The organism is Streptomyces sp. MI02-7b, assembly GCF_033793585.1.
Classification (GTDB): Bacteria; Actinomycetota; Actinomycetes; order Streptomycetales; family Streptomycetaceae; genus Actinacidiphila.
The window spans coordinates 56,012-109,494 of sequence record NZ_JARAWX010000027.1; the positions used below are offsets into that span (position 1 = coordinate 56,012).

At 71.8% G+C, this 53,483-nt stretch carries 47 protein-coding genes, 1 tRNA gene and 1 pseudogene (1 of these 49 cut by a window edge); 12 read left to right on the plus strand and 37 right to left on the minus strand.

The genetic code is table 11. From position 1 onward, the window contains the following. The 10 genes from PV364_RS33360 to PV364_RS33405 form a co-directional block, all read right to left on the minus strand. Positions 1-240 carry the start of an AAA family ATPase gene (locus PV364_RS33360; protein WP_319664341.1) on the minus strand. The gene continues 537 nt to the left of window position 1, outside the view, so only the first 240 of its 777 coding nucleotides appear in the window; the start codon lies at positions 238-240; its stop codon lies off the left edge, out of view. A gap of 127 nt (positions 241-367) precedes the next feature. Beyond that, positions 368-1,471, minus strand: coding sequence for a 3-dehydroquinate synthase (gene aroB / locus PV364_RS33365; protein ID WP_319664342.1), 1,104 nt, complete (start codon positions 1,469-1,471; stop codon positions 368-370). Beyond that, the gene (locus PV364_RS33370) at positions 1,468-1,983 is read right to left on the minus strand and encodes a shikimate kinase (protein ID WP_319664343.1); all 516 of its coding nucleotides are present in this window, start codon (positions 1,981-1,983) and stop codon (positions 1,468-1,470) included. The genes aroB and PV364_RS33370 overlap by 4 nt, the downstream gene beginning before the upstream one ends. Continuing rightward, on the minus strand, positions 1,980-3,164 hold the full coding sequence (gene aroC / locus PV364_RS33375) for a chorismate synthase (protein WP_319664344.1): 1,185 nt from the start codon (positions 3,162-3,164) through the stop codon (positions 1,980-1,982). The genes PV364_RS33370 and aroC overlap by 4 nt, the downstream gene beginning before the upstream one ends. A 140-nt stretch (positions 3,165-3,304) precedes the next feature. Further along, on the minus strand, positions 3,305-4,141 hold the full coding sequence (locus PV364_RS33380; protein WP_319664346.1) for a shikimate dehydrogenase: 837 nt from the start codon (positions 4,139-4,141) through the stop codon (positions 3,305-3,307). After that, on the minus strand, positions 4,141-5,868 hold the full coding sequence (gene mltG / locus PV364_RS33385) for an endolytic transglycosylase MltG (RefSeq protein ID WP_319664347.1): 1,728 nt from the start codon (positions 5,866-5,868) through the stop codon (positions 4,141-4,143). The genes PV364_RS33380 and mltG overlap by 1 nt, the downstream gene beginning before the upstream one ends. Positions 5,869-5,999: 131 nt before the next feature. After that, on the minus strand, positions 6,000-6,473 hold the full coding sequence (ruvX, locus tag PV364_RS33390; protein WP_319664349.1) for a Holliday junction resolvase RuvX: 474 nt from the start codon (positions 6,471-6,473) through the stop codon (positions 6,000-6,002). Then, positions 6,473-9,142, minus strand: coding sequence for an alanine--tRNA ligase (gene alaS / locus PV364_RS33395; protein ID WP_319664351.1), 2,670 nt, complete (start codon positions 9,140-9,142; stop codon positions 6,473-6,475). Before alaS ends, ruvX begins: the two co-directional genes overlap by 1 nt. Beyond that, entirely contained in the window at positions 9,142-9,432 is a 291-nt protein-coding gene (locus PV364_RS33400; RefSeq protein ID WP_319664352.1) for a DUF6167 family protein, read from the minus strand. The genes alaS and PV364_RS33400 overlap by 1 nt, the downstream gene beginning before the upstream one ends. Before the next feature lie 6 nt (positions 9,433-9,438). Further along, positions 9,439-9,861, minus strand: a complete 423-nt coding sequence (locus PV364_RS33405) for a DUF948 domain-containing protein (protein WP_319664353.1) — start codon at positions 9,859-9,861, stop codon at positions 9,439-9,441. A 137-nt stretch (positions 9,862-9,998) separates the two neighbouring features. Here PV364_RS33405 and PV364_RS33410 point away from each other — a divergent pair, with 137 nt between their 5' ends. Continuing rightward, positions 9,999-10,940 carry an ATP-binding protein gene (locus PV364_RS33410; protein ID WP_319664354.1) on the plus strand — a complete coding sequence of 314 codons (942 nt, stop codon included), beginning with the start codon at positions 9,999-10,001 and terminating at the stop codon, positions 10,938-10,940. Next, positions 10,873-12,183, plus strand: a complete 1,311-nt coding sequence (locus tag PV364_RS33415; RefSeq protein ID WP_319664355.1) for a hypothetical protein — start codon at positions 10,873-10,875, stop codon at positions 12,181-12,183. Before PV364_RS33410 ends, PV364_RS33415 begins: the two co-directional genes overlap by 68 nt. 87 nt (positions 12,184-12,270) lie before the next feature. Here the strand turns inward: PV364_RS33415 and rpsD are convergent, their stop codons facing one another. Further along, positions 12,271-12,882, minus strand: a complete 612-nt coding sequence (gene rpsD, locus PV364_RS33420) for a 30S ribosomal protein S4 (RefSeq protein ID WP_018564200.1) — start codon at positions 12,880-12,882, stop codon at positions 12,271-12,273. 208 nt (positions 12,883-13,090) lie between these two features. Between rpsD and PV364_RS33425 the strand changes: the two genes are divergently transcribed. Further along, on the plus strand, positions 13,091-13,810 hold the full coding sequence (locus PV364_RS33425; RefSeq protein WP_319664409.1) for a DUF2470 domain-containing protein: 720 nt from the start codon (positions 13,091-13,093) through the stop codon (positions 13,808-13,810). 41 nt (positions 13,811-13,851) lie between these two features. On the opposite strand, the gene PV364_RS33430 is transcribed toward PV364_RS33425, so the two are convergent. From PV364_RS33430 to PV364_RS33440, 3 genes are read right to left on the minus strand one after another with little or no spacing between them, the layout of a single operon-like run. After that, entirely contained in the window at positions 13,852-15,201 is a 1,350-nt protein-coding gene (locus PV364_RS33430) for a replication-associated recombination protein A (protein ID WP_319664356.1), read from the minus strand. Positions 15,202-15,238: 37 nt separating this feature from the next. Further along, entirely contained in the window at positions 15,239-15,886 is a 648-nt protein-coding gene (locus PV364_RS33435) for a vitamin K epoxide reductase family protein (protein ID WP_319664358.1), read from the minus strand. Between the two features lie 46 nt (positions 15,887-15,932). Beyond that, on the minus strand, positions 15,933-17,738 hold the full coding sequence (locus PV364_RS33440) for a glycoside hydrolase family 15 protein (protein WP_319664360.1): 1,806 nt from the start codon (positions 17,736-17,738) through the stop codon (positions 15,933-15,935). 99 nt (positions 17,739-17,837) lie between these two features. On the opposite strand from PV364_RS33440, the gene PV364_RS33445 reads away from it, so the two are divergent. Together PV364_RS33445 and PV364_RS33450 are read left to right on the plus strand one after the other, a co-directional pair. Beyond that, the gene (locus PV364_RS33445; RefSeq protein ID WP_319664362.1) at positions 17,838-18,644 is read left to right on the plus strand and encodes an SAM-dependent methyltransferase; all 807 of its coding nucleotides are present in this window, start codon (positions 17,838-17,840) and stop codon (positions 18,642-18,644) included. Next, positions 18,641-20,782 carry a putative bifunctional diguanylate cyclase/phosphodiesterase gene (locus PV364_RS33450; RefSeq protein WP_319664364.1) on the plus strand — a complete coding sequence of 714 codons (2,142 nt, stop codon included), beginning with the start codon at positions 18,641-18,643 and terminating at the stop codon, positions 20,780-20,782. The genes PV364_RS33445 and PV364_RS33450 overlap by 4 nt, the downstream gene beginning before the upstream one ends. Positions 20,783-21,540: 758 nt before the next feature. Here PV364_RS33450 and hisS read toward each other — a convergent pair. Next, positions 21,541-22,803 carry a histidine--tRNA ligase gene (gene hisS, locus PV364_RS33455; RefSeq protein WP_319664366.1) on the minus strand — a complete coding sequence of 421 codons (1,263 nt, stop codon included), beginning with the start codon at positions 22,801-22,803 and terminating at the stop codon, positions 21,541-21,543. Between the two features lie 13 nt (positions 22,804-22,816). Beyond that, a complete protein-coding gene (locus PV364_RS33460) occupies positions 22,817-23,533 on the minus strand; it encodes an MBL fold metallo-hydrolase (protein WP_319664368.1) in 717 nt (238 codons plus the stop codon). Positions 23,534-23,737: 204 nt separating this feature from the next. Between PV364_RS33460 and PV364_RS33465 the strand changes: the two genes are divergently transcribed. Then, a complete protein-coding gene (locus PV364_RS33465; protein WP_319664370.1) occupies positions 23,738-24,568 on the plus strand; it encodes a peptidylprolyl isomerase in 831 nt (276 codons plus the stop codon). Between the two features lie 217 nt (positions 24,569-24,785). After that, the gene (locus PV364_RS33470; RefSeq protein WP_319664372.1) at positions 24,786-26,015 is read left to right on the plus strand and encodes a DUF349 domain-containing protein; all 1,230 of its coding nucleotides are present in this window, start codon (positions 24,786-24,788) and stop codon (positions 26,013-26,015) included. A 111-nt stretch (positions 26,016-26,126) separates the two neighbouring features. On the opposite strand, the gene PV364_RS33475 is transcribed toward PV364_RS33470, so the two are convergent. From PV364_RS33475 to pgsA, 15 genes are all read right to left on the minus strand, one after another. Continuing rightward, entirely contained in the window at positions 26,127-28,607 is a 2,481-nt protein-coding gene (locus PV364_RS33475; protein WP_319664373.1) for a bifunctional (p)ppGpp synthetase/guanosine-3',5'-bis(diphosphate) 3'-pyrophosphohydrolase, read from the minus strand. Between the two features lie 193 nt (positions 28,608-28,800). Further along, positions 28,801-29,361 (minus strand): adenine phosphoribosyltransferase, encoded by a 561-nt coding sequence (locus PV364_RS33480; protein WP_319664374.1) that lies wholly within the window; start codon positions 29,359-29,361, stop codon positions 28,801-28,803. A 26-nt stretch (positions 29,362-29,387) separates the two neighbouring features. After that, the gene (secF, locus tag PV364_RS33485; RefSeq protein WP_319664375.1) at positions 29,388-30,545 is read right to left on the minus strand and encodes a protein translocase subunit SecF; all 1,158 of its coding nucleotides are present in this window, start codon (positions 30,543-30,545) and stop codon (positions 29,388-29,390) included. Continuing rightward, entirely contained in the window at positions 30,545-32,314 is a 1,770-nt protein-coding gene (secD, locus tag PV364_RS33490; protein WP_319664376.1) for a protein translocase subunit SecD, read from the minus strand. The genes secF and secD overlap by 1 nt, the downstream gene beginning before the upstream one ends. A 125-nt stretch (positions 32,315-32,439) precedes the next feature. Then, positions 32,440-32,871 (minus strand): preprotein translocase subunit YajC, encoded by a 432-nt coding sequence (gene yajC / locus PV364_RS33495; protein ID WP_319664377.1) that lies wholly within the window; start codon positions 32,869-32,871, stop codon positions 32,440-32,442. Between the two features lie 167 nt (positions 32,872-33,038). Continuing rightward, positions 33,039-34,103: a Holliday junction branch migration DNA helicase RuvB gene (ruvB, locus tag PV364_RS33500; protein WP_319664380.1), complete on the minus strand. Its 1,065-nt coding sequence runs from the start codon at positions 34,101-34,103 to the stop codon at positions 33,039-33,041. A 46-nt stretch (positions 34,104-34,149) separates the two neighbouring features. After that, positions 34,150-34,761 carry a Holliday junction branch migration protein RuvA gene (ruvA, locus tag PV364_RS33505; protein ID WP_319664381.1) on the minus strand — a complete coding sequence of 204 codons (612 nt, stop codon included), beginning with the start codon at positions 34,759-34,761 and terminating at the stop codon, positions 34,150-34,152. Continuing rightward, complete coding sequence (gene ruvC / locus PV364_RS33510) at positions 34,758-35,294, minus strand: crossover junction endodeoxyribonuclease RuvC (RefSeq protein WP_319664382.1); 537 nt, start codon at positions 35,292-35,294, stop codon at positions 34,758-34,760. The genes ruvA and ruvC overlap by 4 nt, the downstream gene beginning before the upstream one ends. 132 nt (positions 35,295-35,426) lie before the next feature. Continuing rightward, complete coding sequence (locus PV364_RS33515) at positions 35,427-36,179, minus strand: YebC/PmpR family DNA-binding transcriptional regulator (RefSeq protein ID WP_319664383.1); 753 nt, start codon at positions 36,177-36,179, stop codon at positions 35,427-35,429. A gap of 61 nt (positions 36,180-36,240) precedes the next feature. Continuing rightward, entirely contained in the window at positions 36,241-36,840 is a 600-nt protein-coding gene (gene pdxT, locus PV364_RS33520; RefSeq protein WP_319664410.1) for a pyridoxal 5'-phosphate synthase glutaminase subunit PdxT, read from the minus strand. A gap of 84 nt (positions 36,841-36,924) precedes the next feature. Continuing rightward, positions 36,925-37,881 (minus strand): pyridoxal 5'-phosphate synthase lyase subunit PdxS, encoded by a 957-nt coding sequence (pdxS, locus tag PV364_RS33525; protein WP_319664384.1) that lies wholly within the window; start codon positions 37,879-37,881, stop codon positions 36,925-36,927. Positions 37,882-37,939: 58 nt separating this feature from the next. Next, complete coding sequence (locus PV364_RS33530; RefSeq protein WP_319664386.1) at positions 37,940-38,497, minus strand: hypothetical protein; 558 nt, start codon at positions 38,495-38,497, stop codon at positions 37,940-37,942. A 59-nt stretch (positions 38,498-38,556) separates the two neighbouring features. Further along, complete coding sequence (locus PV364_RS33535; protein WP_319664388.1) at positions 38,557-39,717, minus strand: glycosyltransferase family 4 protein; 1,161 nt, start codon at positions 39,715-39,717, stop codon at positions 38,557-38,559. After that, complete coding sequence (locus PV364_RS33540) at positions 39,714-40,712, minus strand: phosphatidylinositol mannoside acyltransferase (protein ID WP_319664389.1); 999 nt, start codon at positions 40,710-40,712, stop codon at positions 39,714-39,716. Before PV364_RS33540 ends, PV364_RS33535 begins: the two co-directional genes overlap by 4 nt. Beyond that, the gene (gene pgsA / locus PV364_RS33545; RefSeq protein WP_401979074.1) at positions 40,709-41,368 is read right to left on the minus strand and encodes a phosphatidylinositol phosphate synthase; all 660 of its coding nucleotides are present in this window, start codon (positions 41,366-41,368) and stop codon (positions 40,709-40,711) included. The genes PV364_RS33540 and pgsA overlap by 4 nt, the downstream gene beginning before the upstream one ends. A 244-nt stretch (positions 41,369-41,612) precedes the next feature. Between pgsA and PV364_RS33550 the strand changes: the two genes are divergently transcribed. Continuing rightward, positions 41,613-43,826 carry an elongation factor G-like protein EF-G2 gene (locus PV364_RS33550; protein WP_319664391.1) on the plus strand — a complete coding sequence of 738 codons (2,214 nt, stop codon included), beginning with the start codon at positions 41,613-41,615 and terminating at the stop codon, positions 43,824-43,826. Between the two features lie 127 nt (positions 43,827-43,953). Beyond that, positions 43,954-45,648, plus strand: a complete 1,695-nt coding sequence (locus PV364_RS33555) for a hypothetical protein (protein WP_319664393.1) — start codon at positions 43,954-43,956, stop codon at positions 45,646-45,648. Positions 45,649-45,678: 30 nt separating this feature from the next. Here the strand turns inward: PV364_RS33555 and PV364_RS33560 are convergent, their stop codons facing one another. After that, positions 45,679-46,239: an HIT domain-containing protein gene (locus tag PV364_RS33560; protein ID WP_319664394.1), complete on the minus strand. Its 561-nt coding sequence runs from the start codon at positions 46,237-46,239 to the stop codon at positions 45,679-45,681. 66 nt (positions 46,240-46,305) lie between these two features. Between PV364_RS33560 and PV364_RS33565 the strand changes: the two genes are divergently transcribed. Beyond that, positions 46,306-46,983 (plus strand): potassium channel family protein, encoded by a 678-nt coding sequence (locus PV364_RS33565; RefSeq protein ID WP_319664396.1) that lies wholly within the window; start codon positions 46,306-46,308, stop codon positions 46,981-46,983. Between the two features lie 43 nt (positions 46,984-47,026). Here the strand turns inward: PV364_RS33565 and thrS are convergent, their stop codons facing one another. The 3 genes from thrS to PV364_RS33580 form a co-directional block, all read right to left on the minus strand. Further along, positions 47,027-49,009: a threonine--tRNA ligase gene (thrS, locus tag PV364_RS33570; protein WP_319664397.1), complete on the minus strand. Its 1,983-nt coding sequence runs from the start codon at positions 49,007-49,009 to the stop codon at positions 47,027-47,029. A gap of 110 nt (positions 49,010-49,119) precedes the next feature. Beyond that, a complete protein-coding gene (locus PV364_RS33575) occupies positions 49,120-50,307 on the minus strand; it encodes a hypothetical protein (protein ID WP_319664399.1) in 1,188 nt (395 codons plus the stop codon). Next, positions 50,307-50,873 carry a DUF4365 domain-containing protein gene (locus PV364_RS33580; protein ID WP_319664400.1) on the minus strand — a complete coding sequence of 189 codons (567 nt, stop codon included), beginning with the start codon at positions 50,871-50,873 and terminating at the stop codon, positions 50,307-50,309. Before PV364_RS33580 ends, PV364_RS33575 begins: the two co-directional genes overlap by 1 nt. Before the next feature lie 167 nt (positions 50,874-51,040). Between PV364_RS33580 and PV364_RS33585 the strand changes: the two genes are divergently transcribed. Continuing rightward, positions 51,041-51,784 (plus strand): exonuclease domain-containing protein, encoded by a 744-nt coding sequence (locus PV364_RS33585; RefSeq protein ID WP_319664402.1) that lies wholly within the window; start codon positions 51,041-51,043, stop codon positions 51,782-51,784. Between the two features lie 67 nt (positions 51,785-51,851). Here the strand turns inward: PV364_RS33585 and PV364_RS33590 are convergent. Both PV364_RS33590 and PV364_RS33595 read right to left on the minus strand, forming a co-directional pair. After that, positions 51,852-51,923, minus strand: a tRNA-Val gene (locus tag PV364_RS33590). Positions 51,924-51,962: 39 nt separating this feature from the next. Beyond that, a complete protein-coding gene (locus tag PV364_RS33595) occupies positions 51,963-52,439 on the minus strand; it encodes an SRPBCC family protein (protein WP_319664403.1) in 477 nt (158 codons plus the stop codon). An 81-nt stretch (positions 52,440-52,520) separates the two neighbouring features. On the opposite strand from PV364_RS33595, the pseudogene PV364_RS33600 reads away from it, so the two are divergent. Continuing rightward, a pseudogene (locus tag PV364_RS33600) lies at positions 52,521-53,483 on the plus strand (hypothetical protein); the annotation flags it as partial.

The following is a 53,483-nucleotide window of genomic DNA, read 5'->3' on the forward strand; positions in this document are numbered from 1 at the left end:
CAGGACGGCGACGGGGCCGTGGCCGGGGCGCGGACGCGGGCCGCCGGGGCTCGTACCGGGGTCGGCTCCGGGCTGGTGCACCTGCTCGGGCGGCTGTCCCGGGTGCTGGACCGGGGCTCCGGCCGCCATCGGGAAGTGGCCGGTCGGGCCGGTCGCCGCCGGGGGCGGCGGCCCCGGCCGGCCGGCCGCCGGCTGTCCGCCGTGCGGCGGTGGCAGAGGCGCGCCCACGCCATGCTGCATCGCGGCCACTCCGTCCCGTACAAGTGCTTTCAGGTTCGACCGAACGGTACCGTCAACGGCCCTAGTTGTGTGAACGGCCGGGTCACCCGCGGGGTGCCCGGCCGTTCGGCGACAGTGGTGCCGGTGGCTACTTGGAGATCTCCGCGTAGGCGGCGAGGAGTACCGCCGGGTCGGGTGCCTCCAGCACGGCGGGCTTGGCGAGGGCGTCCAGGACGATGAAGCGGAGCCGGTCGCCGCGGGACTTCTTGTCGACCCTCATGGTCTCCAGCAAACGCGGCCACTGGTCGCCGCGGTACGTCAGCGGCAGTCCCACCGACTCCAGCACCGTGCGGTGGCGGTCCGCGGTGGCGTCGTCCAGCCGCCCGGCGAGACGGCCGAGTTCGGCGGCGAAGACCATGCCGATGGAGACGGCCGCGCCGTGCCGCCAGTCGTACCGCTCGTTCTTCTCGATGGCGTGGCCGAGGGTGTGGCCGTAGTTGAGGATCTCCCGCAGACCCGACTCCTTGAGGTCCGCGGAGACCACCTCGGCCTTGACCCGGATGGCCCGCTCGATCAGCTCGGCGGTGTGGGCGCCCTCGGGGGTGCGCGCGGCGGCCGGGTCGCCCTCGATCAGGTCGAGGATGACCGGGTCGGCGATGAAGCCCGCCTTGATGATCTCCGCGAGGCCGCTGACGTAGTCGTTGACCGCGAGGGACTCCAGGGCGGCGAGATCGCACAGCACGCCGGCGGGCGGGTGGAAGGCGCCGACGAGGTTCTTGCCCTCGGCGGTGTTGATGCCGGTCTTGCCGCCGACGGCGGCGTCCACCATGCCCAGCACCGTGGTCGGGACCGCGATCCAGCGGACACCGCGCAGCCAGGTGGCGGCGACGAAGCCGGCCAGGTCGGTGGTGGCGCCGCCGCCGACGCCGACGACCACGTCCGTGCGGGTGAACCCGGACTGGCCGAGCGCCCGCCAGCAGTACGCGGCGACCTCGGCCGTCTTGGCCTCCTCCGCGTTCGGCACCTGGATGGCGACGGCCTCGTAGCCCTGCTCGGCCAGGTCGTCCCGGAGCGCCTCGCCGGTGGCGGAGAGCGCCTCGGGGTGGATGACGGCGACCCGCGCCGCCTTGTCACCGATCAGGCCGGGCAGCTCCCCGAGCAGTTGCCGGCCGACCAGGACCTCGTAGGGCTCGGTGCCCGCGCTGCCCCCGACCGGGATGCGAACGGTGGCGTGGGCGGCGTGCTCGGTCATGCGGTCTTCAGCTCCAGTGCGTCCAGGACGGCGTCGGCGACGTCCTCGGGGGTACGGTCCTGCGTGCTCACCACGGCGCGGGCGACCTCGGTGTAGAGCGGGCGCCGGGCGTCCATCAGCTCCCGCCACTGCCGCCGCGGGTTGACGGCGAGCAGCGGCCGGGCGGCGTCGAGCCCGACGCGCCTGACGGCCTCGGCGACGTCCATGTCGAGGAAGACCACGGGCAGGCCCGCGAGCAGCTTCCGGGTGTCCTCGCTGAGGACGGCGCCGCCGCCGAGCGCGAGCACCCCGGGGTGCTCGGCCAGCGCGGCCCGCACCGCCCGGGCCTCCAGGGCCCGGAAGTGCTCCTCGCCGTCCTCCACGAAGATGTCGGAGATCGGGCGACCCTCGGCCGCGACGATGTCCGCGTCGGTGTCGCGGCAGGTCACACCGAGGCGTTCGGCCAGCAGTTCGCCCACGGTGGTCTTGCCGACGCCCATCGGCCCGACCAGGACGACGACCGGCGCGCTCACCGGATCGCCAGGTGGTCGAGGTAGCCGCGCACATTGCGGCGGGTCTCGGTGACGCTGTCGCCGCCGAACTTCTCGGCGACCGCGTCGGCCAGCACCAGGGCGACCATCGCCTCGGCCACGATGCCCGCGGCCGGGACGGCGCAGACGTCGGAACGCTGGTGGTGGGCCTGGGTCGCCTCGCCGGTGGCCACGTCCACGGTGGCCAGGGCGCGCGGAACGGTGGCGATGGGCTTCATCGCGGCGCGCACGCGGAGCAGTTCACCGGTGGACAGGCCGCCCTCGGTGCCGCCGGAGCGGCCGGAGGAACGGCGGATGCCGTCGGGGGTGGCCAGGATCTCGTCGTGCGCCTTGGAGCCGGGGACGCGGGCGAGCTCGAAGCCGTCGCCGACCTCGACGCCCTTGATGGCCTGGATGCCCATGAGGGCCGCGGCCAGGCGCGCGTCCAGACGGCGGTCCCAGTGGACGTGGCTGCCGAGGCCGACCGGCACGCCGTACGCCAGCACCTCGACGACGCCGCCGAGGGTGTCGCCGTCCTTGTGGGCTTGGTCGATCTCCGCGATCATCCGCTTGCTCGCGTCGGAGTCGAGGCAGCGCACGGGGTCGGCGTCGAGCTTCTCGACGTCGGCCGGAGTGGGCAGGACGCCGTACGGAGCCTTGGCCGAGGCGAGTTCCACCACGTGGGAGACGATCTCGATGCCGGCCGTCTCCTTGAGGTAGGAGCGGGCCACGGCGCCCAGCGCGACGCGGGCGGCGGTCTCACGGGCGGAGGCGCGCTCCAGGATCGGCCGGGCCTCGTCGAAGCCGTACTTCTGCATGCCGGCGAGGTCGGCGTGACCGGGGCGCGGGCGGGTCAGCGGGGCGTTGCGGGCGAGTCCGGCGAGGATCTCGGGGTCGACCGGGTCGGCCGACATGACCTGCTCCCACTTGGGCCACTCGGTGTTCCCGACCATGATCGCGACCGGCGAGCCCATGGTCAGCCCGTGGCGGACGCCGCCGAGGAAGGTGACCTGGTCCTGCTCGAACTTCATGCGGGCACCGCGGCCATAGCCCAGCCGGCGCCGCGCGAGGTGGTCCGCCACCATAACGGTGGTGATCGGCACACCGGAGGGCAGTCCCTCCAGCGTCGCGACGAGTGCGGGGCCGTGCGACTCCCCCGCGGTCAGCCAGCGCAACGTGCTCAACGGTGCTCGCTCCTTCTCCATGGGCCGGCCCGCGGCCAGGCGGGCCGGACCGGCCGTGCGTACTCCGATCCTTTCACGTTCGTGCGCGAGGGCCGAGCACGGTCCGCCGAGCGGACACCGGGCGTCGCCGGTGCGGAGTGTCAGGAGCGGTGCAGCGCCGCCTCGCCCGCGGCGCGCATCGCCGCCAGGGGGGCGGGCCGGCGGCCGGTCATCAGCTCCACCTGGAGCACCGCCTGGTGCACGAGCAGGTCGAGCCCGCCGACCAGCGCTCCCCCGCGGGCGGACCACGCGGCGGCCAGTGCCGTCGGCCAGGGGTCGTACAGCACGTCGAACAGCGTGCCCGGGGCCCGCGGCACCGCCGCGGCGAGCGCGTCCGTGGCGCCGGCCGGGGTCGTGGCGACCACCAAAGGCGCGTCGAAGGCGCGGTGCGCGTCCTCCCATGCGGCGGTGCGCACGGGCACGCCCAGCCGCTCGCCCCAGTGCCGCATCTCGGCCGCGCGGGCCGTGCTGCGCACATAGGCGGTGACCTCGCCGTCGCAGATCTGCGCCAGCGCGGCCAGGGCGGAGGACGCGGTCGCGCCCGCTCCCAGGACCGCGGCCGCCGCCACCCGCTCGACGCCGCGCTCGCGCAGGGCCGCCGCCATGCCGGGGATGTCGGTGTTGTCACCCGTGCGGCGGCCGTCCTCGGCGAACACCACGGTGTTGACGGCCTCCACCGACGCCGCAGTGTCGGTGATCCCGTCGAGCAACGGGATCACCGCGCGTTTCAGCGGCATCGTCAGCGACAGCCCGGCCCAGCGCCCGCCGCCCTGCCCCAGTTCCGTCAGGAATCCGGGCAGGGCCTGCTCGCCGACGTCGAACCGGTCGTACGTCCAGTCGTCCAGGCCCAGCTCCGCGTAGGCGGCGCGGTGCAGGACGGGCGACAAGGAGTGGGCGATGGGCGAACCGAGGACCGCCGCCCGCTTGCCGTCAGCCATCAACCGCCGTGCTCCCGCTGGTACTTGTTGAAGTCCTGCACGTTCTTGTCGTGCTCGGCCTGGCTGTCGGTGAAGCGCGTGTCACCCGGCTTGACCGTCACGAAGAACAGCCAGTTGCCCTTCGTCGGATGCAGCGCCGCCTCGATCGCCTGGTGCCCGGGGTTGCCGATCGGCCCCGGCGGCAGGCCCTTGTGGTTGTACGTGTTGTACGGCGACGGGTCCTTGGTGTCGGCCGTCGACGTGTTGAGCGTGCTGCGGCCCTTGGCGTAGTTGATCGTCGAGTCGAAGCCCAGCGGCATGTACTTGTCGAGGCGGTTGTAGATGACGCGCGAGACCTTGCCGAACTCGTCGTCCTCCTTCGCCTCGGCCTGCACCAGGCTGGCGATGGTGATGACCTGGTGCGGAGTCATGCCGACCTTCTTGGCCTGCGCCTGGAGGTCGTCCTTCTCGTACTCCGCGGTGGCCTGCTTGACCATCTGCTTCAGCAGGTCCTCGGGCTTCATGTCCTTGCCGATGCTGTAGCGGGACGGGAAGAGGAATCCTTCCAGCGGGTCCTTTATGTCGGATCCGTCGTCCGCCCAGGAGGGCATGCCGAGCTTGTCGGCATCGGTCGTGGCGACCTTCTTCGTGGTGCCCTCGTCCAGTCCCAGCTTGGCGTCGATGGTCGAGTAGATCTGCGCGTCCCGCAGGCCCTCGGCGATGATCAGCACGTTCTGCGACTTGGGGTCGAGCATCATCTTCACGGCGCTCGCGGCGGACATCTCCTTCTTGAGGACGTACACGCCGGCCTGGATGAGGTTGCCCTTGGGGTTCTGGCTCGAGGCGGTGGTGAACGCGTCGACGCTCTTGACCACACCGGCCTTCTTGAGGATGTTGCCGATCTCGATGCCACTGGCACCCTGCGGGATCTCGACCTGCACCTCTCCGGTGCCCTGGCCCGCGAAGTCGGGCGCCGGGCCGAAGTGCGACTGGTAGTACGAGTAGCCGAAGTACGTCACACCGGCCAGGCCGCCGCCGAGCACCACGAGCACGACCAGGCAGGCCATGCCGCTGCGGCGCTTCTTGCCGCCTCCCTTGCCCGCTTTGCCGCCACGGCGGTCGCCGCGGCCGGAGGCCTGGTCGTCGTCGTCCTCGTCGTCGTCACCGCCGCCCGAGAAGAAGGCGTGGTCGTCGGCGGCCTCCGTCTCGTCGTCCCACTCGGGACGGGACGGTTCGGGCTGCCGGCGCTGCGGTTGCGGGCGTTGGGGCTGGGGCTGCGGGCGCTGCGGGACCTGCTGCGGGGGCGCCTGCTCGTACCCCTGCGGGGCCTGCTGCTGCTCCTGATACCGCTGGTCCGGCGGCTGCGGGGGCGGGTAGCCGTTCTGGCCGTAGTAGTCCGGCTGCTGCGGCTGGCCTCCGTAGGGGTCGCCGCCGTAACCGGCCGGGGTGCCCCAGGAGTCGTACTGCTGCTGGGCGTCGTACGGGTACTGGGGCTGCTGGCCGGTGCCGCCGTACGGGTCGTAGCCGCCCTGCTGCTGGTAGTGCGCCTGCGGGTGCTGCTGCTGGGGCTGGGCCTGAGGCTGGGGGTACTGCTGTTGCTGCTGGGAATACTGCTGCGGGTACTGCTGCTGTTGTTGCTGCTGGGGATGCTGCTGCTGCGGGTGCTGCTGTTGGCCCCACTGATCACCGAAGAGAGGGTCTTCGGGGTGCCATGCTTCGGAGCCTGAGCTCCGGCCATAGTCAGTCATCGATCCCCTACGGTTCGGTTCGCGAGGCGGCAACAGGCCGGCGCTTGTGACGCGGCCCAGGTCGGCCGGCCCTGGGCACCCCGGCTCCACTGCGGAGCCGCTGTGTCGCGCGGAACGTTACCGTACCGCGATCAGATAAAAGGTTCGACGCTCTCTCCAGGAGCTTTCCCGGACACCCGTTCGGTCTCCAGGGCACTCTGCAGGATAACGACAGCGGCAGCCTGATCGACGACCGAACGTCCCTTCTTCGCCGATACTCCCGAAGCGCGCAGCCCCTGGGTGGCGGTCACCGTGGTCATCCGCTCGTCCACCAGCCGCACCGGGACCGGCGAGATGATCTTAGCCATATCCTCGGCGAAGCCGCGTGCCTTGGCCGCGGCCGGCCCCTCCCGCCCGCTGAGCGAGCGGGGCAGGCCGACCAGCACCTCGATCGGCTCGTACTCCTCGACGATCTGCGCGATCCGCCGGCGCGCGGCCGGGACGTCCCGGCCGGGCACCGTTTCGACCGGCGTGGCGAGGACCCCGTCGGGGTCGCACGAGGCGACCCCGATGCGGGCGTCCCCGACGTCGATCGCGATCCTGCGACCCCTGCGCACGAGCGACATCAGGCCGTCTCGGCGACCAGTCGCTGCACCGCGGCGACGGCGTCGCCGACGGCGTCGGCGTTCTGGCCGCCGCCCTGGGCGACGTCCGGCTTGCCGCCACCGCCACCGCCGAGGGTCTTGGCGGCGGTGCGGACCAGGTCGCCGGCCTTCAGGCCGCGCTCGCGGGCCGCCTCGTTGGTGGCGATCACGGTCAGCGGGCGGTCGTTGGCAACGGTGAACAGCGCCACGACGGCCGGGCGGCCACCGGTGATCCGCTGGCGGACGTCCAGGACGAGCTTGCGCAGGTCGTCGGCGCTCGTGCCGTCCGGGACCTGCCCGGTCACCACGGCGACGCCCTTGACGTCCTGGGCGGACTCGGCGAGCCCGGCGGCGGCCTGCAGCACCTTCTCGGCGCGGAAGCGCTCGATCTCCTTCTCGGCGTCCTTGAGCTTGGAGAGCATGCCGGCGATCTTCTCCGGCAGCTCCTCCGGGCGGCCCTTGACCAGCTGCTGGAGCTGGGCGACGACCGTGTGCTCGCGGGCGAGGAAGTTGTACGCGTCGACGCCGACCAGGGCCTCGACACGGCGCACGCCGGAACCGATCGAGGACTCGCCGAGCAGCTTCACCAGGCCCAGCTGGGCGGTGTTGTGGACGTGCGTGCCGCCGCACAGCTCCTTGGAGTAGTCGCCGATGGTCACGACGCGCACCCGCTCGCCGTACTTCTCGCCGAACTCGGCGATGGCGCCCGCCTTCTTGGCCTCGTCGATGCTCATGATCTCGGCGGTGACGTCGAGTTCACGGGAGAGGACGGCGTTGATCTTCTGCTCGACGTCCGTCAGCACGCTGCCCGGCACGGCCGCCGGCGAGCCGAAGTCGAAGCGGAAGCGGCCCGGGGAGTTCTCCGAACCGGCCTGCGCGGCCGTCGGGCCGAGGGCGTCGCGCAGCGCCTGGTGCGTGAGGTGCGTGGCGCTGTGGGCGCGGGCGATGGCGCGGCGGCGGCCCAGGTCGATCTTGGCCAGCACGCCGGATCCGACGGTGACCTCGCCGACCTGCACGCTGCCCTTGTGCACGGTGACGCCCGGCACGGGCTGCTGCACGTCGCGGACCTCGATGACGGCGCCGGAGTCGGTGCGGATGCGGCCGGTGTCGGCGAGCTGACCGCCGCCCTCGGCGTAGAAGGGGGTGCGGTCGAGGATGACCTCGACCTCGTCGCCCTCGTTGGCGGCAGGCGACGGCACGCCGTCCACCAGCAGGCCGACGACGTTGGCCTCGCCCTCGTTGTCGCTGTAGCCGGTGAACACGGTCGTGCCCGCGGAGTCGGCGACCGAGCGGTAGGCCGACAGGTCGGCGTGGCCGCTCTTCTTCACCAGGGCGTCGGCCTTCGCGCGGTCCCGCTGCTCCTTCATCAGGCGGCGGAAGCCCTCCTCGTCCACCGACAGGCCCTGCTCGGAGGCCATTTCGAGGGTGAGGTCGATCGGGAAGCCCCACGTGTCGTGGAGCAGGAAGGCCTTGTCGCCGGGCAGCACGGACGAGCCGGCGGCCTTGGTCTCCGTGACGGCCGTGTCGAGGATGTTGGTGCCGGCCTTCAGCGTCTTGAGGAAGGCGTTCTCCTCGGCGACGGCGACCGTCTCGATGCGCTTGCGGTCCTGGACCAGCTCCGGGTACTGCTGGCCCATCGTCTTGATGACGGCGTCCACCAGGTCGAGGACGACCGCGTCGGTGGCACCCAGCAGGCGCATGTTGCGGATGGCGCGGCGCATGATGCGGCGCAGCACGTAGCCGCGGCCCTCGTTTCCGGGGGTGACGCCGTCGCCGACGAGCATGACGGACGTGCGCATGTGGTCGGCGACCACGCGCAGCGAGACGTCGGACTCGTGGGCGGCACCGTAGGCGACGCCGGTGAGCTCGGTGGCCTTGTCGATGACGACCCGCAGGGTGTCGGTCTCGTACATGTTCCGCACGTCCTGCAGGATCATGGCGAGACGCTCGAGACCGAGGCCGGTGTCGATGTTCTTGGCGGGCAGGTCGCCGAGGATCGGGAACTCCTCCTTGCCGGTGCCCTCCCCGCGCTCGTACTGCATGAAGACCAGGTTCCAGATCTCCACGTACCGCTCGTCGTTGACCGCCGGGCCGCCCTCGACGCCGAACTCGGGGCCGCGGTCGTAGTTGATCTCGGAACACGGACCGCAGGGGCCGGGGACGCCCATGGACCAGAAGTTGTCCTTCATGCCCAGGCGCTGGATGCGCTCGGCAGGCACGCCCACGACGTCGCGCCAGATCTGCTCGGCCTCGTCGTCGTCCTTGTAGACGGTGATCCACAGCCGCTCGGGGTCGAGGCCGTAACCGCCGTCCGCCACGGGAGTGGTGAGCAGCTCCCAGGCGAACTTGATGGCGCCTTCCTTGAAGTAGTCGCCGAAGGAGAAGTTGCCGCACATCTGGAAGAAGGTGCCGTGCCGCGTGGTCTTGCCGACCTCTTCGATGTCGGGCGTGCGGACGCACTTCTGCACGCTGGTGGCGCGCGGGAAGGGCGGCTTGACCTCACCCAGGAAGTAGGGCTTGAACGGGACCATGCCCGCAGGCACCAGAAGAAGGGTCGGGTCGTCGGCGATGAGCGACGCCGACGGCACGACGGTGTGCCCGCGCTCCTCGAAGAAGCGCAGCCAGCGGCGGCGGATTTCTGCCGACTCCATCAGTGATCGTCCTTCCGGTGGTGGTACGTGATCGCCGGCCGCTGTGCCGGCATGTCGAGTTCGGGGGCCGTGCGGCCCAGTTGGTCGTTGAGCTGGTCCTCGCGCTCGGCCATGCCGGCGCGGACGTCCTGCGCGAAGGTGCGCAGCCGGCCCCCGGCCTCCAGTGCCTTGTCGGCCGCCTTGGCGGCGAGGCTCTCCGGGGTCAGGCTGCGAATGGTGCGGTGGACCTTGGTGGTGGCCCACACTCCGGCGGCGGCACCGGCGGTGAACCAGAAGGCACGGCGGAACATGGCAGGTCAGCCCCTCGACTTACGGCTGCGGGCGGACGGGAGCGTCCGGCCGAGGACCACGGTGCGCTTCTTGGCGGCGCCCTTGGTCTGCAGGTTGACCGCGCGTCGCACGCCGTAGCCGAAGGCCGCGACCTTCACCAGGGGGCCACCGAACGTGGAGGCGACGGTCGTGGAGAGCGCGGAGGCGTTGGCGGTCACCTCGGCGACGTCGGAGGTGATGGTGTCCACGCGGGCGAGCTGCGCGTGCGCGGAGCGCACCGCCTCGGAGGCCTCGCCGAGCAGCGGCACGGCACGGTCGGTCACTTCGGCGACCAGCCGGGTGGCCTGCCGGAGCGCCTGGGCGAGCCGCACCAGCGCCACGGCGAGGAACGACACCAGGATCGCCCAGAAGACGGCCACGATGAGGCCGGCCACCTCTCCACCGGACACGTTGCTGCTCCCTCGGATCGCCGCGTCAACCAGGTAACGACCTTATCGTGACGGGCCCCGCACTCCGTACCGCAATACCGCCCGGCGGCGCCGCTCGGCTGTACGTTCCGCTTATTTGACGATACCCTCCGTGACCCATGCACCAAGAGAGGACGCCCGGCAACCTGCCGGGCGAGCTGAACCACTTCGTGGGCCGGCGGCGTGAACTCGGCGAGGTGGACCGCCTGCTGGGCAAGGCCCGGATGGTGACGCTGACGGGGGTCGGCGGGGTCGGCAAGACCCGTCTCGCGCTGCGCGCGGCGGCGTCGGCAGCGGCGACGGGGGGCTTCGGCGGCGGCGTGTGGCTGGCGGAGCTCGGAGCGGTCCGTGATCCGGGACTGGTGGACCACGCGGTCGCCGCCGCCCTCGACCTGACCGACCACACGATGCGCGGCCCACGGGCCGCGCTCGTCGGTTTTCTGACCGGCCGCGAACTGCTGCTCGTCCTGGACTGCTGCGAGGGGCAGGTCGACGCCGCGGCCGACCTCACCGAGGCGCTGCTGCGGCAGGCGCCGGGCCTGCGGGTGCTGGCCACGAGCCGGCAGCCGCTCGGGGTGCCGGGCGAGCACGTGCTGTCCCTGGAGCCGCTGGCCGATCCGCGCGAGGCGGTGGAGCTGTTCGCGGAGCGGGCGGCCGCCGCGCAGCCGGGGTTCCGGGTGGACGCCGGCAACCGCGCCGAGGTCGAGGAGCTGTGCCGGCGGCTGGACGGCATCCCGCTCGCGCTGGAACTGGCGGCGGGCCGGGTGCGCGCGCTGTCGGTGCCGCAGATCGCCGGACGGCTGGACGACCGGTTCCGGTTGCTGACCCGGCGCGGCTCCGGCGGGCCGGAGCGGCACCGCGCGCTGCGCACCGCGATCGGCTGGAGCCACGAGATGTGCACCCCCCCAGGAACGCCTGCTCTGGGCGCGGCTGTCGGTCTTCGCCGGCGACTTCGACCTGGAGGCGGCGGAGTACGTGTGCGCCGGTGCCGAAGTGCCCGCCGAAACCATGGTCGACGTACTGGCGGACCTGGTGGACAAGTCGGTGGTGCTGTGCCGTGAGGCCGCGGGCACGGTCCGCTACCTGCTGCTGGACACGGTGCGCGACTACGGGCTCGGATGGCTGCGCGAGCTGGGCGAGGAGCGCCGGCTGCGGGGCCGGCACCGTGACTGGTACCTGGGCTTCGCCACCTGGGGCGAGATGGAGTGGTTCAGCGCCCGGCAGGCGGAGGTCTCGGCGAGCACCGAACGCGAACTGGCCAATCTGCGGGCCGCGCTGGAGTTCTCGCTGGAGGTCCCCGAGGAGTTCCGCACGGGTCAGTACCTCGCGGCCAGCCTGTGGTTCTTCTGGGTCGGCTGCGGCCGGCTCGCCGAGGGCCGCTACTGGCTGGAGCGGGCGCTGACGGCCGACTCCTCCCCGACCGGGCAGCGTGCGAAGGCGCTGTGGGTGTGCGGTTACGTCTCGATCCTGCAGGGGGACGGCACGGCCGCGCTCGGGATGCTCCACGAGTGCCGCGCGCAGGCGCTGGAGACCGGGAACGCGGCGGCCGTCGCGTACGCGGTGCACCGTATGGGCTGCGGAGCCCTGCTCAGCGACGACCTCCCGCGCGCCAAGGCGCTGTTCGAGGAGGCGCTGGGCCACTACCGGACGCTGGGCGAGCTCAACAGCAACGTCATCATGGCCGAGGTCGAACTCGCCATGGCGGTGGCCTTCCTGGGCGATCTGGAGGGCGGGATCGAGGTGTGCGAGCGCATCCGGGAGACCTGCGAGGACCACGGGGAGCGCTGGGCGCTGGCCTACGCGCTGTACACGCGGGCCGTCATCGCCTGGTTGCAGGAGGATCCGTGCCTGGCCGCGGAGCTGGCGGCGGAGTGCGTCCGCATCAACCACGCCTTCCGCGACCTGGTCGGCATCGTGCTGGGCATCGAGCTGCTGGCGGCGCTGACGGCCTCGCACGACGCCCAGGAGGCCGCGGTCCTGCAGGGCGCGGCGGGCAGCATCTGGGACGCGGTGGGCCTGCCGGTCTTCGGTTCGCGCTACTTCGGCATCCCGCACAGCCGCTGCGAGGAGCTCAGCCGGGCGCAGCTGGGACGCGCGGGATACGAACGGGCCTTCGCGGAGGGCACCGGGCTGGATCTGGACTCGGCCGTGGCCCGCGCCCTCGACGGGTGCCCGCCGGCACCCGCGGGCCATCACCGCCGCCCCCGGGGCCCGGCACCGGTGGGCGACTCCGCCGTGCCGGACCCCCGCCCGGTGAGCGGCTGTCACCGGGGCCCGGCGCGCCCGCGCTCGGCGCCGGACTGACACCGCCCGGAAACGGCGGAGGCCCGCCGCGCACGCCCCGGGGGGCAGTGCGCGGCGGGCCTTCGTACGCCGTGTCGAGAGCGTGCGTCAGCGCGCGTAGTACTCGACGACGAGCTGCTCGTCGCAGATCACGGGGACCTCACGACGGTTCGGCAGACGGTCGAGGCGGAACGCCAGCGCCTGCAGGTTGACCTGCAGGTACTTCGGGGTCTCGCCCTCGCCGGCCCAGCCACCCTCGCGGGCGACCTGGAACGGGGTCTTGGCGCGCGAGCGCTCGCGGACCATGACGACGTCGTCCGGGGTCACGCGGAAGGACGGCTTGTCGACCTTGTGGCCGTTGACCTCGATGTGGCCGTGGACGACCATCTGGCGGGCCTGGTAGATGGTGCGGGCCAGGCCGGCGCGCAGGACGAGGGCGTCCAGGCGGCGCTCGAGCTCGACGATCAGGGCCTCACCGGTCTTGCCGCTGACCTTGCGGGCGCGGTCGTAGGCACGGGCCATCTGGCGCTCGGAGATGTCGTACTGCGCACGCAGCCGCTGCTTCTCCAGCAGTCGGACCTTGTAGTCACTGTTCTGCTTGCGACCGCGGCCGTGCTCGCCCGGCGGGTAGGGACGGGCCTCGAAGTACTTGACGGCCTTCGGCGTCAGGGCGATGCCGAGCGCACGCGACTTCTTGACCTTGGGACGCGACTGGTTCACGTTTCCCGGACCTCCATGTAAGTTAGGTTAGCCTTACCTTAGCGAAGGAGATCGTATGTCTCGCCCTGGGAACACCACGCGCATCACGGACATCACAAACAGTGCCAACGCCACACAGGGCGCCGTCGACGCCTCATCAGGCGCCGACTTGACGGGGGTCCGATCAGCTCATGGTCAGCCGCGTCCCAGCGGGCATGAAATCGTCCGACTGCCGTCAGCAGCCGAACGCACACGAACTCTCGTACAGGGTACCGCCTCCGCGGTACTGGTCGTTCCAGGGGTTCACGCGGAGCGCCCGGAGTCGATGATCCCGCTGGAGCGCGTCGTGGGTACCGACGGCGACCTCTTCCTGCTGTTCTCCGCCGATTCACCGGCCGCACGGGCCGCCGCGCACGCCGAGGCCGACGAGCTGTCCGCCGTGCTGGAGATCACCGACGTGGCTCCCGTGGCGGTGCGCGGCCGCATCCGCGGGCGGGCCTGGATCACCGGATGGCTCACGCCGGCCCGTGACCTGCCGGCCCCCGCGGGACGGGTCCGGCTGCGCCTTGAGGTCGGCGAGGCCTCGCTGGACGACCTGTGGGGCACGGGGCAGGTCGAGCCCGACGACTTCGCCGCGGCCGAGGCCGATCCGCTGATCGCCCACGAGGCGGAACTGCTGCAGCACCTGGCCGCCGGCCACGCCGACCAGGTGGCCTGGCTCTGCGCCCTCGCCGGGGACGCGGGCGGGGCCCACCGGGCGCCCACCGGCGCGGTGCCGCTGGCGCTCGACCGGTTCGGGCTGCGGGTGCGCTTCACCGGGGCGGAGGGCACCTTCGACGCCCGCTTCGAGTTCCCCGAGCCGGTGTGCGGCCACCGGGACCTGCACCGGGCGATGCACGCGCTCTTCGACGCCGCCGAGGAGGCGGCGCTCAGGCGGCGGGACCACTGACCGGCCACCGGCCCGCCCGCCCCGCTGCTCCCGCCCACCCGCTACTCCCCCGCGAGCCGCTCCCGGACCCGGTCCAGGACGTCGGCGTAGCGCGCCTCCGCGCCGTGGCGCGTGGGCTCGTAGTAGTGCGTGCCGTGGATATCGTCCGGGGCGTACTGCTGGGCGGCGATGCCGCCGGGCAGGTCGTGCGGGTACAGGTAGCCCTTGCCGTGGCCGAGCTTGGCGGCGCCCTTGTAATGGCTGTCGCGCAGATGCGCCGGGATCGGCCCGGTCTTGCCCGCCCGGACGTCCGCCAGCGCCGCGCCTATGGCCGTGGTCGCGGAGTTCGACTTGGGCGCGAGGGCCAGCGCGATGGTGGCGTGGCTCAGGGTCAGCGCCGCCTCGGGGAAGCCGATCATCGCGACCGCCTGGGCGGCGGCGACCGCGGTCTGCAGCGCCGTCGGGTCGGCGAGGCCGATGTCCTCGCTCGCCGAGATCATCAGCCGGCGCGCGATGAACCGCGGGTCCTCCCCCGCCTCGATCATGCGGGCCAGGTAGTGCAGCGCCGCGTCCACGTCGGAGCCGCGGATGGACTTGATCAACGCACTGGCCACGTCGTAGTGCTGGTCGCCGTCGCGGTCGTACCGCACCGCGGCACGGTCGACGGACTCCTCCAGCGTGGCCAGGGAGATCTCCTGCTCGCCCTTGGCGAGTGCCGCTCCCGCGCCTGCCTCCAGCGCGGTCAGCGCCCGGCGGGCGTCGCCCCCGGCGATGCGCAGCAGGTGGCCCTCCGCCTCCTCGGACAGGGCGACCGCGCCCTTCAGGCCGCGCTCGTCGTCGAGGGCCCGCCGCACCAGGCCGCGCAGGTCGTCGTCGGTGAGGGACTCCAGGGTGAGCAGCAGCGACCGCGACAGCAGCGGCGAGATGATCGAGAAGTACGGGTTCTCGGTGGTCGCCGCGATCAGGGTGACCCACCGGTTCTCGACGGCGGGCAGCAGGGAGTCCTGCTGCGCCTTGCTGAAGCGGTGGATCTCGTCGAGGAACAGCACGGTGTCGCGGCCGTAGCCGCCGGACTCGCGCTTGGCGCTCTCGATGACCGCGCGGACCTCCTTGACGCCCGCGGTGATCGCCGAGAGCTCGACGAAGCGCTTGTTGGTGGCATGGCTGACCACGTACGCGAGGGTCGTCTTGCCGATGCCGGGCGGCCCCCAGAGGATCACCGAGGACGGGCCGGCGGGGCCGCCGCCGCCCTCGCCGACCAGCCGGCGCAACGGGGAGCCGGGGCGGAGCAGATGTCCCTGCCCCACGACCTCGTCCAGGGTGCGCGGGCGCATCCGTACCGCGAGGGGACTGCCTCCCGGCTCCCTCGACTGACGTTCCTCTGCGGCGGCGGTGAACAGGTCGGGCTCCACGGCACGAAAGCCTATGTCACCGCACTGACAGCCCCGGTCAGATCAGGGTGCTCCAGTACGACCACCAGCGGGTCAGGATCAGCAGGACGATCACGCCGTACCAGAGCACAGGGATGACCCAGTGGAACTCCAGCACGGCGTTGCGCAGTGCCGCGGGCGCCGGGATGATCTTGTTTTTCAGGTTGTGCACGAGGGTGTACCAGAACAGCGCGATCGTGACGACCCAGGCCAGCGAGCACCACAGGCACAGCGAACCGATGTTGTAGAGCGACTGGTACTGCAGCCACGTGACGAAGCCGACGCCGAAGACCGTGCCGGCCTGCAGGCCCAGCCAGAACCAGCGGCGGTAGCGGGCCCCGGCGAGGAGGCCCATGCCGATGCCGATGACCACCGGGTAGGCGACCATGCCGATCATCGGGTTGGGGAAGCCGAAGGCGTGCGCCTGCTCGCTCTTCATGATGTTGCCGCAGGAGATGATCGGGTTCAGGCTGCAGCCGGGGACGAAGTTCGGGTCCTCCAGCAGCTTGAACTTGTCGATCGTGATGACCCACGAAGCCAGCAGGCCGAGAGCACCGCAGACGACGAGCAACCAGGTGAAGGCCCTGCCCGCGCCGATGCGCTCCTGGGCGGGCTCCTCCAGGTGCCCGCCGTCGGTGAGGGTCGTGTCAACCGCCGAAGTCACCATGTCGCCGTTCCGTAGGTCGGGAATCTGCCGCACTGCCCAACGCGCGTCATGCGCGGGAAGTGCCGGGTTCCATGGTGCCGTGTCCCCCGTACGAGGGACAACGAGACAAAGTGAACGCCGTGTTGACGAGCGCTACGTGCGTGAACGCCTGCGGAGTGTTACCGAGGTGCCGGGCGGCGAGCGGGTCCCATTCCTCCGGGAGCAGTCCGAGGTCGTTGGCGCTGTCCAGGACGCGGGCGAACAGGGCCCTGGCCTCGTCCTCCCGGCCCTGCGCGGCCAGGGCGTCGGCGAGCCAGAAGGAGCACGCCAGGAAGGCCCCCTCCGTTCCCGGCACGCCGTCGGGCCCGGTGTAGCGGCGGACGAAACCGTGCAGGTCCAGCTCGTCGCGGACGGCCTCGACAGTGCGGGCGACCCGCGGATCGTCGGGCGGCAGGAAGCCGGTCTTGACGATGAACAGCGTCGCCGCGTCGAGGGCCCGGCCGCCGTAGTCCTGGACGAACACCCCGCGCCGGGCGTCGTAGCCGTTGGCGCAGACATCGGCGTGGATCTCGTCGCGCAGTGCCCGCCAGCGCTCCACGGGCGCGGGCAGCCCGGTCGCCTCGGCCATGCGCACGGCCCGGTCGGCGGCGACCCAGGACATCACCTTGGAGTGCACGAAGTGCCGGCGCCCGCCGCGCACCTCCCACAGCCCCTCGTCCGGCTCGTGCCAGTGGCCCTCCAGGTACGTCAGCATCCTGCGCAGGAAGGACCACACCTGGCGCTCCATGGGGATGCCGGCCCGCAGGGCCAGGTGCAGGGTGTCGACGACCTCGCCGTACACGTCGAGCTGGAACTGGCCGACCGCGGCATTGCCGAGCCGGACCGGGCCGGAGCCCTCGTAACCGGGGAACCAGTCGGCATGGGTCTCGGGCAGATGGCGCTCCCCGGCCACGCCGTACAGGCTGCGCAGGTCGCCGGGGTCGCCGGCGATCGCCCGCAGCAGCCACTGGCGCCAGGCCGCGGCCTCCTCGCGGAAGCCGCCGCGCAGCAGGGCGGACAGGGTCATGCTGGAGTCGCGCAGCCAGCAGAAGCGGTAGTCCCAGTTGCGGACCCCGCCGATGCGCTCGGGCAGCGAGGTGGTCGGGGCGGCGACGATGCCCCCGGTGGGCTGGTAGGCCAGCGCCTTGAGGGTGATCAGCGAGCGCAGTACGGCGTCGGGGTAGTCGCCCTCGTAACGGAATCCTGCGGCCCAGGCCTGCCAGCGCTCGGCGGTGCTGCGCAGCGCTGCCTCCGGATCGGTGCGGTGCGAGGCGCTCAGGTGCGAGGGCTGCCAGGTGAGCACGAACGGCACGCGCTGCCCGGCCTGCACGGTGACGTCGGAGCGGGTGCAGCCGTCGGAGCCGTACGTGTGCACGCCCGGGGTCGCCCGCAGCCAGGCGGAGTCGGGGCCCGCGACGGCGACGCGGTGGTGCCCGGTGCGCCGCACCCAGGGAGCGGTGCGGCCGTAGTTGAAGCGCAGACGCAGCTCGCTGCGCATGTCCACAGTGCCGCTGAGCCCCTCCACGATGCGGATGAGATGGGGCGCCCGCCCGCGCTGGGGCATGAAGTCGATCACCTTGGCCGTGCCGCCGGGCGTGCGCCAGAACGTCTCCAGCACCAGGGTGCCGGGCCGGTAGGCACGGCTCTCGCACGGCCCGCCCTCCACGGGGGCCAGCCGCCAGCTGCCGTGGCGGTCGTCGCCCAGGAGGGCGGCGAAGCAGCTCGGGGAGTCGAAACGGGGCAGGCACAGCCAGTCGACGGAGCCGTCCCGGCCGACGAGGGCGGCCGTCTGGAGGTCCCCGATGAGGCCGTAGTCCTCGATGAGCCCGCTCATAGTGAACCGATCACTGCGAGAATGCGTACATATTAGACATTAAGGATTTTAGGCTGATCCGGTGAGCCGGGCTTCCCACCGGCTCGGGAGAGGTGCACGATGCAACGTCCGGAATGGGTGCCGGCCGGGACCGACGTGGAGACCCCCAACGCCGCCCGGGTCTACGACTACTACCTGGGCGGGTCGCACAACTTCGCGGCCGACCGCGACATGGCCCGCGAGGCCCTGACGCTCTGGCCCGACCTCCCGGAGATCATGCGGGCCAACCGCGCGTTCCTGCGCCGCTCGGTGCAGTACGTCGCGACCCAGGGCGTGAGCCGTTTCCTCGACATCGGATCGGGCATCCCGACCTACGGCGCCGTCCACGAGGTGGCGCGTCCGGTCCGCCCCGACGCCCGGGTGGTGTACGTCGACGACGACCCGATCGCCGTGGCGCACAGCCGGCTGATGCTGCGGGACGACCCGCGCTGCGCGATGGTGGCGGCCGACATGACCGACCCCGTCGACCTGCTGTCCCGGCCCGAGATCGAGGACCTGCTGCGGCCGGGGGAACCGGTCGCCGTCCTGCTCGTCGCCGTCCTGCACTTCGTCCCGGACAGCGCCGCCCCCGCAAAGATCGTGGCCACGCTGAGGGAGGCCATGCCCCCCGGCAGCTATCTGGTGCTCTCGCACGCCTCCCAGGAGTCCCGCCCCGAGCAGGCCGCGCCCCTGGAGGCGCTCTACGCCCGGACCCCGACACCGCTGACCATGCGCACCCGGCAGCAGGTGGCGACGTTCTTCGAGGGCTTCGAGATGGTCGAGCCCGGGATCGTGTGGCTGACCGAGTGGCACCCGGACGACCCGGAGTCGGTCGGGCCGCACCCGGAGCGGCTGTCGGGCCTGACCGGGGTGGGGATCCGGCCGTGACGGAGCCGATGAGCCCCGTGGACACCCGCGACTTCACCGAGGCCTGGTACCGGCTGCTCCGCTCCGGCCAGGGGCTGGCCCTGCCGCCGCCGACGCTGGCGCAGGTGGCCGGCCGCACGGCGGAGCTGCTGCGCCGCTCGCTGGCCGGGACCGCGGCGGACACCCCACTGGCCGACGAGGCGGCGGCGCTGCTGGTGGACGCCCACTTCACCGATCCCGAGATCCTCGCGCACGCCGTCGCGCTGCTGCACACGCAGCGGGCCGCACCGGGCCGGGTGGCGGTCGTCTCCGGCGCGTTCGCCGCCGGCTGGGCGGCGGCCCTGCGCGAGCGGACGCTGCGCGAGCAGGAGTCGATCCAGCGCGCCGCCTTCGCCGCCCGCGAGGAGGCCGAGCGGGCCTGGCGGGCCTCGGAGGCCCGGTTCCGCGCCCTGTTCGAACACGCCGCCATCGGCATCGGCATGGCCGATGTGAACGGCACGATCCTGCAGGTCAACCAGGCGCTGCGGGAGCTGTTCTGCGCGCGGTCGGAGGATCTGCGGGGCCGCCGGGTGACCGACCTGGTGCACCCGGAGGACGCGCCGGGGGTGTGGGAGGCCTACGAGGACCTGGTGCAGGGCCGGCGGGACCGCTTCACGTGCGACAAGCCGTACTACCGGCGCGACGGCGAGGTGGTCTGGACGCATCTGACGGTGTCGCTGATCCGCGGCGAGAACGGCGAGCCCCGCTACCAGGTGGCGATGGTGGAGGACATCACCGACCGGTACCGGCTGCAGGAGCGGCTGCGTCACGAGGCGACCCACGACCCGCTCACCGGGCTGCCGAACCGGGCGGCGTTCTTCGAGCGGCTGGAGGCGCTGTTCGAGGAGCCGCAGCCGGACGCCCGCTTCGGCCTGTGCTACGTCGACCTGGACGGCTTCAAGGTCGTCAACGACAGCCTGGGCCACGAGACCGGGGACCAGCTGCTGGCGGCGGTGGCCGAGCGCCTGGACTGCGCGCTCACCCCGCTGGGGCACCTGGTGGCCCGGCTCGGCGGCGACGAGTTCGTGGTGCTGCTGGAGAACTGCCGGGGCGAGGAGGAGGCGGTGGCCGTCGCCAAGCTCGTCCTGACGACCCTCGCCAGGCCGTTCCTGATCGCCGGCCACAAGCTGGCGATCGGTGCCAGTGTGGGCGTCCTGGCGCGCACGGTGGCGGCGACCACGCCGGGCGCCGCGGTGCGCGCGGCCGATCTGACGCTGTACCGGTCGAAGGAGTCCGGGCGCGGCCGCTGGACGCTGTTCGACCCGACGCAGAACGCGCGTGCGGTGAGCCGGTACGCGATCTCCGTACGGCTGCCGGTGGCGCTGGACCGCGGCGAGTTCTTCGTGGACTACCAGCCGTTGTGCGCGCTGTCCGACGGCAGCCTGGCCGCGGTCGAGGCGCTGGTGCGCTGGCGCCACCCGCAGTTCGGCGTGCTCGGCCCGGACGAGTTCGTGTCGACGGCCGAGGAGACCGGGCTGATCATGCCGCTCGGACGGTGGATCCTGGAGCGGGCGATCGGTCAGGCCGCGGAGTGGGTGCGCCGGTTCGGGGACGCGGCACCGCAGATCAACGTCAATCTGGCGGTGCGTCAGGCGCGCAACCCGGGGCTGGTGAACGACATCACCCGCATCCTGGACAGCAGCGGCCTTGATCCCCGCCGGCTGCAACTGGAGATCACCGAGAGCGCGGTCATCGGACCCGAGGACGAGTCCCTGCGGGCGCTGCAGGCGCTCGCCGACGCCGGCGTGTCGCTGGCGGTGGACGACTTCGGCACCGGCTGGTCGAACCTGGCCTATCTGCGGAACCTGCCGGTGTCCGGCTTGAAGATCGCGGGTGCCTTCGTGTCGGACACCCACGAGGACGGGACGGAGGAGCCAGTGGGCTGGCGGATCGTCGGCGGGCTGGTGTCACTGGCGCACGCACTGGGCCTGACCGTCACCGCGGAGGGTGTGGAGACCCCGCAGCACGCGCGGTGGCTGCGCTCGCTGGGCTGCGACTGGGGACAGGGGTGGTACTTCGGCCGGCCGGTGGCACCGCAGGAGATCGCCCGGAGGATCACCGAAGGTCACTCTGCGTACCCCGCGAGCAAAAGCGAGGCAAAGTCGGGGCCAAAATCTTGACTCTGCGTGAGGGCCGCGAGTTAGATGAAGTTCCGGAGGCAATTGGTCCGGGTCGTCACGGTTCGCGGTACCGCATCGTGATTCACGGCGAGTCCCGGATTCCGGTTTCCCGGCGTTCCCGGTGATGCGGGTGATTCCGGCGTTCCCGGTGGTTGCCCCACGACATGGTCGACGCTCCGGCGTCCTTGAATCGAGCACTCGTCGCCCACCCGTCATGGACCCCTCTCATGACAACAGACCCCGTCACCGGCACCACCGCGCGGACCGCCCGCCTCGCGGAACTCCCCGCCGGCAGACCCGGGCACCATCAACGACGGTTCCCGGCCCGCACCGGGACGCCGAACCAGGCACTTCCCCGCCCGGGCGGATCCCCAGGCACCCCCTGGGGGCTGCTCGCGGCGGGGAAGCGATGAGCGGCGCCGACCGGTGCGCCCGCACGGCCTGCCCCTGCCCCGCCGCCCGTGACTCGCTCTGCACCGCTGCGCGCGTCGTCGAACCGGCTCTGACCGTCCCCGGCGAACTCCACTCGCCGGGTGGTGCGGATCCGTTCGGTGCCGCCGACACGCACAGCCGCGTGTTGGCGTTGGAGCGGCTGCATGGACACCCGCTCGGGATGGACACTTCCCACGGTACGCCCCGGCGTTCCCGCCGGAGAGTGCCGCGTGCCGGTCGACGCCGCCCTTCGCGACCTCCCCGGCGGACGCACGCGCGCGGTCCGGCCGGGCTCCCCCGGCCGGACCGCGCACCAGGCGCCGGGCTCAGGCGAGCCGCTCGCGCACCGCGCCGACGATCCCGTCGACCGGCACGGCGGTCTGCTCGCCGCTCTCCAGGTCCTTCACCTGCACGACGCCCTCGGCGAGATCGCGCTCACCGGCGACGATCGCGAGCCGGGCGCCCGAACGGTTCGCGGACTTCATGGCGTTCTTCAGGCCCTTGCCGCCGAAGGCGAAGTCGGTGGCGACACCGGCCCGGCGCAGCTCGGTGACCGCGCCGAACAGCACGCGGCGCGCCTCCTCGCCCATCGGGACCGCGAACACCTGCGTGGGTGCGGGCAGTTCGAGCTCCACGCCCTCGGCCTTGAGCGCGAGCACGGTGCGGTCCACGCCGAGCGCCCAGCCGACGGACGGCAGCGCGGGGCCGCCGATCATCTCGGACAGGCCGTCGTAGCGGCCGCCGCCGCCCACCGCGGACTGCGAGCCGAGGCCGTCGTGGACGAACTCGAAGGTGGTGCGGGTGTAGTAGTCCAGACCGCGCACCAGCTTGGGGTCGTCCTCGTACTCCACGCCCGCCGCCGTCAGCAGTTCGCGCACCTGCTCGTGGTAGGCCTTGCAGGCCTCGCAGAGGTGGTCGCGCATCATCGGGGCGCCGACGAGCTGCTTCTGCACCGTGTCGCGCTTGTCGTCCAGGACGCGCAGCGGGTTGATCTCGATCCGCCGCCGGGTGTCCTCGTCGAGGTCGAGGCCGCGCAGGAAGTCCTGCAGCGCGGCCCGGTAGACCGGACGGCACTCCTTGTCGCCCAGGGAGTTGAGCAGCAGGCGGAAGTTCCGCAGTCCCAGCGACCGGTACGCGTCCACGGCCAGGATGATCAGCTCGGCGTCCAGCACCGGGTCCTCGGCGCCGATCGCCTCGGCGCCGACCTGGGAGAAGTGGCGGTAACGCCCCGCCTGCGGACGTTCGTAGCGGTAGTAGGAGCCCGAGTACCAGAGCTTGACCGGCAGATTGCCGACCTTGTGCAGATTGGCCTCCAGCGCGGCGCGCAGCACGGAGGCGGTGCCCTCGGGGCGCAGGGCCAGCTCCGTGCCGCCCTTGGTGGTGAGGGTGTACATCTCCTTGGTCACGATGTCGGTGGACTCGCCGACGCCGCGCGAGAACAGCTCCACCTGCTCGAAGCCGGGGGTCTCGACATAGCCGTAGCCGGCCCGCCGCAACGGCGCGGAGATCGCCTCGCGTACCGCCAGGAACACGGCGGAATCGGGCGGCAGGAGGTCATAGGTGCCCTTGGGGGCCTGAAAGGTGCTCACAGGAAGTCTCTCGTCACATTCCTCGTCGCGGAGGAGCCGTCTGACCGGCCTCTCCGAGGCCGCGGGCCAGCTCCGCGAGATACGGGTTGGAGGCGCGCTCACGGCCGATGGTCGTCTGGGGACCGTGACCGGACAGCACCACGGTCGAGTCGTCGAGCGGCAGGCACACACGGGCCAGCGACGCGTACATCTCGTCCATGTCACCGCCGGGCAGGTCGGTGCGTCCGACGGAGCCGGCGAACAGCAGGTCGCCCGAGAAGAAGACCGAGGGGATCTCGGCGGTCTCGGGCAGCCTGAAGGCCACCGACCCCTTGGTATGGCCGGGCGCGTGCGCCACGGTCAGCTCCAGACCGGCCAGCTCCAGGCTGCTGCCGTCGGCGAGCTCCCGGACGTCGTCCGGCTCTCCGATGGTGAGTTCACCGAGCAGTTGGGCGCCGATGGAACGCCCGAGGGCCTTCTCCGGGTCGTCCAGCATGTAGCGGTCGCGCGGGTGGATCCAGGCCGGGACGCCGTGCGCCCCGCAGACCGGAACGACCGAGGCCACGTGGTCGATGTGGCCGTGGGTGAGGATGACGGCGACGGGCTTGAGACGGTGTTTGGCGAGCGTGTCCTCGACGCCCTGGGTCGCTTCGTGACCCGGGTCGATGATCACGCACTCCTCACCCGCGGCGGGGGCCACCACGTAGCAATTGGTGCCCCAGGCCCCGGCGGGGAACCCGGCAATGAGCACGTTCGTCCTTCTGTCGGCTGTCGTTCGCGGCAGGTCGTGCCGCCCGAGGGCGACGTCCTGAGCCTACCGGCGTGAACGCGGCCATCGCGAACCAGTAACGTCGCTGGACTGTGGGCGTGGCGGGCGCGAAGATCGGCCACGACGTACCTACAGACGTACAAGCACATTCGACAGTTCGAGCAGAGGGCATCGGGAGACGGCTCAGTGGTCACCAAGGATCAGCGGCGGCGCCAGCTCGCCCGGGAGAAGTTCGAGCGCCAGCAGGAGCGCCGGGTGGGTGCGCGCAACCGCGCACGGCAGCGCAACGCGGTGATCGCCGCCGTCGTGGCGGTCGTCCTGGCCGCCGGGGCCACGGCCTGGGCCGTCGGCGCCTTCAGCGGCGACTCGAAGCAGGACGAGGCGGCCGCCAAGGCCTCCCCGAGCGCGGCGTCCAGCGCCGCGCCCAGCAAGGTGCCCGACCCGTGCGCCAAGCCCGCGGCGGGCGCCCCCGGCACCGAGCAGTGGAAGAAGGAGCCCGCGGTCACCATCGACGCGGCCAAGAAGTACACCTTCGACCTGCAGACCACCTGCGGCGACATCGCACTGGACCTCGACGCGAAGAACGCGCCGCACACGGTGAACTCCTTCGCCTTCCTGGCCGGCAAGGGCTACTTCGACCACACCAAGTGCCACCGGCTCACCACCTCCGGCATCTACGTGCTGCAGTGCGGCGACCCGACGGGCTCCGGCTCCGGCGGTCCCGGCTACACGATCCCGGACGAGAACCTGAAGGCGAAGGCGGTCGCCAAGGGCACGTACCCGGCGGGCACCGTCGCGATGGCGAACACCGGCCAGCCGCACACCGGCGGCAGCCAGTTCTTCCTCGTCTACCAGGACAGCCCGCTGCCGCCGTCCTACACGCCGTTCGGAACGATCACGGCCGACGGCATGGACGTGCTCAAGAAGATCGCCGCCGCCGGGGACTCGACGGGCGCCGGTGACGGTGCCCCGAACGCGACCGTGGTGATCAACAAGGCGACCGTCAGCGCGTCCTGAGCCGTGTCCCCGCACCCGCGCGGTGAATTCGCGGGTGCGGGATGCGGACAGCCGGGCCACCGGTCGCCTATGTTGGCGTTGTGTAGGGTGCCTGCGCCGACGGCTGCACGCGCGAGTGGCAGCCCGTCGGGACCGGCCAGGGCACGGCCCGGCCGGATGGAACTGTGGACGATGCCGTGTGCCGTGAAGAGGCCGGGCATCACGTGGAGGAGGCGCTGTGAGCAGCGACCCGTGGGGCCGCGTCGACGAGACGGGGACCGTGTACGTGCGTACGGCCGAGGGCGAGCGTGAAGTCGGCTCGTGGCAGGCGGGCTCCCCCGAGGAGGCGCTGGCCTACTTCGAGCGGAAGTACGAGGGTCTCGTCGTCGAGATCGGCCTCCTCGAACGCCGGGTGAAGACCACCGACCTGTCCGCCAAGGACGCGCTGACGGCCATCGAGCACCTGCGGACCGCGGTGACCGAGGCCCACGCCGTCGGGGACCTGGCGGCACTGGGCAAGCGGCTGGACGGGCTGACCGCGCTGGTCGACTCGCGCCGCGAAGAGCGCAAGGTGGCCAAGGCCAAGGCCTCCGAGGAGGCCAAGTCGGCCAAGGAGAACCTGGTCGTCGAGGCCGAGCAGCTGGCCGAGAGCGAGCAGTGGCGGGCCGCCGGTGAGCGCCTGCGCGCGCTGGTCGACACCTGGAAGGGCCTGCCCCGGCTGGACCGCAAGACCGACGACGAGCTGTGGCACCGCTTCAGCCACGCCCGTTCGGTCTTCTCCAAGCGCCGCAAGGGTCACTTCGCGCAGCTGGACGCGCAGCGCGAGGAGGCCCGGCAGCACAAGGAGAAGCTGGTGGAGGAGGCGCAGGCGCTGTCCGGCTCCACCGACTGGGGTCCGACCGCCGCGCGCTACCGCGAGCTGATGACCGAGTGGAAGGCCGCCGGCCGCGCGCAGCGCGAGGCCGAGGACGACCTGTGGAACCGTTTCCGCGGTGCCCAGGACGTCTTCTTCGCGGCCCGCTCCGAGGTCTTCGCGGAGCGGGACACCGAGCAGCGCGAGAACCTCGCGCTCAAGGAGGAGCTGGCCATCGAGGCCGAGAAGCTGCTCCCGGTGACCGACCTGAAGGCGGCCCGTGCGGCCTTCCGCGGCATCAACGAGCGCTGGGAGGCGATCGGTCACGTGCCGCGCGACGCCCGGCCGCGGATCGAGGCCCGCATGCACGCGGTCGAGCGCGCCATCCACGACACCGAGGAGTCGGAGTGGCGGCGCACCAACCCCGAGGCGCGGGCCCGGGCGGCGGGCCTCACCGGCCAGCTGCAGGCGGCAGTCGACAAGCTGCGTGACCAGATCGAGAAGGCCAACGCGGCGGGGAACACCTCCAAGGCCGACAAGCTGCAGCGCGAGCTGGACGGGCGGCAGGCGCTCCTCGACCAGGCGCTGAAGTCGCTCGACGAGTTCAGCGGCTGACAGCGGCCCGCACCGCCGGACCATACGCGCGGGGCCCGTACGCGATGCGTACGGGCCCCGCGCGCTGTCGTGGGCTTCCAGCCGCCCCCTGGAGCGCGCTGTCGGCGCCTGTCAGCGCTGGCGTGCCGAGGTGACCCGGTAGACGTCGTAGACGCCCTCCACGCCGCGTACGGCCTTCAGGACGTGGCCCAGGTGCTTGGGATCGCCCATCTCGAAGGTGAAGCGTGAGGTGGCGACCCGGTCACGGGAGGTCTGGACGGCCGCGGACAGGATGTTGACGTGCTGGTCGGACAGCACGCGCGTGACGTCCGACAGCAGGCGCGAGCGGTCCAGGGCCTCGACCTGGATGGCGACCAGGAAGACCGACGACTGCGTGGGCGCCCACTCGACCTCGATGATCCGCTCGGGCTGCTGCGACAGCGCCTCGACGTTGACGCAGTCCGCACGGTGCACGGAGACGCCGTTGCCGCGGGTGACGAAGCCGATGATCGGGTCGCCCGGCACCGGAGTGCAGCACCGCGACAGCTTGACCCACACGTCCCGCTCGCCCTTGACGATGACACCCGGGTCGGCGGCCGACCGTCGCTTGGTGCGGCTGCGCGAGGGCATCGTGATCTCGGCGATGTCCTCGGTCGCGCCCTCTTCGCCGCCCAGCGCCTCGACGAGCTTCTGCACCACCGACTGGGCGGTGATGTGCCCCTCGCCGATCGCCGCGTACAGCGCGGAGATGTCGGGATAGCGCATCTCGTGCGCCAGGGTGACCAGCGAGTCGCCGGTGAGCACGCGCTGGATCGGCAGGCCCTGCTTGCGCATGGCGCGCGCGATGGCGTCCTTGCCCTGCTCGACGGCCTCCTCGCGGCGCTCCTTGGAGAACCACGCGCGGATCTTGTTGCGCGCCCGCGGGGACTTGACGAAGCCCAGCCAGTCGCGGGACGGCCCCGCCCCGGCGGCCTTGGAAGTGAAGACCTCCACGGTGTCGCCGTTGTCGAGGGTCGATTCCAGCGGCACCAGACGGCCGTTGACGCGCGCGCCGATGGTGCGGTGACCGACCTCGGTGTGCACCGCGTAGGCGAAGTCGACCGGCGTGGCACCCGCGGGCAGCGCGATGACGTCGCCCTTGGGCGTGAAGACGAAGACCTCGTTGCGCGACAGGTCGAAGCGCAGCGACTCCAGGAACTCGCCCGGGTCCTCCGTCTCCTTCTGCCAGTCCAGCAACTGCCGCAGCCACGCCATGTCGTTGACCGCGTCGTCCTTCTTCGCGGACTTGGGGCTGTCGGTGCGCACCTTGGAGGCGCCGGCGACGGCCTCCTGCTTGTACTTCCAGTGCGCCGCGATGCCGTACTCGGCGCGGCGGTGCATGTCGAAGGTGCGGATCTGGATCTCGACCGGCTTGCCGCTGGGCCCGATGACCGTCGTGTGCAGCGACTGGTACATGTTGAACTTGGGCATCGCGATGTAGTCCTTGAACCGCCCCGGTACCGGGTTCCACCGCGCGTGGATGGTGCCCAGCGCCGCGTAGCAGTCGCGGACGGTGTCGACCAGGACCCGGATGCCCACCAGGTCGTAGATCTCGGCGAAGTCGCGGCCCCGCACGATCATCTTCTGGTACACGCTGTAGTAGTGCTTCGGGCGGCCGGTGACGGTCGCCTTGATGCGGGCCGCGCGCAGGTCCTGCTGCACCTGGTCGGTGACGACCGCCAGGTACTCGTCCCGCTTGGGGGCGCGCTCCGCGACGAGCCGGACGATCTCGTCGTACATCTTGGGGTAGAGGATCGCGAAGGCGAGGTCCTCCAGCTCCCACTTGATGGTGTTCATGCCCAGCCGGTGCGCCAGCGGGGCGTAGATCTCCAGCGTCTCGCGGGCCTTCTTCTCCTGCTTCTCCCGCTTGAGGTAACGCATGGTGCGCATGTTGTGCAGACGGTCGGCGAGCTTGATCACCAGGACCCGCGGGTCCTTGGCCATCGCCACGACCATCTTGCGGACGGTCTCGGCCTGCGCGGCCTCGCCGAACTTGACCTTGTCCAGCTTGGTGACGCCGTCCACCAGCAGGGCGACCGAGTCGCCGAAGTCGCGGCGCAGCGCGTCCAGGCCGTACTCGGTGTCCTCCACCGTGTCGTGCAGCAGCCCCGCCATCAAGGTGGCCGGGTCCATGCCGAGCTCGGCCAGGATCGTCGTCACCGCGAGCGGGTGCGTGATGTACGGGTCACCGCTCTTGCGCTTCTGGCCGCGGTGCCAGCGCTCCGCCACCTGGTAGGCGCGCTCGATCTGGCGCAGCTGCGACGCGTCGCCCTTGGGATCGTTGCTGCGCACTATGCGCAGCAGGGGCTCCAGCACCGGGTTGTACGGGCTGGAACGCTGCACGCCCAACCGGGCGAGGCGTGCGCGGACGCGGTTCGACGAGGTCGCGGGCCGGTTCGGCGCCACGCTGCCGGGGGTGCGCACGGGCCGGGCTCCCGGTGTCGCCGGCGGCGCCTTGGGAGCTGTGCTCTCCGCAGGGGCGGCAGGCGCGGCGGAAGGAGCCGCGGAGACGGAGGACGCCTCGCGGCCCTCCGCGGCGGTCATCGGCTGGGTCGACCTGGCCTCGTCTTGCAAGGGCACTCCTTCTGGGCCCCTCCTGTCCGAGAACGGGCAAGGAGGGAGGGTCCGGTACCCCATGGTAGCGATGTGACCGGGTGAACCGCGTCCCGTCCCGCCCCTCCCGTCCCGCGGCACGCCGGAACGGGCCCGGAACGCCTGTGGTGCCCGGTCGCACGACCGGGCACCACAGGGACGGCGACGTTGCCGCTCAGACCGCGATCAGGGCCTCCAGCGGGGCCCCGGCCAGGGACGGGGCGAGCCGCGCGCGGCCGCCCAGGAAGCCGAGCTCCAGCAGGACGACGACGCCGGCGACCTCGGCGCCGGTACGGCGGATGAGGTCGAGGGAGGCCTCGGCCGTCCCGCCGGTGGCGAGGACGTCGTCGATGACGAGCACCCGGTCGCCGGCCCCGAACGCGTCCTGGTGGACCTCGATCTCGGCCGTGCCGTACTCCAGCTCGTACCTCTGCCCATGCGTGGCCGCGGGGAGCTTGCCCGCCTTGCGGACCGGGACGAAGCCCAGTCCGGCGCGGGCCGCGGCCGGGGCGGCGAGGATGAACCCGCGCGCCTCCAGTCCGACGACCTTGTCGGCGCCGTGCCGGGCGCAGACCTCGGCGAGGGCGTCGACCAGGGCGCCGAACGCGCCCGGGTCGGCGAGCAGCGGGGTGATGTCCTTGAACGTCACGCCCGGCTTGGGGTAGTCGGGCACGTCCCGGATACGGCTGAGCAGCAGGCTGCGCAGCTCGCTCCGGGCGGCGTCCGTTGTCGTCATCTGTGGTGTTCCTCGGTGCTTCTGCTTCAGCGGCGCTTGCCGGACGGGCGGTTGCGGCCGCGGTTGCGGGACGGCGTCTCGCGCCGGCCGCCGGCCGCTCCCGCGGTGGCGGCGTGCGGGTCGTCGTCGTCGTGGTCACCGTGGTCACCGGGGCCGCCGTCCGCCGCTTCCGCGGAGTCCTGCGGGTCGTCCCCGCCCAGCTCGGCACGGCGGGCGTCGGCGGCGCGCTTGGCGAGCACCCGCTTGCGCAGCGCCTTCATCTGCGGGTCGCGCTCCTTGAGGTCCGCGACCAGCGGGGTCGCGATGAAGATCGAGGAGTACGCACCGGCGGTGAGGCCGACGAAGAGCGACAGCGCGATGTCGTTGAGCGTGCCCGCGCCGAGCAGCCCGCCACCGACGAACAGCAGGCCGGCGACCGGCAGCAGCGCCACGACCGTGGTGTTGATCGACCGCACCAGGGTCTGGTTGAGGCTGCGGTTGGCGAGCTCGCTGTACGTGTAGCGGTTCTGCTTGGTGATGTCCTTGGTCGTCTCCTTCAGACCGTCGAAGACGACGACGGTGTCGTAGAGGGAGTAACCGAGGACGGTGAGCAGACCGATCACCGTGCCGGGCGTGACCTCGAAACCGACGATCGCGTACACGCCGATGGTGATGGTGAGGTCGTGCAGCAGCGCGATCAGGGCGGCCACGGCCTTGCGCCACTCGAAGGCGATCGCCATGTAGATCGTCACCAGGACCATGAAGATCACCAGGCCTTCGAAGGCCTTCTTGGAGATCTCCTCGCCCCAGCTCGGACCGATGATCTGCGGGTCGATGTCGCCCGGCTTGATGTTCAGGTCCTGGGCGATGTCGCCCTGGATCTTCTTGGCCTCGTCGAGCGTGATGTCGCTGATCTGGATGCGGACGCTTCCCGTGCCGAGCTTCTGCACGAGGGCCTGATGCCCGTCGGTGTCGCTGTCGATCCGGTCCTGGACCTGTGACACCGACATCGAGGTCTTGGGCGTGGTGAACACCGCGCCGCCGGAGAACTCGATACCGAGCTTCAGGCCGTTGACGACCAGACCCAGGATCGCGGCGACCGTGATCAGGATCGAGACGGTGTACCAGATCTTGCGCTTGCCCACGAAGTCGTAGGCGATCTCGCCCCGGTGCAGGCGGTGCCCGAGGTTTCCGAGCCGGGACATCAGGCCTCCTTGACGTCGGTACGGCCCGCGGGGCGGCGGGTGCGGCGCAGCGGGGGGGTGACGCCCAGGGCGCGCGGGTCGAGTCCGGACCAGGGATGTCCGCCGGCGTAGAACTTCTTGCGCGCGAGGATCGTCATGAGCGGCTTGGTGAACAGGAAGACCACCGCCACGTCGAGCAGCGTCGTCAGGCCGAGGGTGAAGGCGAAGCCCTGCACCTTGCCGACGGAGACGATGAACAGGACGGCGGCGGACAGGAACGACACGAAGTCCGAGACGAGGATCGTGCGCCGGGCGCGCGGCCATCCGCGGGCCACGGCGGGCTGCAGGGAGCGGCCCTCACGCAGTTCGTCACGGATGCGTTCGAAGAACACGATGAAGGAGTCGGCGGTGATACCGATGGCGACGATGGCACCACAGACCGCCGGCAGGTTCAGCGCGAAGCCGATGGCCGGGCCGAGCAGCGTCATGATCTCGTAGGTCAGGATCGCGGAGACCACGAGGCTGAGGATCGCGACGAAGCTCAGACCCCGGTAGTACGCGATCAGGTAGAGCATGACCAGCGCGAGACCGACCGCGCCGGCGATGATTCCGCCGTGCAGCTGCTCGCCGCCGACCGCCGCGGAGACCTTGGTGACGTCGGACTTGTCGAAGGTCAGCGGCAGGGAGCCGTAGGACAGGACATTGGACAGATCCTGCGCGCTCTCCTGGGTGAAGCTGCCGTAGATCTCCGCGCTGCCGCTCAGGGTCTGGTTCACCGAGGGGGCGGAGACGACCTCGTTGTCCAGCACGATCGCGAACTGGTTGTTCGGCGGCTGCTGCTGGGAGAGCTGCGAGGTGATCTTCGAGAAGTCCTTGGAGCCCGTGCCGTCGAAGGACAGCGTGACGACCCAGCCGTTGCCGCTCTGCGTGTCGTACTGGGCGGCCGCCTTCTTGACGTTCTTGCCGTCGACGGCGGACGGGCCCAGCGCGTACTTGGCGCGGCCGTCCTGGCTGCACGCGACGATCTTGTCGGTGGGCTTGGCCTTCAGGTTGAGGTTCGCGCGGGCTTCCTTGTCGGAGCAGTCCAGCGCGGCGAGCTTCGCCTGCAGGTCGGCCGGGATCGAGGTGTCCAGCGTGCTGCCCGGGGCGGCCGGGGTGGTGGCCGGCGCGCTCGCCGGAGCCGACGGGGGCGCCGAGGCCGGCGCGGACGGCGTGCTGGACGAGCCCGACTTCAGCGCGTCGGTGACGGCGCGACCCTGCGTCGAGGAGCTCGGGGACGGGGAGGTGCTGCTCGTCGCCCCGGTCGAGGCCGTCGGGGAGGGCGAGGCCGGGGACGACGCCTTCCCGGAGGGGCTGGACGAGGGAGAGGGCGAAACGGGCGGGGTGTTGGCCACCTCGGCGAGCACGGGCCGGAAGTAGAGCTGGGCCGTGGTGCCCACCTGCTTCTCCGCCTGCTCCGCGTTCGTGCCCTTGGGGATGTTGACGATGATGTTGCGATCGCCCTGCGTCTGGACCTCGGCCTCGGACACACCGAGACCGTTGACACGCCGCTCGATGATGCCGACGGCGGTGTCCATGTTGGTCTTGTTGATCGCGTTGGACTGATCGCTCTTGGCCGTCAACGTGATGCTCGTGCCGCCGGCGAGGTCAATGCCCAGTCGCGGCGTCGTGTGGCCGGAGAGGAACATCCCTCCCGTGAGCGCCACGATGGCCAGCAGGATCACTGCCAGCGCCCGCCCGGGGTATCCCTGGCTCCCCGAGGGCTTGCGGCCCCTCTTCGGTGCTGCCACCTTCTCGATTCTCCCTGTCCAACCGCCCTGCGGACCTGCGCGCGCAGCAGGGCGGCACGATGTGTTGTACGGACGTGCCGACGCGTAAACGTACCTGCCCCGGGTGTCGTCCCGGGGCGGCGGCGTTACTTGGAGTCGGTGCCGTCCGTCTTGGGGGCGTCCTGCACCTTGGCCTCGTCCGTGGACTTGGCGAGGTCGACGCGGTCCTCGTCCTCGGCGGAGTCGTCGGCGTGCTCGGCGTCGGTGGCCTCGAACTCCGGCTCGGGCTCCGGCTCGATGCCGTGGACGATGCGGTCGTACTCGGCCTGGTCCAGCACGGCCGCGATGGCGTTCTTCGCGAAGTGCGCGTGCACACCGTCGGCCAGCTCGAGCAGCACCGTGTCGTCGTTGACCTCCTTGACGACCGCGTACATGCCGCCGATGGTGCGGATGCCGGCACCCGGCGCCATCTGGTTGCGCATGTCTGCGGCCTGGCGCTGCTTGTTCTTGGCGGAGCGGGTCATCAGCAGCATGACACCGATGATCAGAACGAAAGGCAGGATCTGGATGAGGTTCATGGTGTCAGGACGGTCCTTCGCATGGCCACGGTGGCCTCGTCTACGGGATCTGCGGGCTTGGGTCGTCGTTCCGGAGGACGACGTCGGCGGAGTCTAAGCGTTCGTTCGCCGCTGGAACAACGCCAAGCATTACACCGTGGTTCCTGCGGCGGCGAGTCTCCCCGCCGTCAAGGGCCGAAGAGCCCGTCTTGCCCGGGTCCGCCGCCCTGCGGGGGCACGAGTCCAAGGTGTGCCCACGCGGCGCGAGTGGCCACCCGACCGCGCGGTGTGCGCGCCAACAGCCCCTCGCGCACCAGGAACGGCTCGGCCACCTCCTCCACCGTCTCGCGCTCCTCCCCCACGGCCACCGCCAGTGTCGACAGCCCCACGGGCCCGCCGCCGAAGAGCTTGAGCAGCGCCTGCAGAACGGCCCGGTCCAGCCGGTCCAGGCCGCGGCCGTCGACCTCGTAGACGTCCAGGGCGCGCGCGGCGATCTCCCGGGTGATCCTGCCGTCGGCCTTGACCTGGGCGAAGTCGCGGACGCGGCGCAGGAGTCGGTTGGCGATGCGCGGGGTGCCGCGGGAGCGGCCGGCGATCTCCGCGGCGCCGTCGGCCTCGATGCCGACGTCCAGGAGCCGGGCGGAGCGGTGGATGACGCGCTCCAGTTCGGCCGGGGCGTAGAACTCCATGTGGCCGGTGAAGCCGAAGCGGTCGCGCAGCGGCGGCGGCAGCAGTCCGGCCCGGGTGGTGGCGCCGACGAGCGTGAACGGGGGCAGTTCCAGGGGGATGGCGGTGGCGCCGGGGCCCTTGCCGACGATGACGTCGACGCGGAAGTCCTCCATCGCCATGTAGAGCATCTCCTCGGCGGGCCGGGACATCCGGTGGATCTCGTCGAGGAAGAGCACCTCCCCCTCGGCGAGGGAGGACAGGATCGCGGCGAGGTCGCCCGCGTGCTGGATCGCGGGGCCCGAGGTGATGCGGATGGGAGCGCCCATCTCGGCCGCGATGATCATGGACAGGGTGGTCTTGCCGAGCCCGGGCGCGCCGGAGAGCAGCACATGGTCCGCGGTGCCGCCCCGTTGGCGGGCGGCCTTGAGGACCAGGTCCAGTTGTTCGCGGACCCTTTCCTGGCCGACGAACTCGTCCAGCGCCTTGGGCCGCAGAGCCGCTTCGACGGCCTGGTCCTCGCCGTCGGCGGAGGCGCCGACCAGACGATCGGCGGTGGTCGGTACGGACTCGTCGTCCCAGTTCACTTCGGTGCGCCTTACGGTCAGCGGACTGCGGTCAGCGGGCGGGGGTTCAGCGGGTCCGGTTCAGGGTCTGCAGGGCGGCCCGCAGGAGGGCGCCGACGTGCGGTTCGGCACTCGCCTCGGCCTGCGGGGCGACGGCCGCGACGGCCTCCTCCGCCTCACGGGGCTGGTAGCCCAGGCCGATGAGCGCGGTGTGCAGCTGCTCGCGCCAGGAGGCGGGCCCGGCGGCCGCGGCGGGACGGGCGGCCGCGCTGCCCACGGGTGCGCCCAGACGGTCCTTGAGCTCCAGCAGAAGGCGCTGGGCGCCCTTCTTGCCGATGCCCGGCACCAGGGTGAGCGCCTTCTCGTCACCCGTGGCGACGGCGGCGCGCAGGGCGTCGGGCGTGTGCACGGCCAGCATCGCCTGGGCCAGCCGGGGGCCGACGCCGCTGGCGGTCTGCAGCAGCTCGAAGACCTGGCGTTCGTCGTCGTCGGCGAAGCCGTAGAGGGTCAGGGAGTCCTCGCGCACCACCAGGGAGGTGGCCAGCCGGGCCTGCTCGCCCAGCCGGAGCGCGGCCAGGGTGCCCGGGGCGCACTGCACGGCCATGCCGATCCCGCCGACCTCGATCACCGCGGTGTCGGGGGCGAGGGCCGCGACGGGCCCGCTGACGAAGGCGATCATGAGGTGCGCTCCTGGATTCGTGCTCGGGCGGCCGCGTGCGCCTGCTGCAGGCGATTGGTCGCGGTGCCGCGCCAGATGTGACAGATGGCCAGCGCCAGCGCGTCGGCGGCGTCCGCGGGCTTGGGCGGGGCGTCCAGCCGCAGCAGCCGGGTGACCATGGCGCCCACCTGGGCCTTGTCGGCCCGGCCGCTGCCGGTGACGGCGGCCTTGACCTCGCTGGGGGTGTGCAGGTGCACCGGCAGGCCGCGGCGCGAGGCGCACAGGATGGCCACCGCGCTCGCCTGCGCCGTGCCCATCACGGTGCGGACGTTGTGCTGGCTGAACACCCGTTCCACGGCGACGGCTTGGGGCCGGTACTCGTCCAGCCAGGCCTCGATGCCGCGTTCGACGAGGACGAGGCGCTCGCCGATGTCGGCGTCCGCGGGGGTGCGGACCACCCCGACTCCGGCCATCCGCAGGGGTGTTCCGGGGGCGCCGTCCACCACGCCGACACCGCACCGGGTCAGTCCCGGGTCCACGCCGAGCACACGCACCGCGCCCCTCCCTCCTTCGGTCAGCTGTTCAGCCGTTCCTGGAGGTTATCGGGTGGCACCGACAACGACGGCGGCCCGGTGGGGGTGTGTCCCCACCGGGCCGCCGCGCGAGCCGTACGGCGCCGGGGCCGCTCAGGCGTCGACCTTCTCCATGATCTCGTCGGAGACGTCGAAGTTGGCGAAGACGTTCTGCACGTCGTCGCTGTCCTCGAGCGCGTCGATGAGCTTGAAGATCTTCCGGGCGCCCTCCTCGTCCAGTTCCACCTGCATGGTGGGGACGAAGTTGGCCTCCGCGGAGTCGTAGTCGATGCCCGCCTCCTGGAGCGCGGAGCGGACCGCGACCAGGTCGGTGGCCTCGCTCAGCACCTCGAAGGACTCACCGAGGTCGTTGACCTCCTCGGCGCCCGCCTCCAGGACCGCGCCGAGCACGTCGTCCTCGGAGAGCTCGGCCTTGGGGACGATCACGACGCCCTTGCGGTGGAACAGGTACGACACCGAGCCCGGGTCGGCCATGGAGCCGCCGTTGCGGGTCATCGCGACGCGCACGTCGGAGGCGGCACGGTTGCGGTTGTCGGTGAGGCACTCGATGAGCACCGCGACACCGTTCGGGCCGTAGCCCTCGTACATGATCGTCTCGTAGTCGGCACCGCCCGCCTCGAGACCGGCACCGCGCTTGACCGCGCTGTCGATGTTCTTGTTGGGCACCGAGCTCTTCTTCGCCTTCTGGATGGCGTCGAAGAGGGTCGGGTTGCCGGAGATGTCGGCACCGCCGGCGCGTGCCGCGACTTCGATGTTCTTGATCAGCTTCGCGAAGAGCTTGCCGCGCTTGGCGTCAATCACGGCCTTCTTGTGCTTCGTCGTAGCCCATTTAGAGTGGCCGGACATCAGCCTGTCTCCTTCACGTCACCGATTGCTTCACGAACACTGCGATCCTACCGGGATCGTGTCACCCGGCGGCGCGCACCATGTCGACGAAGTAGCGGTGCACCCGGTGGTCCCCGGTCAGTTCGGGGTGGAACGAGGTGGCCAGCAGGTCGCCCTGGCGCACGGCGACGACCGTGCCGTCGTCGAGTCGGGCCAGCGAGGCGACCCCGCTGCCGGTGGACTCGACCCAGGGGGCGCGGATGAAGACGCCCTCCACCGGGCCGCCGTCGACGCCCTCGACCTCGACCGCGGTCTCGAAGGACTCGTTCTGCCGTCCGAAGGCGTTGCGCCGCACGGTCATGTCGATCCCGCCGAAGGTCTCCTGGTCGTCGCGGCCGTCCAGGATCTTGTCGGCGAGCATGATCATGCCGGCGCAGGTCCCGTAGACCGGCAGGCCCTCGCGGATGCGCTCGCGCAGCGGCTGCATCATGCCGAAGAGCACGGCCAGCTTGGACATGGTGGTCGACTCGCCGCCGGGGATCACCAGACCGTCGATCTCGGCCAGTTCCTCGGGCCGGCGGACCGGGCGGGCGAGGGCGTCGGCTTCGGCGAGGGCGACGAGGTGCTCACGGACGTCGCCCTGGAGGGCGAGGACGCCGACGGTCGGAGTACTGCGTGACAGGGGTGGCACGGTGGAGCCTTCCGGAGGTCTGGGTCGGGCACGGCGGACGGGCAGGCCGTCACCGGCCCGCCCGTCGCGGGGCGCTCACCAGCCGCGGTTGGCGTACCGCTCGGTCTCGGGCAGGGTGTCGCAGTTGATGCCGACCATGGCCTCGCCCAGGTTGCGGGAGGCGTCCGCGATGATCTTCGGGTCGTCGTAGAAGGTGGTGGCCTTCACGATGGCGGCGGCGCGCTTGGCCGGGTCGCCGGACTTGAAGATGCCGGAGCCGACGAAGACGCCCTCGGCACCGAGCTGCCGCATCAGCGCGGCGTCGGCCGGGGTGGCCACACCGCCGGCCGAGAACAGCACGACCGGCAGCTTGCCGAGCTCGGCGACCTCCTTGACGAGCTCGTAGGGGGCGCGCAGCTCCTTGGCGGCGGCGTACAGCTCGTGGTTGTCGTAGCCGCGCAGGCGGGCGATCTCGTTCTTGATCTGGCGCAGGTGGCGGACCGCCTCCACGACGTTGCCGGTGCCGGCCTCGCCCTTGGAGCGGATCATGGCCGCGCCCTCGGCGATGCGGCGCAGGGCCTCGCCCAGGTTGGTGGCGCCGCAGACGAAGGGCGTGGTGAACGCCCACTTGTCGGAGTGGTTGACCTCGTCGGCCGGGGTGAGGACCTCGGACTCGTCGATGTAGTCGACGCCGAGCGACTGCAGCACCTGGGCCTCGACGAAGTGGCCGATGCGGGACTTGGCCATGACCGGGATCGAGACGGCCTCGATGATGCCCTCGATCATGTCCGGGTCGGACATGCGCGCCACGCCGCCGTCCTTGCGGATGTCGGCCGGGACCCGCTCCAGGGCCATGACGGCCACCGCGCCGGCGTCCTCGGCGATCTTCGCCTGGTCCGGGGTGACGACGTCCATGATCACGCCGCCCTTGAGCTGCTCGGCCATGCCGCGCTTCACGCGCGCGGTGCCGGTCTCAGGGGACTGGGGGGTGCTGGGAAGCGTGCTGGACACGGTGACCTCACTCGGCGACGGGACTTCTGGGGGGAGCGGCATTTGCCCTGTATCCCATGGTGGACCGCGCGAAGTGGACCGGAAAAGGGCCAATCGCGCCTCAGTGGCCTGCCGCGCCGTCCGCGGTGAGGACGGCCGGGGGCTCGTCGTCCATTTCGAACGTCACCGGCCGCGGGGCGTGCCCGGCGAGCCGGAACCAGCGCACCTTGCGGTGGGCGCGCAGCGCCCGGGCGGCGCGCACGGCGTCGTTGTGGAAGCGGCGGGCCATCGGCACGCGGCGCACCGCCTGGGTGAGTTCCCGGGCGGTGTCCTCGCCGCCGGGCGCCTGCCGCACGGCGTCGACCGCGTCGGCCTCGGAGAACACCGCCCGCAGCGCCTGGCTCAGCTCGCTCTCGGCCACCTCGCGCTGGTCGTCCTCCGCCTGCCGGGCCGAGTGCGCGGCCTCGTAGAGCACGATGCTGGCCGCCGGGTCCAGCACGCCCGCCGTGGCGAGCTCCTGGGCCACCGAGGCCCTGCGCAGCAGCTGTGCGTCCAGCGCGGCGCGGGCGGCGTCGATGCGCGCGTGCAGCCGGTCCAGCCGGCCCGCGGTCCAGCTCAGATAGAGGCCGATGGCGACAACCGCCACGGCCACCCAGATGATGGTGGTCACGGGCGGCAAGGCTACCGGTGCGCGGGGCGCGGCCCGCCGGGCGGCGGACCGTCACCCCTCGCGACGGCTCAGTCGCGCGCGAAGCCGAACCGGGCGCGCAGCCCGACGCGCTCGTCGGCGGCCACCGCCGCGGCGCCCGCGGTGACCGTCTCGTAGACCGCCAGGATGTCCGAGGCCACCCTGGACCAGTCGAAGCGCCGCACGTGCCGCGAGCCGAGTTCGCGCAGCTGGGCCCGGCGCTCGGGGTCGCCGAGCAGCCGTACCGCCGCCTCCGCGAGGGCCTGCGGGTCCTCGTTGGGGAAGACCTCGCCGGCCGCTCCCTGGTCGAGCACCTGGCGGAAGGCGTCCAGGTCGCTGGCGAGCACCGGGGCGCCCGCCGACATCGCCTCGACCAGGATGATCCCGAAGCTCTCGCCGCCGGTGTTCGGCGCGACGTACAGGTCGACGCTGCGCAGCAGGCGCGCCTTGTCCTCGTCGCTGACCATGCCGAGGAACTCCACGCGCGAGCGCATGTCCGCGGGCAGGTCCTCCACGGCCTCCTTCTCGTCGCCGCGCCCGGCGACCAGCAGGCGGGTACCGGGGCGCTCCGCGAGGATCCGGGGAAGCGCCTTCATGAGCACGGGCAGCCCCTTGCGGGGCTCGTCGATGCGCCCGATGAAGCCGATCGTCCCGTTCTGCCACTCGGACTTGGGCTGGGCCTCGGCGAAGAAGCGCACATCGACGCCGTTGGGGATGACCACGGCGTCCCCGCCCAGGTGCTCGACCAGAGTGCGCCGCGCGTACTCGCTGACCGCGATGCGGGCGCTGATCTTCTCCAGGGCGGCCTGGAGGATGGGGTAGGCGGCGATCATCGCCCGCGAGCGGGGGTTCGAGGTGTGGAACGTGGCCACGATCGGCCCCTGCGCCGCCCAGCAGGTGAGCAGCCCCAGCGAGGGCGACGAGGGCTCGTGGACGTGGATGACGTCGAAGGCGCCCTCGTGCAGCCAGCGCCGCACCCGGGCGGCCGACAGGAAGCCGAAGTTGAGGCGGGCCACCGAGCCGTTGTACGGGACGGGGACGGCCCGTCCCGAGGAGACGACGTAGGGCGGCAGCGGGGTGTCGTCGTCCGCGGGGGCCAAAACGGAGACCTCGTGGCCGAGCGCGATCAGGTGCTCGGCCAGGTCGCGGATGTGGAACTGGACGCCTCCGGGGACGTCCCAGGAGTACGGGCTGACAATCCCGATCCTCAAGATTTCTCCGTTCCGGAGCGGTCGGAGGCGGTGCCGGACACGGGAGGGGACGCCGCGACGGACCCGCCGGGTTGCCCGGGAACACCGGTGCCGGCCGGCTCCTCCGGACGGGCTTCGAGGTCCTCGAGCCACAGCCGTTGCAGCATGTGCCAGTCCTCGGGGTGCTCGGCGATCCCGGCGGCGAAGACGTCCGCGAGCCGCTGCGTCATGGCGGCGGTCCTCTCGGTGCGCGTGCCGCCCTCGGGGACCTCCACAGGGGGGTGGACGCGGCCCTGGAGGGTCCGCGAGGCGTCGTACCAGAGGGTGACCGGCAGCAGGAGCGCGCCGGTCTGCACGGCGAGCAGCGCGGGCCCGGCAGGCATCCGGGCGCGCGCGCCGAAGAAGTCCACCGGGACGCCTGAGGCGGACAGGTCGCGGTCCGCCACCAGGCAGACCAGGCCGCCGTCGCGCAGCCGCCGCGCCAGGGTGCCGAAGGCGGCGCCGCCGGTGTGCGGCAGCACCTCCATGCCCAGGCCCTCGCGATAGGCGACGAACCGGTCGTACAGAGTCTCCGGCTTGAGGCGCTCGGCGACGGTGGTGAAGGGCACGCCGAGCTTGGTGGTGACCCAGGCGCCGGCGAGGTCCCAGTTGGCCATGTGCGGCAGGGCGAGGACGACACCGCGGCCCGCGGCCAGGCCGTCCTCCAGGTGGTGCAGGCCCTCGGCGGCGAAGCCCTCGCGGACGCGTTCCTCGCTCCACGCGGGCAGCCGGAAGGACTCCATCCAGTAGCGCAGGTAGGAGCGCATGCCGGCCCTGGACAGCTCGCGCAGGCGGGCCCCGTCGGCGTCCGGCACGACCCGCGCCAGGTTGTTCTCCAGCCGGGTCACGCCCTTGCCGCGCCGGCTCCACGCGAAGTCGGCCACCGCGCGCCCCAGGCCGTTCGCCACCGGCTCGGGGAGGCGCTTGACCGCGCCCCAGCCCAGTCCGTACAGCGCGTCGGTCAGCCGGTCCTTCACGCCGCCCCGCTTCCTTCGCGCGCCGCGGCGTCGGCCTCGAAGGCCTCCCGGCGCACGGTGATCACCCGCTGCACCAGCGTGACCAGGCTGCCGACGGCAACGATCCACAGCGCGATCGGCAGCAGCCACTGGATGCCCGGCACGCCGAACTTGTGCAGACCGGCGAAACCGCAGGCCACCAGCGAGATCACCAGGCGCTCGGCGCGCTCGACGAGCCCGTTGACGGCGACCGGGAGGCCGATGCTCTCGCCACGTGCCTTGGTGTACGACACCACCTGACCGCTGGCGAGGCAGAAGATCGTCACCGCGCACAGCACGAGGTCGTCGCCGCCCCCGGCGTACCACAGGGCGAGGCCGCCGAAGATGGCCGCGTCGGCGACCCGGTCGAGCGTGGAGTCGAGGAACGCCCCCCACCGGCTGGAGACGCCGGCCTGGCGGGCCATGTTGCCGTCGACCAGGTCGGAGAAGACGAAGAGCGTGATCACGACCGTGCCCCAGAAGAACTCGCCCCTGGGGTAGAAGACCAGCGCTCCCGCGACCACGCCTCCGGTGCCGATCAGCGTGACCGTGTCCGGGCTGACGCCCAGGCGCAGCAGAAACGCGGCGAACGGTGTGAGAACACGCGTGAAGAATGCACGCGCGTACTTGTTCAGCATGGCCTTCCCGGAGGTCGGTGGTGCCCGGCGCGGCTCCGGCGGCCGCCCGGCTGGCCCATCGTAGCCAGGTGGGGTGTTCCGGATGCGCCGGGCTCCCGCCCCACGGGCACACGTACGACGTATGGACGCACCGTGACGCGCGTGGGAAGGTCGAATTACCGCGGGCGCCGCAGAGGCCGCCCTGGTCGGGTGGTCTCCCGTGGCGCGCAGTCCCCATGCCGTGACGGACCGGGAGGCGAGGCACATGGGTGACAGGAGAGACGCAGGCCCAGGAGCCGCCGGAAGGGCATCGGCGGCCGACCGGCCCGCCGACGTACGCAACGTGGTGCTGGTCGGCCACAGTGGCTCCGGGAAGACGACACTGGTCGAGGCACTCGCCCTGGCCACCGGGTCGGTGAACCGCGCCGGGCACGTCGCCGACGGCGGCACGGTCTCCGACCACGACGAGATCGAGCACCGCCAGCAGCGCTCGGTGCAGTTGTCGCTCGTCCCGGTCGAATGGGACGGAATCAAGATCAATCTGCTCGACACCCCCGGCTATGCCGACTTCGTGGGTGAGCTCAGGGCCGGTCTGCGCGCTGCGGACGCGGCCCTGTTCGTCGTCTCGGCCGCCGACGGCGTGGACGGCGCGACCCGCATGGTCTGGGACGAGTGCGCGGCGGTCGGCATGCCGCGCGCGGTGGTCATCACCCATTTGGAGGCGGCACGCGCCTCCTTCGAGGAGATGACCGAGACCTGCCGCCAGGTCTTCGGCGGCGACTCCCCCGAGTCCGTGCTGCCGCTGTACCTGCCGCTGCACGGCCAGGAGAGCGCCGGCGGCGACGGGCACCGGCCGGTGACGGGTCTGATCGGGCTGCTGTCGCAGCGGATCTACGACTACTGCTCGGGCGACCGGGAGGAGGGCACGCCCGCGCCCGACGACGTGCCGGTGATCGACGAGGCCCGGGCCCGGCTCATCGAGGGGATCATCGCCGAGAGCGAGGACGAGACCCTCATGGACCGCTACCTCGGCGGCGAGGAGCTGGACCGGAAGACCCTGGTCCAGGACCTCGAACGGGCCGTCGCCCGCGGCTCGTTCCACCCCGTGCTCGCCGCCGCCCCCGCGGCGGAGGGCTGCACGCAGGGCATCGGCACCGTGGAGCTGCTCGAACTGATCACGGGTGGCTTCCCGACCCCGCTGGAACGCGAGGTCCCGCGGGTCAGCACCCCGCAGGGCACGCCGCACGACCAGCTGACCTGCGACCCGGACGGGCCGCTGGCGGCCGAGGTGGTCAAGACCTACTCCGACCCGTACGTGGGCCGGATCAGCCTGGTGCGGGTCTTCTCCGGCACGCTGCGCCCCGACGAGACCGTCCATGTCTCCGGGCACGGGCTGGAGGACCGGGGTCACGAGGACCACGACGTGGACGAGCGGATCGGCGCGCTGTCCTCGCCCTTCGGCAAGCAGCAGCGGCCGGTGCCGCACTGCGTCGCGGGGGACCTGGCGTGCGTGGCGAAGCTGACCCGGGCGGAGACCGGCGACACGCTCTCCTCCAAGGACGACCCGCTGCTGATGGAGCCGTGGCTGATGCCCGACCCGCTGCTGCCGGTCGCCATCCGGGCGCACAGCAAGGCCGACGAGGACAAGCTGTCGATGGGCCTGTCCCGGCTGGTCGCCGAGGACCCGACGATGCGGCTGGAGCAGAACCCGGACACCAACCAGGTGGTCCTGTGGTGCCTGGGCGAGGCCCACGTCGACGTCGCGCTGGAGCGGTTGCGCACCCGCTACGGGGTCCAGGTGGACTCGATCCCGCACAAGGTGGCGCTGCGCGAGACGTTCGGCGAGAAGGCGACGGCACGGGGCCGGCACGTCAAGCAGTCCGGCGGGCACGGCCAGTTCGCGATCTGCGACATCGAGGTCGAGCCGCTGCCGGTCGGTTCCGGCATCGAGTTCGTCGACAAGGTCGTCGGCGGCGCCGTGCCGCGGCAGTTCATCCCGTCGGTGGAGAAGGGCGTACGGGCGCAGGCCGCCCGGGGCGTGGCGCTGGGCTTCCCGGTGGAGGACATCCGGATCACGCTCGTCGACGGCAAGGCGCACTCGGTGGACTCCTCGGACGCGGCCTTCCAGACCGCGGGCGCGCTCGCCCTGCGCGAGGCGGCGTCGCACTGCCGCATCCATCTGCTGGAGCCGGTGAGCGAGGTCCAGGTGATGGTGCCCGACGAGTACGTCGGGCCGGTCATGAGCGATCTGTCCGGCCGCCGGGGCCGGGTGCTGGGCACCGAACCCGTCGGGCAGGGCCGCACCCTCGTACGGGCCGAAGTGCCGGAGATAGAGATCGGTCGCTACGCGGTCGATCTGCGTTCGCTCTCGCACGGAATGGGTCGCTACCGGCGCATCCACGCCAGGCACGAGCCGATGCCTCCGCAACTGGCGGCCAAGCTGAGAGAGCAGCACGCCCAGGAGGTGGGCGCCAAGTAGCCCACGGGCGGCACAAGTCGGCGGGCCCGGCGGAACGATCAAGTTCCGTCGGGCCCATGACGCATGTCACACACCCGTATACGCTGTGTGGGCAGCACGGGAGGAATGCCGAGGCTGTGGCCGGGGAATGTGCCGGACGGGCTTTCGCCTGCGCGGACGGCACGAGGAGGGGGCGCTAGTGAGCAACAGTTACGACTTCCTGAGCCCGGGCGCGCAGATCCCGCTGAGCGGCGCCGACGGCCAGACGGCCGCCACCCAGGCGCTGGCCTCGGCCGCCTACCGGGACGGCAAGCTCGACGCGCTGTCCGAGGCGGACGCGGGCATGACCGTCGTCACCCCTCCCAAACTCTCATTGCTGCAGGCCAACTTGGGCGAGGCCTTCGCCCGCGCCGTGCAGAACCGGATGCTCGGCGCGGCGCGCAACGAACTGGTGCAGTCCTTCGGTGCCGAGCCGCAGACCGTCGTCGAGCACTGCCTGGCCGCCAATCGCATCCGGCAGGAGCGGGACAACCGGCTGACCGGCATCATGGTCGTCTTCGGCCTGGTCTTCCTGCCCGGCGTGCTGCTCTGGCTGGGCGCGTTCCAACTGCGCAGCACGATCAAGAAGGCCGAGGGGTCGCGCACCGGGCTGCTGGGCTCCGTCGTGCTGCTGGTGGTCGGCTTCTTCGCCGTCCTCTTCGTCCTCAACCCGCCACTGACCGGCTTCTGGTCGCAGTACCTGCGCGTCATGATGGTCGCGCCGGTGCTCGGCTGGTTCTGGGCGAAGCGGATCTGCGAACGGACCGCCAAGGACCTGCGGGACCGCTGGGCGGGGCTGGTCTCCGGCAGCGGCGTGGGCGCCAAGATCCCCGAGGCGGTGCCCCGCAACCCCAACGAGACCCGGGCCGAGAAGCTGCGCCAGAGCCTGGCCAAGCTCTCCGCCGAGCAGCAGAGCAACGTGGTCTTCTACGCCGGGCCCAAGGGCATACTCGGCATGGGAACCCGCTGGGGCGACTGGCAGATGGCCGAGGAGCTGACCCCGCGGGAAGGCCTCGGCGAGATCCACCCGTTCCGCAGCTGGGACGTCATCAAGGCGGTGCACGGCCGGCTGCGCGAGCTGGAGCGCGGCCCGCTGCACACGGGCGGCTTCCCCAAGCCGGTCATACGCCATTGGATCGTCGCGCCGATCGGTGAGGGCGCCAAGAAGGTCACCCGGCCCACCGGGGCCGACGTCGAGGGCTACACCGTCAGGGACTTCGAGATACAGCGGATCTGCAACGAGCAGCAGTTCGGCAAGGGCAACCGCCACTACCTCGGGGTCCAGTTCGTCCTGTGGGACGGGCAGTTGGTGATAACCCTGCTGGTCACCGTGACCGTGCTGGCGAGCACCCTGCGCGTGGAGGTCACCGGTCACGCCCTGGGTCCCGTGCACTCGCTCTTCACCTCGGCGCCCGACCCCAAGGAGAAGAAGGTCAGCCACCCGGTGAAGTTCTGGGAGACCAGGACGGTCGCCATGCCGCTGGTCGAGAGCGACGAGGTGGTGCGGCTCGCCGCCCGCGCGCCGCTGTCCCGCTTCCCCCAGGTGCTGGAGTACCTGGGCGGCAAGATCGTCCTTCCCGAGCCTTTCGGGCTGCGGCACACCTGGGCCTCGGCGCCCTGGACGCACCGCTTCATGGCCGACGACGCCCTGCGCGCGGCCACCCCGGTGCTGCGCGCGGTCCACTCCGCCGCCATCGAGGTCATGCGGGAGAACGGCGTGGACACCGAGAAGTTCGCCAGCCGCTCGCTCTTCCTGAGCACCGCGGTGCAGAGCGCCACCCCGTCCGAGGCCGACGTCTACTGACACCGTCCCCGGCGGTCGCAGGCCGCCGGGTCAGCCGGTGGGCCAGGCGTCCGCGAGCATCTTGCGGGTGTCCGCGAGGAGCTGCGGCAGCACCTTGGTGTGCCCGACCACCGGCATGAAGTTGGTGTCGCCGCCCCAGCGCGGCACCACGTGCTGGTGCAGGTGCGCGGCGATCCCGGCACCGGCGACGGCACCCTGGTTCATGCCGATGTTGAAGCCGTGGGCGCCCGAGGCCGACCGGAGGGCGGCCATGGCCCGCTTGGTGAAGTCCGCCAGCTCGGCGGTCTCCGCCAGGTCGAGGTCGGTGTAGTCGGCGACATGGCGGTACGGGACCACCATCAGGTGACCGCCGTTGTACGGGTAGAGGTTGAGGACCGCGTACACGGCGGTGCCACGGGCGATGACCAGCCCGTCCTCGTCGCTCATCTCCGGAATCGCGCAGAAGGGACAGCCGTCCCCGGCCCCGGGGCCGGTCGGCTTGTTCTCACCCTGGATGTACGCCATGCGGTGCGGCGTCCACAGGCGCTGGAACGCGTCCTGCGTCCCCACTCCGTTCTGCAGTTCCGGCTCACTCGTCATGCCTTGCAGCATATGGCGTCGGCCCCGGTCAGCGTGTCGCCGGGGGCGCTCCCCCGCGCAGCGCAGGATGCTGGCCCCATGCCCTTGCAAGACGAGCGGCGGCTGCGCGAGTGGGAGCGCCGCGGGAGCGTGCCGCTGTCCCTGTCGTCCCTGGTGTTCCTCGTCACCTACGCCGTGCGTGTGCTGGCTCACGGCCTGCCGCGCGACGTGCGTGACCTCCTGCTGCTGATCACCGTCGTGACCTGGGCCTTCTTCATCGCCGACTATCTGCTGCGGGTGGCGGTGGCACCCCACCGCTGGTCCTATGTGCGCCGCCGCTGGCTGGACCTGGTGGTGGTGATCATGCCCCTGCTGCGTCCGCTGCGCATCCTGCAGAACTACTCCACCGTGCAGAGCCGCCAGGAACGGCCCCGGCTCTCCCTGGAGGCCCGGGTGATGTCCTACGCCGGGCTCACCACGCTGCTGCTGGGCTTCGCGGCGAGCGTGCAGGTGTACGCGACCGAGCGGCAGGCACCCGGCGCCACCATCCGCACCTACGGCGACGCGGTGTGGTGGGCCTGCTCCGCCGTGACCACGACCGGCTACGGCGACGTGGTGCCCGTCACGGCCAAGGGGCGGCTGATCGGGGCCGGCGTGATGATCCTGGGCGTCGTCCTGATCGGCGCGGTCGTCGGCTCCTTCTCGTCCTGGCTGACCAAGAGCTTCCGCCGTCCCGAGGAGCGCGGGGACGGACAAGGGCCCCCGGGGGACGGGTAGTCCTCCCGGGGGCCCTTGCACGCCGTACGGGCGGGGCCGGCCGTCAGACCTGGACGCGGTCCTCGACGGCCTTGGCGATCTCGGCGAGGGCCTCGTCGCGCGGGATGCCGTTCTTCTGCGAGCCGTCGCGGTAGCGGAAGGAGACCGTGCCCGCGGCCATGTCCTCGTCACCGACGATGACCATGAAGGGCACCTTGCTCTTCTGGGCGTTGCGGATCTTCTTCTGCATGCGGTCCGCGGAGCCGTCCACCTCGACCCGCAGGCCCTTCTTGCGCGCCTCGGCGGCGAAGTCCTCCAGGTACGACACGTGCGCGTCGCCGATCGGGATGCCGACCGCCTGCACAGGGGCCAGCCACGCCGGGAAGGCGCCCGCGTAGTGCTCCAGCAGCACCGCGAAGAAGCGCTCGATGGAACCGAAGAGCGCGCGGTGGATCATGACCGGGCGCTGTTTGGAGCCGTCGGCCGCCGTGTACTCCAGGTCGAAGCGCTCGGGCAGGTTGAAGTCGAGCTGGACGGTCGACATCTGCCAGGTGCGGCCGATGGCGTCCTTGGCCTGGACGGAGATCTTCGGGCCGTAGAAGGCGGCGCCGCCGGGGTCCGGGACGAGCGGCAGGCCCTGCTTCTCGGCCACTTGGCGCAGGACCTCGGTGGCCTCGTCCCAGGTCTCGTCCGAACCGACGTACTTCACCGGGTCCTTGGTGGACAGCTCGAGGTAGAAGTCGGTGAGGCCGTAGTCGCGCAGCAGGTTGAGGACGAAGGTGAGCGTCTTGTCGAGCTCCTCGGCCATCTGCTCGCGGGTGCAGTAGATGTGCGCGTCGTCCTGCGTGAAGCCGCGGGCGCGGGTGAGGCCGTGCACGACGCCCGACTTCTCGTACCGGTACACGGTGCCGAACTCGAAGAGCCGCAGCGGCAGTTCACGGTACGACCGGCCACGGGCGTCGAAGATCAGGTTGTGCATCGGGCAGTTCATGGGCTTGAGGTAGTAGTCGACGCCCTCGTCCAGCTGCATGGGCGGGTACATGCCGTCGGCGTACCAGTCCAGGTGGCCCGAGGTCTCGAAGAGCTTCCCCTTGGTGGCGTGCGGGGTGTAGACGAACTCGTACCCCTCCTCCTCGTGCCGGCGGCGCGAGTAGTCCTCCATGACCCGGCGGATGATGCCGCCCTTGGGGTGGAAGACCGCGAGGCCCGAACCGATCTGCTCCGGGATGGAGAACAGGTCCAGCTCGGAGCCGAGCTTGCGGTGGTCGCGCTTCTCGGCCTCGACGAGGAAGTCCAGGTATTCCTTCAGCTCGTCCCTGGACGGCCAGGCGGTGCCGTAGATGCGCTGCAGCTGCTTGTTCTTCTCGCTGCCGCGCCAGTAGGCGGCGGCTGAGCGCATCAGCTTGAACGCCGGGATGATCCGGGTGGTGGGCAGGTGGGGACCGCGGCAGAGGTCCTTCCAGCACAGCTCGCCGGTCTTGGCGTCCAGGTTGTCGTAGATGGTCAGCTCGCCGGCGCCGACCTCGGCGGAGGCGCCCTCGGCCGCGTCGGCGGCGGAGCCCTTGAGGCCGATCAGCTCCAGCTTGTACGGCTCGCCGGCCAGCTCCTCGCGGGCGGTGTCGTCAGTGACGGCACGGCGGGAGAAGCGCTGACCCCGCTTGACGATCTCCTGCATCTTCTTCTCGATGCGCTTGAGGTCGTCGGGGTGGAAGGGCGTCTCGACGTCGAAGTCGTAGTAGAAGCCGTCCTTGATGGGCGGGCCGATGCCGAGCTTCGCCTCCGGGAAGAGCTCCTGCACGGCCTGCGCCATCACGTGCGCGGTGGAGTGGCGCAGGATGTCGAGGCCGTCCTGGCTGCCGATCTCCACGGCCTCGACCTCGTCGCCGTCGGCGATCTCGTACGCGAGGTCCTTCAGCTGACCGGCGACGCGCGCGGCGACGACGGTGCGGTCGCCCTCGAAGAGCTCGGCGGCCGTCGTGCCCGTGGTCACCACGCGCTCTTCCCGCTCATCGGAATCGCGTTTGATGGTCACACGGACGTCTGACACCGGTCTCTCCTGACGTATGTCCCAATGGGGCCCGGCAGCGGAAGCTGCACCGCTGAATCCTACCGAGCCCCGCGGGTCCGCCGCGAAGTGATCGCTGCCGGGAGGGCGCGTCACCCGCCGAAGGAGTCCTCGAAGGTGTCGACCCCGCCGTGCAGCGCCTTCAGCAGCCGGTCGCGGTCGGCCTCGTCGACGTGGACCGGCGTCGGCGCGGTCGGGTGCGTCAGGTACCGGAAGCCGGTGCGGGTCTCCAGCCGGCCCGACAGCCGGATCGGCAGTCCCACCAGATGCGCCTGGGCGGCGATCCGGTAGGCGTCCTCGGCCAGGCGCACCCGGATGTGCCGGACGTCCGCCCCCGCCAGCACCCGCAGCCGCACCGTGCCGCTGCCGGAGGGCCGCGGGCGGCGCAGCCGGGTGACCGTCCCGGTGACGCGCACGTCCACCGACGGCTCCTCCCGCACGTAGCGCTCGCTGGCGGCCTCCAGGGCCGGCAGATCGCCGGGGGAGAACTCGACCGGCTCGGGCACGGCCGCGAAGCCGGCCGGTGGCCCCGCCCCCGGGGCCCAGGACAGGGTGACGACCACGCCCTCGGTCCCGCGTATCAGACGGATCAGGGAGTCGGCCAGCTCATGGCAGACCCCCAGGCCCACGGCGGCGTCGAAGGCCTCCATGCCGCCGGTGGTGCGCTGGTAGTCCACCGCGTCCCGGGCGGCCTGCAGCGCGCGCAGCAGCGTCGCGGTGACGGACCGCCCCTCCGGGACCGGCGAGTAGGCGGTGAGTTGGTGTCCCGCCGGAGCGGGGCCGACGAGCACCTGCTCCAGGTAGGCGGAGGCGTGGCCGGTGTGCCGCTGGCCGAAATAGCCCCAGCGGTCCCGTTCGGCGCGGGCCGCGGCCATGAGCATGATCCGGGCGGCCGAACGCAGCTGCTCGGCCGCGGTCCACGTCACGGCCGCCCCGTCGATCAGCGGCACCGAACGCTGCCAGCGGATCTCGTCACCCGGCACGGCGAGCGCGGTCAGCACCTCACGCGCCGAGGGCACGCCGCAGCGGGCGAGGGCGTCCAGCGCCTCGCCGAGCAGTTCCTCGTGATCCGCGTAACGGACTTCGCCCCGCCGGTCGGGCACCAGGAGGCTCATACGGGCGGAGGCCCCGGTGTCGCCGGGCGGCGTCCAGCGCGTGTAGCGGCCGGGTGTGCCGCCGCGCAACTGCCAGCCGTGGCGGGCCAGCAGGGCGGTGAGCACTCCGGGGTCGACCCGCTCGGGGTCGGGCGGCACGATTGCGTCGTCGGCCGGCCGGCTCATCAGGGCCTCCCTCCCGCCCCGACCCGGGTCATGATCTCGCACAGGGCGCGGTCGTCGAAGATCCGCGCGGTGGGTATCCGCACGGTGGTCTTGCGCTTGCCGGTCACGGCGTGGCCGGCGAGGTTCGTCCAGTAGCAGCAGTGTCGCAGTTCCAGCCGGTCGTGGCCGGCCCGCAGCCAGTCCTCCTGCGTGCGCGGCACGAGCATCACCACCAGGATCTTGTGCACCGACACCGGCGACCGGGCCAGCTTCACCAGGTGCTCGTTCTCGAGCGTGAAGGCGAAGGTCGGCCCGGGCGGACGTGGCGCCACCTGGTAGGTGCACTTGAGCTGCACCTTGATCGTGACCTCGTCGTCGATGTCGTGGCCACGTGAACTGTGACTTATGTGCCAGTCGATCCCGTTGTCCGGAAAGGGCTGGGCGAGCGAACAACCCGCGGCCGCGGCGACCGCGTGCAGATAGCCCACCTGCAGGGTTTCCATGCTGGTGGTGGTGGCGAGCCCGCCCCGCAGCGGTGCGACCCGCCCCGGCAGCAGCCCGCCCGGTATGGGCTGCTCGAGCGCCATCGCTCTCCGTGCCTCTCCGGGCCGCGGGACTCCTGGTGATTCCCCGTACCCTGTCCATCCCCATCGACGTCAAGTCACAAACGAGCCGGGTTCGGTGACATCCGGTCACGGGTACTCATCACAGTGAGCGATCCGTCAATTCGTCACCTTTGTACGGGGGGTGCGCCATGCCGCACTGGTACGACGGCCCATTGGCCGCCTTCGACACCGAGACCACCGGCGTGGACGTCGAGCGGGACCGTGTGGTCTCCGCCGCGCTGGTGGTGCAGGACACGCCGCACGCGCCGCCGCGCACGACCGGCTGGCTGATCGACCCCGGCGTGCCGGTCCCGGACGGCGCCCGAGCGGTGCACGGCCTGGACGACGCCTACTTGCGGGCCAACGGCCGCCGGCCGGGCCCGGTCATGGAGGAGATGGCCCGGGCACTCGCCGACCAGGCCGCCCTGGGCGTGCCCCTGGTGGTGATGAACGCGCCCTTCGATCTCACCCTGCTGGACCGCGAGTTGCGCAGGCACCGCGGCACCGCCCTGGACGGCTACCTGGTGCGCGGGCCGCTGCGGGTGCTCGATCCTCGGGTGCTGGACAAGTACGTCGACCGCTACCGCAAGGGCCGCCGCACGCTCACCGATCTGTGCGCGCACTACGGAGTGGCCCTGACCGACGCGCACGACGCCTCCGCGGACGCGCTCGCCGCGCTGGCCCTCGTGCGCGAACTGGGACGGCGCTTCGCCGAGCGCATAGGCACGATGCCGCCGGCCGAACTGCACGCCCGTCAGGCCCTGTGGCACGCCGGTCAGGCACGGGGGCTGCAGGCCTGGTTCGCCCGCAGCGGCACGGACGAGCGGGTCGACCCGGCCTGGCCGCTGCGCCCCTCCGCCCCGGTCACCGCGTCGGAGGAGCCCGCGGCGTAGGGCGTCAGGACCGCGGCACGCGCAACGGCGGAAGGCCGGTCCTTGAGGACCGGCCTTCCGTGGTGCGTGGGCGATACTGGGATCGAACCAGTGACCCCTTCGGTGTGAACGAAGTGCTCTCCCGCTGAGCTAATCGCCCGGGAACGTCCTGAACCATACAGGGCCCGGGGCACTGCGTTCAAACCACTTGGCCGCCGTCCGCCGCGTCGCGGTCCAGCCGGGCCGCGAGACCGCGCCTGCCCCGCCGCATCATCAGCGCGTGGTTGGCCCGGAACAGCGGACGGCACAGCACGGCGAGCCGGCGCATCAGCGGCTTGTTGACGATCACGTCCTCCTCGAACAGCAGGCGCGTGCCGCCGCCCGTCCCGCCCGCGCCGACCGTCCAACGCACCCAGCCCTCCAGGTCGCCGCTCATCGCCGCCTCCAGGACCCGCGCCGCCGGGTCGCGCCGGGTCTGCCGCGCGGTCACCATCAGGTCGTACGGCAGGACCGAGCGGAAGCGCAGCATGCCCACGGTCTCGCCCGTCTGCCGCACCTCGCGGATCTGCGGCCACCACGACGGGTACTGATCCGGCCGCTCCAGCAGGCCGTAGACCGCCTCGGGCGGCGCGGGCAGCTCCCACAGCGTGCGGAAGCGGTAGCGGCTCCAGTCCATGGAGCCAGTGTGCGTACTCAGCGCGCATCTGAGTAGCCGCGCGCATGACGCCGGGCCGGGCCCGGCGCCACACTCCGACGCATGGACCCGACCCGCCCGCACACCGATCGCTGTCCCGGCTGCGGCTGGTACCTGCCCGCACCCGTCCCGCCGATGGCGCCGACGCCGGCCTGCCCGCGGTGCGGGACGACGCTGGTGGGGCCGGCCGCCGACGAACTGCGCGACACCGACCGCGCGATCCGGCGCCTTGACGCCGAACGCGGCCGGCTGCTCATGCGGCGCGCGCAGCTCCTCGCCCACCTGCGGCCCGCCTTCCCGGCCCCGCCGACTCCCGTGTGGGGCAAGCCGATTGCGGCGTCCGACGCCTCGCCTCGGACGGTGCAGAACCTGCTGCTGGCGCTGGGCGGGCTGCTCCTGGCGGTCGCCGCGGTCGCCTTCACCGTCATCAGCTGGGGCCACCTCGGCATCGCCGGCCGCTCCGCGGTCCTGGGTGTCCTCACGCTGGCCGCCGCGGGCGTCCCCGTACTGCTCCTGCGGCGCTCGCTGGTGGCGACGGCGGAGGTCGTGGCATGCCTCGCCCTGGTGCTGCTGCTCCTCGACGCCTACGCCCTGCGGCGGGTGGCCTTCCCCGAACCGGACGGCCTGCGCTACGCGGCGGTCGCCCTGGCCGTCGTGAGCGCCGCCTGGGCCGCTTGCGCCCGGCTGCTGCCGCGCCTCGTGCTGCCCGGGCCCCTGGCGTTCGTGCTGGCCCAACTTCCCCTGCTCCTCTGGGCGTCGGCCGCGCGGTCCGGCTACGCGACGGCGGCGGCGCTGCTCGCGACTTCCGCACTCGACACGGTGGCCGCGCTGCGCGCCGCGCGCCCCGGCCCCCGCCTGACCGCCACTGTGTGCGGCACCGCGCTCGGCCTGTGCGGACTGCTGACCGCGGGCGTCCTGTCCGGCGCCGCGACCGGCACCGGGGCGGCCCTGCGGGCGAGCGGTCTGCTGCTCGGCGCGGCGGCGATCGCGGGCACGGCCGCCCTGCGGCGCGCGCCTGCCCCGCCC

Coding starts and splice junctions, on each gene's coding strand:
- PV364_RS33445 (WP_319664362.1), top strand. CDS start 17,838: ATGCAACGTCCGGAATGGGTGCCGGCCGGGACCGACGTGGAGACCCCC.
- PV364_RS33560 (WP_319664394.1), bottom strand. CDS start 46,239: ATGCTGCAAGGCATGACGAGTGAGCCGGAACTGCAGAACGGAGTGGGG.
- PV364_RS33410 (WP_319664354.1), top strand. CDS start 9,999: ATGCACCAAGAGAGGACGCCCGGCAACCTGCCGGGCGAGCTGAACCAC.
- PV364_RS33565 (WP_319664396.1), top strand. CDS start 46,306: ATGCCCTTGCAAGACGAGCGGCGGCTGCGCGAGTGGGAGCGCCGCGGG.
- ruvX (WP_319664349.1), bottom strand. CDS start 6,473: ATGTCGCTCGTGCGCAGGGGTCGCAGGATCGCGATCGACGTCGGGGAC.
- PV364_RS33435 (WP_319664358.1), bottom strand. CDS start 15,886: ATGGTGACTTCGGCGGTTGACACGACCCTCACCGACGGCGGGCACCTG.
- PV364_RS33595 (WP_319664403.1), bottom strand. CDS start 52,439: ATGGACTGGAGCCGCTACCGCTTCCGCACGCTGTGGGAGCTGCCCGCG.
- pgsA (WP_401979074.1), bottom strand. CDS start 41,368: ATGCTGAACAAGTACGCGCGTGCATTCTTCACGCGTGTTCTCACACCG.
- secF (WP_319664375.1), bottom strand. CDS start 30,545: ATGTCCCGGCTCGGAAACCTCGGGCACCGCCTGCACCGGGGCGAGATC.
- PV364_RS33575 (WP_319664399.1), bottom strand. CDS start 50,307: ATGAGCCGGCCGGCCGACGACGCAATCGTGCCGCCCGACCCCGAGCGG.
- PV364_RS33585 (WP_319664402.1), top strand. CDS start 51,041: ATGCCGCACTGGTACGACGGCCCATTGGCCGCCTTCGACACCGAGACC.
- pdxS (WP_319664384.1), bottom strand. CDS start 37,881: ATGCCGCTCCCCCCAGAAGTCCCGTCGCCGAGTGAGGTCACCGTGTCC.
- PV364_RS33555 (WP_319664393.1), top strand. CDS start 43,954: ATGTGCCGGACGGGCTTTCGCCTGCGCGGACGGCACGAGGAGGGGGCG.
- PV364_RS33400 (WP_319664352.1), bottom strand. CDS start 9,432: ATGTTCCGCCGTGCCTTCTGGTTCACCGCCGGTGCCGCCGCCGGAGTG.
- mltG (WP_319664347.1), bottom strand. CDS start 5,868: ATGACTGACTATGGCCGGAGCTCAGGCTCCGAAGCATGGCACCCCGAA.
- aroB (WP_319664342.1), bottom strand. CDS start 1,471: ATGACCGAGCACGCCGCCCACGCCACCGTTCGCATCCCGGTCGGGGGC.
- yajC (WP_319664377.1), bottom strand. CDS start 32,871: ATGAACCTCATCCAGATCCTGCCTTTCGTTCTGATCATCGGTGTCATG.
- PV364_RS33580 (WP_319664400.1), bottom strand. CDS start 50,873: ATGGCGCTCGAGCAGCCCATACCGGGCGGGCTGCTGCCGGGGCGGGTC.
- PV364_RS33515 (WP_319664383.1), bottom strand. CDS start 36,179: ATGTCCGGCCACTCTAAATGGGCTACGACGAAGCACAAGAAGGCCGTG.
- ruvA (WP_319664381.1), bottom strand. CDS start 34,761: ATGATCGCCTTCGTCAGCGGGCCCGTCGCGGCCCTCGCCCCCGACACC.
- PV364_RS33550 (WP_319664391.1), top strand. CDS start 41,613: ATGGGTGACAGGAGAGACGCAGGCCCAGGAGCCGCCGGAAGGGCATCG.
- alaS (WP_319664351.1), bottom strand. CDS start 9,142: ATGGAGTCGGCAGAAATCCGCCGCCGCTGGCTGCGCTTCTTCGAGGAG.
- PV364_RS33480 (WP_319664374.1), bottom strand. CDS start 29,361: ATGACGACAACGGACGCCGCCCGGAGCGAGCTGCGCAGCCTGCTGCTC.
- PV364_RS33440 (WP_319664360.1), bottom strand. CDS start 17,738: ATGAGCGGGCTCATCGAGGACTACGGCCTCATCGGGGACCTCCAGACG.
- PV364_RS33380 (WP_319664346.1), bottom strand. CDS start 4,141: ATGGCTGACGGCAAGCGGGCGGCGGTCCTCGGTTCGCCCATCGCCCAC.